This window comes from Clostridium sp. 2218st1_F5_2218SCRN_220325 (assembly GCF_039062665.1).
In the GTDB taxonomy this organism is placed as follows: domain Bacteria; phylum Bacillota; class Clostridia; order Peptostreptococcales; family Peptostreptococcaceae; genus Intestinibacter.
The window spans coordinates 173,014-230,684 of sequence record NZ_JBCLNH010000002.1; the positions used below are offsets into that span (position 1 = coordinate 173,014).

General features: G+C 29.0%; 52 protein-coding genes, 1 tRNA gene, 1 riboswitch and 1 other annotated feature (1 of these 55 running past the window's edge). Of the genes, 3 read left to right on the forward strand and 50 right to left on the reverse strand.

Annotated features, from left to right (window positions below; translation table 11 throughout):
• Nucleotides 1–136 precede the first annotated feature (136 nt).
• The 7 genes from sigF to ABCM86_RS02370 form a co-directional block, all read right to left on the reverse strand.
• Nucleotides 137–904, reverse strand: coding sequence for an RNA polymerase sporulation sigma factor SigF (gene sigF, locus ABCM86_RS02340; RefSeq protein ID WP_295763028.1), 768 nt, complete (start codon nt 902–904; stop codon nt 137–139).
• Between the two features lie 27 nt (nt 905–931).
• On the reverse strand, nt 932–1,360 hold the full coding sequence (gene spoIIAB, locus ABCM86_RS02345; RefSeq protein WP_195931489.1) for an anti-sigma F factor: 429 nt from the start codon (nt 1,358–1,360) through the stop codon (nt 932–934).
• Nucleotides 1,361–1,374: 14 nt separating this feature from the next.
• Nucleotides 1,375–1,707 (reverse strand): anti-sigma F factor antagonist, encoded by a 333-nt coding sequence (spoIIAA, locus tag ABCM86_RS02350; protein ID WP_195931487.1) that lies wholly within the window; start codon nt 1,705–1,707, stop codon nt 1,375–1,377.
• A 382-nt stretch (nt 1,708–2,089) separates the two neighbouring features.
• Nucleotides 2,090–2,608, reverse strand: a complete 519-nt coding sequence (locus tag ABCM86_RS02355) for a folate family ECF transporter S component (protein ID WP_295763025.1) — start codon at nt 2,606–2,608, stop codon at nt 2,090–2,092.
• A 608-nt stretch (nt 2,609–3,216) separates the two neighbouring features.
• Nucleotides 3,217–4,842, reverse strand: coding sequence for a DEAD/DEAH box helicase (locus ABCM86_RS02360; RefSeq protein WP_295574169.1), 1,626 nt, complete (start codon nt 4,840–4,842; stop codon nt 3,217–3,219).
• A 135-nt stretch (nt 4,843–4,977) separates the two neighbouring features.
• The gene (locus tag ABCM86_RS02365) at nt 4,978–5,337 is read right to left on the reverse strand and encodes a hypothetical protein (protein WP_195929855.1); all 360 of its coding nucleotides are present in this window, start codon (nt 5,335–5,337) and stop codon (nt 4,978–4,980) included.
• A gap of 111 nt (nt 5,338–5,448) precedes the next feature.
• The gene (locus tag ABCM86_RS02370; protein ID WP_295676030.1) at nt 5,449–6,402 is read right to left on the reverse strand and encodes a calcium/sodium antiporter; all 954 of its coding nucleotides are present in this window, start codon (nt 6,400–6,402) and stop codon (nt 5,449–5,451) included.
• Nucleotides 6,403–6,801: 399 nt separating this feature from the next.
• Between ABCM86_RS02370 and pflB the strand changes: the two genes are divergently transcribed.
• The gene (pflB, locus tag ABCM86_RS02375) at nt 6,802–9,036 is read left to right on the forward strand and encodes a formate C-acetyltransferase (RefSeq protein ID WP_343003404.1); all 2,235 of its coding nucleotides are present in this window, start codon (nt 6,802–6,804) and stop codon (nt 9,034–9,036) included.
• Between the two features lie 279 nt (nt 9,037–9,315).
• Nucleotides 9,316–10,062, forward strand: coding sequence for a pyruvate formate-lyase-activating protein (gene pflA / locus ABCM86_RS02380; RefSeq protein ID WP_195929858.1), 747 nt, complete (start codon nt 9,316–9,318; stop codon nt 10,060–10,062).
• A 285-nt stretch (nt 10,063–10,347) separates the two neighbouring features.
• Here pflA and ABCM86_RS02385 read toward each other — a convergent pair whose 3' ends face one another.
• The 7 genes from ABCM86_RS02385 to ABCM86_RS02415 form a co-directional block, all read right to left on the reverse strand.
• A complete protein-coding gene (locus tag ABCM86_RS02385) occupies nt 10,348–10,890 on the reverse strand; it encodes an ATP-binding cassette domain-containing protein (protein WP_295763022.1) in 543 nt (180 codons plus the stop codon).
• 81 nt (nt 10,891–10,971) lie between these two features.
• Nucleotides 10,972–11,466 (reverse strand): aminotransferase class I/II-fold pyridoxal phosphate-dependent enzyme, encoded by a 495-nt coding sequence (locus ABCM86_RS02390; protein ID WP_295571901.1) that lies wholly within the window; start codon nt 11,464–11,466, stop codon nt 10,972–10,974.
• A complete protein-coding gene (locus ABCM86_RS02395) occupies nt 11,381–11,728 on the reverse strand; it encodes an ABC transporter permease subunit (protein ID WP_295571899.1) in 348 nt (115 codons plus the stop codon). The genes ABCM86_RS02390 and ABCM86_RS02395 overlap by 86 nt, the downstream gene beginning before the upstream one ends.
• Before the next feature lie 21 nt (nt 11,729–11,749).
• Complete coding sequence (locus ABCM86_RS02400) at nt 11,750–12,232, reverse strand: transporter substrate-binding domain-containing protein (RefSeq protein ID WP_307993677.1); 483 nt, start codon at nt 12,230–12,232, stop codon at nt 11,750–11,752.
• Between the two features lie 263 nt (nt 12,233–12,495).
• Nucleotides 12,496–12,870, reverse strand: coding sequence for a fluoride efflux transporter CrcB (crcB, locus tag ABCM86_RS02405; protein ID WP_207743820.1), 375 nt, complete (start codon nt 12,868–12,870; stop codon nt 12,496–12,498).
• A gap of 18 nt (nt 12,871–12,888) precedes the next feature.
• Nucleotides 12,889–14,082: a tRNA uracil 4-sulfurtransferase ThiI gene (gene thiI, locus ABCM86_RS02410; RefSeq protein ID WP_195929861.1), complete on the reverse strand. Its 1,194-nt coding sequence runs from the start codon at nt 14,080–14,082 to the stop codon at nt 12,889–12,891.
• 95 nt (nt 14,083–14,177) lie between these two features.
• On the reverse strand, nt 14,178–15,332 hold the full coding sequence (locus ABCM86_RS02415) for a cysteine desulfurase family protein (protein ID WP_195929862.1): 1,155 nt from the start codon (nt 15,330–15,332) through the stop codon (nt 14,178–14,180).
• A 1,005-nt stretch (nt 15,333–16,337) separates the two neighbouring features.
• On the opposite strand from ABCM86_RS02415, the gene ABCM86_RS02420 reads away from it, so the two are divergent.
• Nucleotides 16,338–17,333 (forward strand): asparaginase, encoded by a 996-nt coding sequence (locus ABCM86_RS02420; protein ID WP_295571896.1) that lies wholly within the window; start codon nt 16,338–16,340, stop codon nt 17,331–17,333.
• Between the two features lie 195 nt (nt 17,334–17,528).
• Here ABCM86_RS02420 and ABCM86_RS02425 read toward each other — a convergent pair whose 3' ends face one another.
• From ABCM86_RS02425 to acsD, 36 genes are all read right to left on the reverse strand, one after another.
• A complete protein-coding gene (locus ABCM86_RS02425; RefSeq protein WP_195929864.1) occupies nt 17,529–18,251 on the reverse strand; it encodes an amino acid ABC transporter ATP-binding protein in 723 nt (240 codons plus the stop codon).
• 17 nt (nt 18,252–18,268) lie between these two features.
• A complete protein-coding gene (locus ABCM86_RS02430; RefSeq protein WP_295571893.1) occupies nt 18,269–18,940 on the reverse strand; it encodes an amino acid ABC transporter permease in 672 nt (223 codons plus the stop codon).
• 27 nt (nt 18,941–18,967) lie between these two features.
• Nucleotides 18,968–19,798: a transporter substrate-binding domain-containing protein gene (locus ABCM86_RS02435; RefSeq protein ID WP_295571891.1), complete on the reverse strand. Its 831-nt coding sequence runs from the start codon at nt 19,796–19,798 to the stop codon at nt 18,968–18,970.
• A gap of 61 nt (nt 19,799–19,859) precedes the next feature.
• Nucleotides 19,860–20,077: a binding site (T-box leader), on the reverse strand.
• Between the two features lie 97 nt (nt 20,078–20,174).
• Complete coding sequence (locus tag ABCM86_RS02440) at nt 20,175–22,217, reverse strand: ATP-dependent helicase (protein ID WP_295571889.1); 2,043 nt, start codon at nt 22,215–22,217, stop codon at nt 20,175–20,177.
• A gap of 194 nt (nt 22,218–22,411) precedes the next feature.
• Complete coding sequence (locus ABCM86_RS02445) at nt 22,412–23,977, reverse strand: ClC family H(+)/Cl(-) exchange transporter (protein WP_343003405.1); 1,566 nt, start codon at nt 23,975–23,977, stop codon at nt 22,412–22,414.
• A gap of 230 nt (nt 23,978–24,207) precedes the next feature.
• Nucleotides 24,208–24,936, reverse strand: coding sequence for a class I SAM-dependent methyltransferase (locus ABCM86_RS02450; protein ID WP_343003406.1), 729 nt, complete (start codon nt 24,934–24,936; stop codon nt 24,208–24,210).
• 49 nt (nt 24,937–24,985) lie between these two features.
• Entirely contained in the window at nt 24,986–25,753 is a 768-nt protein-coding gene (locus ABCM86_RS02455) for a class I SAM-dependent methyltransferase (protein WP_337814545.1), read from the reverse strand.
• 142 nt (nt 25,754–25,895) lie between these two features.
• Nucleotides 25,896–26,897, reverse strand: coding sequence for a UDP-glucose 4-epimerase GalE (gene galE, locus ABCM86_RS02460; RefSeq protein WP_343003407.1), 1,002 nt, complete (start codon nt 26,895–26,897; stop codon nt 25,896–25,898).
• Between the two features lie 109 nt (nt 26,898–27,006).
• Entirely contained in the window at nt 27,007–27,888 is an 882-nt protein-coding gene (gene galU, locus ABCM86_RS02465; RefSeq protein WP_343003408.1) for a UTP--glucose-1-phosphate uridylyltransferase GalU, read from the reverse strand.
• Between the two features lie 27 nt (nt 27,889–27,915).
• A complete protein-coding gene (locus tag ABCM86_RS02470; RefSeq protein WP_343003409.1) occupies nt 27,916–28,731 on the reverse strand; it encodes a type I phosphomannose isomerase catalytic subunit in 816 nt (271 codons plus the stop codon).
• Between the two features lie 182 nt (nt 28,732–28,913).
• A complete protein-coding gene (murJ, locus tag ABCM86_RS02475) occupies nt 28,914–30,452 on the reverse strand; it encodes a murein biosynthesis integral membrane protein MurJ (protein WP_343003410.1) in 1,539 nt (512 codons plus the stop codon).
• Nucleotides 30,452–31,588 carry a glycosyltransferase gene (locus tag ABCM86_RS02480; protein ID WP_343003411.1) on the reverse strand — a complete coding sequence of 379 codons (1,137 nt, stop codon included), beginning with the start codon at nt 31,586–31,588 and terminating at the stop codon, nt 30,452–30,454. Before ABCM86_RS02480 ends, murJ begins: the two co-directional genes overlap by 1 nt.
• A gap of 17 nt (nt 31,589–31,605) precedes the next feature.
• Nucleotides 31,606–32,853 carry an O-antigen ligase family protein gene (locus ABCM86_RS02485; protein WP_343003412.1) on the reverse strand — a complete coding sequence of 416 codons (1,248 nt, stop codon included), beginning with the start codon at nt 32,851–32,853 and terminating at the stop codon, nt 31,606–31,608.
• Between the two features lie 46 nt (nt 32,854–32,899).
• A complete protein-coding gene (locus tag ABCM86_RS02490) occupies nt 32,900–34,018 on the reverse strand; it encodes a glycosyltransferase family 4 protein (protein ID WP_343003413.1) in 1,119 nt (372 codons plus the stop codon).
• 2 nt (nt 34,019–34,020) lie between these two features.
• Nucleotides 34,021–35,214, reverse strand: a complete 1,194-nt coding sequence (locus ABCM86_RS02495) for a glycosyltransferase family 4 protein (RefSeq protein WP_343003414.1) — start codon at nt 35,212–35,214, stop codon at nt 34,021–34,023.
• Nucleotides 35,215–35,240: 26 nt separating this feature from the next.
• Complete coding sequence (locus ABCM86_RS02500) at nt 35,241–36,371, reverse strand: glycosyltransferase family 4 protein (protein ID WP_343003415.1); 1,131 nt, start codon at nt 36,369–36,371, stop codon at nt 35,241–35,243.
• Between the two features lie 16 nt (nt 36,372–36,387).
• Entirely contained in the window at nt 36,388–37,761 is a 1,374-nt protein-coding gene (locus ABCM86_RS02505; protein WP_343003416.1) for a UDP-glucose/GDP-mannose dehydrogenase family protein, read from the reverse strand.
• 12 nt (nt 37,762–37,773) lie between these two features.
• On the reverse strand, nt 37,774–39,663 hold the full coding sequence (locus ABCM86_RS02510) for an alginate lyase family protein (RefSeq protein WP_343003417.1): 1,890 nt from the start codon (nt 39,661–39,663) through the stop codon (nt 37,774–37,776).
• 8 nt (nt 39,664–39,671) lie between these two features.
• Nucleotides 39,672–40,985, reverse strand: coding sequence for a hypothetical protein (locus tag ABCM86_RS02515; RefSeq protein ID WP_343003418.1), 1,314 nt, complete (start codon nt 40,983–40,985; stop codon nt 39,672–39,674).
• A 49-nt stretch (nt 40,986–41,034) separates the two neighbouring features.
• Nucleotides 41,035–42,078, reverse strand: a complete 1,044-nt coding sequence (locus ABCM86_RS02520) for a glycosyltransferase family 4 protein (protein WP_343003419.1) — start codon at nt 42,076–42,078, stop codon at nt 41,035–41,037.
• 13 nt (nt 42,079–42,091) lie between these two features.
• Nucleotides 42,092–43,138, reverse strand: coding sequence for a mannose-1-phosphate guanylyltransferase (locus ABCM86_RS02525; protein WP_343003420.1), 1,047 nt, complete (start codon nt 43,136–43,138; stop codon nt 42,092–42,094).
• A gap of 55 nt (nt 43,139–43,193) precedes the next feature.
• Entirely contained in the window at nt 43,194–44,885 is a 1,692-nt protein-coding gene (locus ABCM86_RS02530) for a phospho-sugar mutase (protein WP_343003421.1), read from the reverse strand.
• A 13-nt stretch (nt 44,886–44,898) separates the two neighbouring features.
• Nucleotides 44,899–45,585 carry an exopolysaccharide biosynthesis polyprenyl glycosylphosphotransferase gene (locus ABCM86_RS02535; RefSeq protein WP_295735332.1) on the reverse strand — a complete coding sequence of 229 codons (687 nt, stop codon included), beginning with the start codon at nt 45,583–45,585 and terminating at the stop codon, nt 44,899–44,901.
• A 28-nt stretch (nt 45,586–45,613) separates the two neighbouring features.
• The gene (locus ABCM86_RS02540; protein ID WP_343003422.1) at nt 45,614–46,312 is read right to left on the reverse strand and encodes a CpsD/CapB family tyrosine-protein kinase; all 699 of its coding nucleotides are present in this window, start codon (nt 46,310–46,312) and stop codon (nt 45,614–45,616) included.
• A gap of 23 nt (nt 46,313–46,335) precedes the next feature.
• Entirely contained in the window at nt 46,336–47,010 is a 675-nt protein-coding gene (locus tag ABCM86_RS02545; RefSeq protein ID WP_337814523.1) for a Wzz/FepE/Etk N-terminal domain-containing protein, read from the reverse strand.
• A gap of 237 nt (nt 47,011–47,247) precedes the next feature.
• A tRNA-Ser gene (locus ABCM86_RS02550) sits at nt 47,248–47,339 on the reverse strand.
• Nucleotides 47,340–47,521: 182 nt separating this feature from the next.
• Nucleotides 47,522–48,337, reverse strand: a complete 816-nt coding sequence (hisJ, locus tag ABCM86_RS02555; RefSeq protein WP_343003423.1) for a histidinol-phosphatase HisJ — start codon at nt 48,335–48,337, stop codon at nt 47,522–47,524.
• Nucleotides 48,338–48,408: 71 nt separating this feature from the next.
• Nucleotides 48,409–48,894 (reverse strand): zinc transporter, encoded by a 486-nt coding sequence (locus ABCM86_RS02560; RefSeq protein WP_295571990.1) that lies wholly within the window; start codon nt 48,892–48,894, stop codon nt 48,409–48,411.
• Between the two features lie 15 nt (nt 48,895–48,909).
• The gene (locus ABCM86_RS02565) at nt 48,910–49,326 is read right to left on the reverse strand and encodes a DUF3842 family protein (RefSeq protein WP_343003424.1); all 417 of its coding nucleotides are present in this window, start codon (nt 49,324–49,326) and stop codon (nt 48,910–48,912) included.
• A 48-nt stretch (nt 49,327–49,374) separates the two neighbouring features.
• The gene (locus ABCM86_RS02570; protein ID WP_195929133.1) at nt 49,375–49,566 is read right to left on the reverse strand and encodes a CooT family nickel-binding protein; all 192 of its coding nucleotides are present in this window, start codon (nt 49,564–49,566) and stop codon (nt 49,375–49,377) included.
• A gap of 206 nt (nt 49,567–49,772) precedes the next feature.
• On the reverse strand, nt 49,773–51,704 hold the full coding sequence (acsV, locus tag ABCM86_RS02575) for a corrinoid activation/regeneration protein AcsV (RefSeq protein ID WP_343003425.1): 1,932 nt from the start codon (nt 51,702–51,704) through the stop codon (nt 49,773–49,775).
• 323 nt (nt 51,705–52,027) lie between these two features.
• Nucleotides 52,028–52,203: riboswitch (cobalamin riboswitch) on the reverse strand.
• A gap of 106 nt (nt 52,204–52,309) precedes the next feature.
• The gene (gene gcvH / locus ABCM86_RS02580; protein WP_195929129.1) at nt 52,310–52,690 is read right to left on the reverse strand and encodes a glycine cleavage system protein GcvH; all 381 of its coding nucleotides are present in this window, start codon (nt 52,688–52,690) and stop codon (nt 52,310–52,312) included.
• A 42-nt stretch (nt 52,691–52,732) separates the two neighbouring features.
• Entirely contained in the window at nt 52,733–54,868 is a 2,136-nt protein-coding gene (acsB, locus tag ABCM86_RS02585) for an acetyl-CoA decarbonylase/synthase complex subunit alpha/beta (protein ID WP_337814520.1), read from the reverse strand.
• A 77-nt stretch (nt 54,869–54,945) separates the two neighbouring features.
• Nucleotides 54,946–55,758, reverse strand: coding sequence for a carbon monoxide dehydrogenase/acetyl-CoA synthase methytransferase subunit (acsE, locus tag ABCM86_RS02590; protein ID WP_195929125.1), 813 nt, complete (start codon nt 55,756–55,758; stop codon nt 54,946–54,948).
• 143 nt (nt 55,759–55,901) lie between these two features.
• Nucleotides 55,902–57,257, reverse strand: coding sequence for an acetyl-CoA decarbonylase/synthase complex subunit gamma (gene acsC, locus ABCM86_RS02595; RefSeq protein ID WP_337814519.1), 1,356 nt, complete (start codon nt 57,255–57,257; stop codon nt 55,902–55,904).
• A gap of 33 nt (nt 57,258–57,290) precedes the next feature.
• Nucleotides 57,291–57,671 carry the final stretch of an acetyl-CoA decarbonylase/synthase complex subunit delta gene (gene acsD / locus ABCM86_RS02600; protein WP_195929122.1) on the reverse strand. The gene runs 564 nt beyond the window's last position, so the window shows 381 of its 945 coding nt (coding positions 565–945); its start codon lies off the right edge, out of view; it ends in the stop codon at nt 57,291–57,293.

The window sequence follows — 57,671 nt, forward strand, 5'->3', positions numbered from 1 at the left end:
AAAAAAATAAAAAAAATGCATATAACTGAAATTATATTTTCTAAAATGATGTATTAATGTATAAAGATAATAAGTTTGAAATTATAAATTTTCCACAAAGCAAATAATCTATAATTTCCTTAGAATAAAAAAAATCCTACATAGTAATGTAGGATTTTAATTTGTGTAAAACCTTTTTTTCTATTCTAGATACTTGTACTTGGGAGATATCTAGTATTTGTCCTATTTCACTTTGAGTTTTATCCTCAAAGTATCTAAGCATGATAATTTGTCTTTCTCTTTTTTCTAATTTTCCTAGTACTTCCTTCAAAAGAATATTATCTACCACCTTATCTTCTTCATTATCTCCTTTTCGAGATATTTTATCGATAAGGCATATAGGAGAACCTTCTTCTTCATGTATAACTCCTTGTAGATATTCAACAGAAAAATTAGATTCTATTGCCATTACTACATCTTCTTTTTCTACCCCTAATTCTTCTGTTATTTCTTCTATTGTTGGGTCGCGTCCAAGTTTTTTGCTTAGAGCTTCACCCTGCATCTTAACTTTGATGGCGAGTTGTTTAAGAGATCTTGATACTTTTACCATACCATCATCTCTTAAATATCTTTTTATTTCTCCTAATATCATAGGAACAGCATATGTAGAAAATTTTACATTATAGCTAGGGTCAAATTTATATATAGCCTTAATCAAGCCTATAGACCCTAATTGAAACAAGTCATCTCTTTCATAACCAATGTTTGAAAATTTACCGATGACACTTCTGACTAACCCGAGGTTGCTAGATATCAACACTTCCTTAGCTTCTTCATCCCCTTCTTGAACTCTTTGTATAAGCTCTAAAGTTTCTTCATGACTAAGCAAATGCTTTTTTTCTTCTTTTTTGGCAGTTATCCCCATAATCAAACCTCTATTCTATGTTAGAATTTATTTAGGTATTTCTATTGTTTTAGTCATTATAACTTTTGTCCCTTCTCCTACAATTGATGCCACTTGCATATCATCCATAAAACTTTCCATAAATGAAAATCCCATTCCAGAACGCTCTAATTCCGGCTTTGATGTAAACATTGGTTGTCTAGCTTCTTCTATATCTGCTATGCCTTTTCCATAATCCTCGATAACGATTTTTATAGTGTTTTCAATTAATTCACATCTCATATGTACAAATTTGGTTTCGTCTTCTTCATATCCATGAATAATTGCATTTGTTACTGCTTCCGATACAGCTGTTTTTATGTCGGATAGTTCATCTATAGTTGGATCTAATTTAGCTGCAAAAGATGCAACTATTACTCTTGCAAGGCTTTCATTTTCTGATTTTGCGGAAAATTTTACTTCCATAATGTTCATAATATAGTTCCCCCTTATTAAGAATTTATCGCATCTTCATATGATTTGTATACATTGATTATTTTGCCCATTCCCGATAAATTAAAAACTTTTTCCACTCTTGGATTCATATTTATTACAGATACATTTCCATGCGCATTTGCTATTTTTTTATATCTGCCTATGATAACACCTATTCCTGAAGAATCCATAAATTTTATATTTTGAAAGTCGAATATAATGTTTTTTATATTCTTTCTCATTATAATATCATCTACATTTTCTTTTATATAAGTTGCTACATGATGATCTAGTTCTGTTGTTGTAAACTGAACTAGTAATGTTTTATCTTCTAAATAACATTTAATCATCTCGCATCCCTCCCATTGAAGTTTACTGATAATCAATTCTATTTTGTATAAAACGATTCCTTCAAAGAAATAACACTAGTTTTGTTTATTTATGTCTATGATAGTTATATTATAAAACTAAAGAAATACTCAGTATCAGTATGTCCTTATTTGGTATTTATATACATAAAATACAAAAAGTGCCTGTATAAATTTACAGGCACTGTATCTTGTCACTTAGTTACTTAATCACTATAATGAATTATTTGCTTCCATATCTAGCTATTGGTATTGGTATGAATTATTTTATAGTCAATTTACCCTATCTAAATTCGCAGTGACTACTTCTGCTACTATATTTATATTAAAATTAAAATCCCACACTAAATCTCTATTTTTAGCATTAAGCCATTATTTCAGAAGGTTTAGCTATTTTTACAATTATATTCTTCCAAACTAATTGGATAAGTATAGTTTGTATTGGTATCATTATTGCTGCTTTAAAAATACGAGTTGGCAACAATGCAAAGAATCCTTTACCCATTAATATGTGAAGCCATACTGTATCTAAACATAAATTCATTCCTAAACAAACTAAACAAGTTGCTAGTATTATTCTACCCCAAGTTTTTGGATGTTTATATAATACTACACCATAAATTACACCTGTTAAAAATGCTGTAAGTGTAAAACCTGGGAAATAAGATCCACTTGGGAATATCATCATTCCTAAAATATCACCTATTGCATATGCTATACCAGCACTTATAGGACCATACATCATCGCTATTATAGCAACTGGTAAAAATCCAAAACCTATTCTCAAGATTCCTGTATATATTGAGCAGAATCTTGTTAAAATAACCTCTAACGCTATTAATAAACTAATTTCAACTAACTTTTTTACATTACTATTTTTCATAAATTTCCTCCTATTTTAGCTAGGATATATAAATAATTGATTTATATATCTTAAAGGAGCAAAAAATATAAAAATTATATATATTTCTATAATATATTTTTTAATTTATATATTTATTTAATCCATTATGTCTAAATAACCTATTTCTGTCGTGTAAAATTGCATAAAAAACAACCTTACAATAAGATAAATATATTTTTGCAACATATCACCAAACTCATGCTGTAATAGAATTGCATTTTTAAATATAAGTGCCTTTGTAAGGATTTGATTTTTTTGATTCACTTTGTATGTTAAATCTGAAGTGCCATTTTAGTCACATCGATTGTTTTAATATAATTATGATAATATGTTAAATAACTAGCTTCTTAACTTGAAACTAAATCTTTATCTCAATTTAAGTATAGCAGAAAATTAACAATATTTTACAGTTAAAACCTCATTTTCAAGTTATAAAGTTTAAATTCATAATTTTTTAAATGAAAATCCAGTATCACCTTTTTTTATCAAATAGATGTATACAAAATATAAAAACCACTTAATTTCTAATTGATTACAAAATAACAATCTTTATATTAAGTGGTCTTATATTTAATTTTATTTAAAATCTATTTATTTTTTTTATTAGCTTTTTCTATATTAATTTTGTTACCTTTGATTTTAACATTTTTTAATTTTTCTAAAACTTTTTTAGCATTTGCTTTTGGAACTTCAACAAATGTATATTTGTCATATATATCTATTGTTCCAACTAATTTTCCAGGTATTCCAGCTTCTCCAGCTATAGCTCCAACTATATCTTTAGCTTGAACTCTTTGTTTTCTACCTACGTTTATGAATAATCTAACCATTCCGTGCTCAGCACCAGTTGAACCTTTTTTAGATTTTTTAGATTTTCTAGCTTCTTTTCTAGATGGTTCTTCGATTATTTCTTCTTTTAATTCTTCTCCCATAGATAACTTAACTAATGCAGCAGCTACTTCTAAAGTTGATAATTCTTCTTCTGCACATAAAGATTCTACCCAGCTTATTTGTTTTGCTAAGCTACTATCTTTAACAGTTTCTTTAACTTGTTTGAAGAATGCAGCAACTTTCTTTTCTTCAACATCTGCTATAGTAGGTATACCATGTTTAACTAATTTACATTTAGTATATCTTTCTATATCTCTCATTTTTCTCATTTCTTTTCCATATACGAAACTGAAAGATACACCTTCTCTACCAGCACGACCAGTTCTACCTATTCTGTGAACATAGTATTCTTCGTCTTGTGGTAAATCGTAGTTAAATACCATATCTACGTCATCTACATCTATACCTCTAGCAGCAACATCTGTAGCAACTAGTATGTCTATAGTACCTTGTCTAAACTTGTCCATTACGATATCTCTTTGAGTTTGTTTAAGATCTCCATGTAGTGCATCTGCAAAGTATCCTCTAGCTTGAAGTTCACTAACTAATTCGTCAGAACCTCTCTTAGTATTACAGAATACAACTGATAATTTTGGATTATATACATCTATTAATCTACATAATACTTCTAATTTGTTCGCTCTTCTTGTTTCAATGTAGAATTGTTTTATGTTTGGAACTGTAAGTTCTTTTCTAACTACTTTTATCATTTCCGGTTCATGTTGATATAATTTAGTTAACTCTAAAATTTCTTTTGGCATAGTAGCTGAGAAGAAAGTAGTTTGTCTTTCTATTGGAGTTTGGTTTAATATTAACTCTATATCTTCTCTGAATCCCATGTCTAACATTTCATCAGCTTCATCAAGCACTACCATTTTTACATCATCTAATTTTAAAGTTTTTCTGTTTATATGATCTATTACACGTCCTGGAGTTCCTATTACAACTTGTACTCCACTCTTTAATGCTTTTATTTGTCTATCTATTGGTTGACCACCGTAAACTGGTAATGTTTTAATTCCGCTCTTAAACTTACCAAGCTTTCTTATTTCCTTAGAAACTTGTATCGCTAATTCTCTTGTAGGACATAATACGATTGCTTGTAAATGTTTGTTATTTGGGTCTACTTTTTCAAGTATAGGTATACTGAATGCTGCAGTTTTTCCTGTACCTGTTTGAGCTTGCCCTATAACGTCTTTTCCTGATAAAATAACAGGTATTGACTGAGCTTGTATTGGTGATGGCTCTTCAAATCCTATTTCCGCAATTGATCTTTTTATCTCATCACTAATTGGTAAATCTTCAAATTTTGTTATATTCATATTAATTGTTTATTTCCTTTCCGTTTTCATAATTCCTAACCTATCCCATTATATATTTAAATCATTTATTATGCAAACTTATTTTTTCCGAAAGCAAAACAATTTATACTGATGTGAAATCAACGCTTGTATAGATTAATAACTTCTCAAAGACTTTATCAATCTTTTAACAAATTTGAATAGATAAAAAATCAAAATAATTAAAAGTAAACCCCTTAAAATAATCGCTATCGTCTTAAAAACTAACATCCCAATTATGCCTATAATGACCATCAAGCTACCGTATCTACTATTCATTTTTGCAAATTCTTGTGAATAAAATAACTCATATAAAAAGCTATTTTTTATTTTTATAAAAAAATTATTTTTTTTAGTTTTGTTTAGAGCAAGTTCATTGCCATTATACCTACTCCTATCCCAAATCATTTTATATTGAATTTTGCTAAATAAAATCATACTTGCACCAATTATCGCTATGTAAAAAAATAAATCCATAATAATCCCCCTTATTCTAAATTTTTTATTACTATTTATATAAGTATTGTTATGTTTTTATAAAAATAAAAATATAACTAGTTAAAATCTAGTTATATTTTAAAATAAGTATTAAATCATATATGTATAATAAAGAACAGCTAAATAAGTTATGTACGTTGCCAACATTAATAATCCCTGAAGTCTATATAATTTATGCTTTATAATAGTAGGAATTATTAAAATTAAAACTAAAATTATCATAAAAGGATAATCCACTCTGATATTTTGTGAAAGTATAGGTATTGAATTTGGTATAGATGAAATAGCAATTACGGACACAATATTTAAAATATTAGCCCCTAGGATATTCCCAACACATATCTCATGATGTTTCTTTCTAACCGCTGTAATAGATGAGACTAATTCTGGTAATGAAGTCCCTAAGGCAATAACAGTTAAGCTTATTATTCCTTGAGGTATTCCGATAAAACTCGCTATCTCTACTCCATTATCAACTAATAATCTGGAACCAACTATCATCATAATTAGCCCAGAAAAAAATGATAATGCAATCTTTCCACCAGACATATCACTTTGCTGTGTCATACAATAATAAAGATAATTTTTACTTGTATCATTTAATATTCCCTTATAATTTGTATACATATACAATGCTAAAAGCATTAATAATATACAACCATCGCCTTTAGTAATAGATCCATCTAATCCTAAAACAATTAAAGTTATAATAGATAATAATAATATAGTAGATTTGGATGCAAACATCTTTCTATCTGCTTTAAATGGACTTACAAACACAACCATACCTAAAATTAGCCCAGTATTGCATATTATAGAACCGACTGCATTTCCTAAACTCATTGTTGTATGGTTGTCTATAGATGCAAACAAAGATACTGTAAGTTCTGGCAATGTAGTCGCAAAACTTACTATGGTAGCTCCCAAAATTAATTCTGATATATTAGTCTTCCTACCAATTTCTACAGTAGCATTTATAAAAAAGTCAGCACCCTTAGATATCAACACAAAACCTATTAAAAATAAAATAACTACTATTACCATTGTCATCCCTCCTATATATAATAAATATTCACTTTTGTGAAAAAAATGTATAAGTAATCATGTATTATAACTTTTTATCAAAATTTAAAAGCTAGTATTTGCAAGGCCAAAGGGGTATATTTTTAAATTTTCTAAATTTATTTTCAGATTTTTGTTTAAACTCTATTTAGGCGGGTAAATATAAAAATATAACAAAGGACAACAGATTTTTAATAATTTTATTTTAAAAATCTTGTATACAATATACTTGATATATGATATTATAAACGTATAAAAACGAAATATATCTAGCTAGATTTTTTAATATTTTTTATAGGAATATAAATTCCTACAAGTTACAAAATAAATAATAATTAAAATAGTATCCAAACTATATAAGACATTTAGGAGGAAGCTTACATGAATAACGCATGGCAAGGATTCAAACAAGGTAGATGGACAAAAGAAATAGATGTTAGAGGATTTATCCAAGCTAACTACACTCCATATGAAGGAGATAGTTCTTTCTTAGCTGGAGCAACTGAAAATACTACAAAACTTTGGGATGAAGTTTTAGAATTATTCAAAAAAGAAAGAGAAAATGGTGGAACATTAGACGTTGATACAAAAACTGTATCTGCTATAGACGCTTATGCTCCTGGTTATATAGATAAAGATTTAGAAACAATAGTAGGTTTACAAACTGATGCACCTTTAAAAAGAGCTATAATGCCTGAAGGTGGTATAAGAATGGTTGAAACTTCTTGTAAAGCTTACGGATTCGAATGTGATCCACAAGTAAGTGAAATATTCACTAAATACAGAAAAACTCACAACCAAGGTGTTTTCGATGCTTATACAACAGAAATGAGAGCTGCTAGAAAATCTGGTATAATAACTGGTTTACCAGATGCTTACGGTAGAGGTAGAATAATAGGTGACTACAGAAGAGTTGCTTTATACGGTGTTGATAGATTAATAGAAGATAAAATGCAACAAAAGCTTTCTTTAGAAGTTTCTTGCATGGACGAAGATGTAATAAGATTAAGAGAAGAATTATCTGATCAAATAAAAGCTTTAGAAGCTTTAAAAAGAATGGGTGAAAGCTACGGATTTGATATATCAAAACCAGCTACTAACTCAAGAGAAGCTGTACAATGGTTATACTTCGCTTACTTAGCAGCTATAAAAGATCAAAATGGTGCTGCAATGAGTATCGGTAGAACTTCTACTTTCTTAGATATATACTTCGAAAGAGATTTAAAAGCTGGATTAATAACTGAAGAAGAAGTTCAAGAATTAATGGACCACTTCGTTATGAAATTAAGAATGGTTAAATTCTTAAGAACTCCAGATTACAATGATTTATTCTCAGGTGACCCAACTTGGGTAACAGAATCAATAGGTGGACAAGGTATAGATGGTAGAACATTAGTAACTAAAAACTCATTCAGGGTTTTAAATACTCTTTACACTCTTGGACCATCACCAGAACCAAACTTAACAGTACTTTGGTCTAACCACTTCCCACAAGGATTCAAAGATTTCTGTTCTCAAGTATCAATAGATACAAGTTCAGTTCAATATGAAAACGACGACTTAATGAGACCATACTGGGGAGATGACTACGGAATAGCTTGTTGTGTATCTGCAATGAAAATAGGTAAACAAATGCAATTCTTCGGAGCTAGAGTTAACTTAGCTAAAACATTATTATACGCTATAAACGGTGGGGTTGATGAAAAATCAGGTGCTCAAGTAGGACCAAGATTCGAACCAATAACTTCTGAATACTTAGATTACGATGAAGTAATGGCTAGATTCGAACCATTCACTGATTGGTTAGCTAACTTATATGTAAATACATTAAACATAATCCACTACATGCATGATAAATATTCATATGAAGCTTTAGAAATGGCTTTACATGATAGAGATGTATTTAGAACTATGGCTTGTGGTATAGCTGGTCTTTCAGTTTGTGCTGACTCTTTATCAGCTATAAAATACGCTAAAGTTAAAGCTATAAGAAATGAAGAAGGCGTAGCAGTTGACTTCGAAATAGAAGGAGACTATCCAAAATACGGAAACAACGATGATAGAGCTGATGAAATAGCTTGCTACTTAGTTGAGTCTATGATGAACAAAATAAGAAAAAATAAAACTTATAGAAATTCTTATCATACTCAATCAGTTCTTACTATAACTTCAAACGTTGTTTACGGTAAGAAAACTGGTAACACTCCAGACGGAAGAAGAGCTGGACAACCATTTGCTCCAGGTGCTAACCCAATGCACGGAAGAGATAACAGTGGTGCATTAGCTTCATTATCATCAGTAGCTAAATTACCATACAAACATTCACAAGATGGTATATCAAATACTTTCTCTATAGTACCAGGTGCTCTTGGAAAAACTAAAGAAGAAAGAATTACAAACTTATCATCAATGATGGACGGATACTTCGGACAAAACGCTCATCACTTAAACGTAAACGTGTTCGATAGATCAACTTTAGAAGATGCAATGGAACATCCAGAAAAATATCCTCAATTAACTATAAGAGTTTCAGGATATGCAGTTAACTTCATAAAATTAACTAAAGAACAACAATTAGATGTTATAAACAGAACTTTCCATGGTAAAATGGCTTAATATTTAATTAAAATATAATTAAAATTAAATTACAATAACAACAAAGCCCCAAAGAACTGTAAAGTTCTCTGGGGCTTTGTCTTATATAAATTATTTTTTTAGTAGACATTTCTAAATTATTGATTTATAATAATCTCATAATACTACTTAATGTATACAATATTCCAATAGATTTTAGAAATTCTACTTAATTATTATTTCTTACACAGAATAATAAATATCACTTTAGAAAATTATATTTACAGATATAATAATCTAATTCTATATGGAGGCTTGAATATGTTAAAAGGAAGGGTTCACTCAATTGAAACATTTGGAACAGTTGATGGTCCAGGTATAAGATATATAATATTTTTCCAAGGTTGTCCACTAAGATGTAAATACTGTCATAACAGAGACACTTGGAAACCAAATTGCGGAAAGGAATACACTTCTGATGAACTAGTACAAGATATAGTAAAATATCAATCATACATGCAGTTCTCTGGTGGTGGTGTAACAGCATCAGGTGGAGAAGCTACTCTACAAGCTGATTTCGTTGCAGAACTATTCGCAAAATGTAAAGAATTAGGCATACATACATGTCTTGATACAGCAGGATTTGTCGATATCGAAAAAGTTGATAAATTATTAGACTACACTGACCTTGTTTTATTAGATATAAAACATATAGACAATGAAAAATGCAAAAAACTAACAGGTGTTGGTAATGAAAAAGCACTTAAATTAGCAAAACATTTAGATGAAAGAAATATCCCTGTTTGGATTAGACAAGTTCTTATCCCAGGTATAACAGATGATCAAGCCGATTTAGAAAAATTAGGACAATTCATCTCTACTCTAAATAATGTTGACCGTGTTGAATTTTTACCATATCACGGTATGGGAATTCACAAATGGGAGAACATGGGATTTGAATACGAACTTAAAGACGTACAAGAACCTACTGCTGAAGAAGTTAAACGTGCTAGTGATATTGTTGAATCATTCGGTGTAGAAGTTCATAATAATAAAGTTGCTAAATAGTATCCATCTTGGATATTATTATAGATAAGTCAATGCATTATTTTATTAATGTATACTTTAAAAGCATATAAAGATTCTATGATTTATCAAATTAATATAATTTTTATATGTAATTAAAATGCCCTTATATATTTTTAAAGTTATTAAACTTTATAATTTTTTTATACTTTGGAAGTCTGAATAAGACTTCTTTTTATTTTACAAAAAATAAGACATTAAAAAGTGCATCTTTAGATACTATCTGTATCTCAGATGCACTTTTTTATTATTAATACCCTATTTAAATTATATAATGTAGTTTTCTGAAGTCTCTAAAAGCATAAATCGTGATAAAAATTGTTTTGTTCTATCTTCTTTTGGTCTTGTAAATATTTCTTTTGGAGTCCCCTGCTCTACTATAACTCCCTTATCCATAAATACAACTCTATCTGCTACATCTCTAGCAAATGCCATTTCATGCGTTACTACTATCATTTTATGGACGATAACAAGACCTTCCATCATATTTTCTATAAGGGTTTTATGGCTGAATAAGTTATAATTTTGAAATACCATTGCTGTCTTTCTTCTTAAATCTATTATCTTCTTTTTTTGATTTTTTCCGATATCTTGGCAATCTACTATATGACCACCGATATCAATAATCCCTTTGTCTGCAGTCTCTAAAAAGTTTAAACATCTTAAAAATGTTGTTTTGCCAGAACCACTAGGCCCTAAAATTGCAACAACTTCACCCTTTTTTATCTCCATATCGATTCCCTTTAATACCTCAACATCTTCAAACGATTTGTGTAAATTTTTTATACTTACTACAGTAGTTTTATCCATATTAATTAACAAATATAAAATTAAACCTTGATTATAATAAATAAAATTCAATAAGTAAAATTTAATTTTATATCCCCTTTCTTATTTATTATTTATTTCATTTACTGCCCTCTCCACTCTATCTAACGCTTCTGTCAAAGTTCTTCTTGTGCAGGCAAAATTGGCTCTTAAATATCCATCTTTACCGAAGTCTTTTCCATTTGAAAAATTAACACCTGCTCTCTCTCTGAAAAATTCCCATGGATTTTCTAAATTAAGCTCAGTCGGGTCTATCCACGCAAGATAAGTCCCTTGGTTATGATTAATAGATAAACCATCTATATTAGATATTCTATATTCTAAATAATCTCTATTGTCTTTTAGATAGTCTAGTAGTTCCTCTCTCCAATCATCACATTCAGTATATGCCGCTTTTATCGCCTTTATTGTCAGTGCATTTGGTGTTGCGAACAATCCATTTGCTAATTTTCTGTATTTCTCTCTTATTTCATCATTTGGAATTATTGAAAATGCAAAAGGTATTGCTGCTATATTGTATGTCTTTCCTGCACTTGTAAAAGTAATACTTCTCTTCATTTATAACTGATAAAAATATCGGTAATCCATAATAAGATAAAAATAATTGCACTAAAAGTGGTGTCCCTCTCATAAATGAAACATATAATGCACAGATTTGTCTTAATACAGGAACTTTTTTTATCTTTATAATAGCTAATACAAATCCTAATAAAAGACCTCCAACCATTGCCACAGCTGTCATCAATAATGTAACTGGCAAGGCCTCAACTAATTTAGGAATAAATTCTAATATATATTTTGGATCAAATACACTCTTCATAACTTCATCCCTCTTTTATTTTTATATTCCTTGAGTATAATCTTTTTTTGTATATTTTAAGCAAAGTTTTGATAATGTTCCATCGTCTCTCATTTCTTTTAATACAGTATCAAATCTTTCTTTTAATTTTGTATCATCTTTTCTAAATAAAAAATATGCTCTTGAATCTTGGATTTCATCTGAATTTTCTATAGGTACTACATCCGCATCTATACCTAATTGTTTTTCGACTTGTTCTACATATGACTCATTACAGATATAAGCTGGATATCTCCCTGCTGTTACATTGTGTATAAATGTTGCAGTATCTGCTTCTGCATATGCTAATTTTATTGGATTGTCGCTGTGTTTTTCGTTATAATCTTCTAAATACATAGCAACTGCTGTTCCTGATATGGCTTGGATTTCCTTCCCTTGTAAATCTTCAAGCGATTTTATACTTTTATCGCCTTTTGGTACTACTATTACAGTTGGACTTTTAAAATAACTTATATCAGAGAATATTTATCCCCCCATATTTAATTAATTATTTTTATTCTCCCCTATTTCCTACTATATTAGTATGATTAATATGTTTTAAATAGTAGTATACTTTACCAATATATGTCAATATTTTTATTATACTTTTTAAAATACTTTATTTAATAAAGACAAATTCACCTCATTCATAGAGCCAATGACTTCGTCCGCTTCTTAAGATAATACGCTTGAAATTAAAAAAAGCAATATATAAAGATCTGTATATCTTTATATATTGCTATCTTTTATTATATTAAATTTATAAGAATACTTTTACCTATAACTACTCCAATTAAACTAAGTATAACATTTAAAATTATATTTACCATTGCACTTATATAACTTCCATCAGAGAAAAGACCTACTGTCTCATAACTAAATGTAGAAAAAGTAGTAAGCCCTCCCATAAGTCCTGTAGTTAAGAATAATTTCATTTGTGGCGAAATCACATTAGTTTTTGAATTTAATTCTAAAATAAATCCTATAAGTAATCCGCCTAAAATATTTACAAATAATGTTCCTATAGGTATTCGTCCAGTAAAAAACTTAGATGCCTGCATTGATATAAGATATCTTGATATAGCACCTATAAATCCACCCAAACCAACACACAAAATCTCCATAATTGCTAAATACTCTCCCTAGAATTCTATAATTTCAACTTCCATTTTTTCTATAGCATCAGCTATTAAACCTTCTACATCTAAAGATGCTTCGTCAGCTTCTATTCTGTCTAATTTAGGTTTTGTAACTGGTCTTTTTGGAGCAAATACTGAACAACAATCTTCTTCTGGTATTATTGATGTTTCAAATGTTCCTATAGTTTTAGCTACATCGATTATTTCAGTTTTATCCATTGCGATTAATGGTCTGAAAACTGGCATACTTACAGATGCATTTGTACAAGTAAGACCTTGTATTGTTTGTGATGCAACTTGTCCTATACTTTCACCAGTAACTAATGCGTCACATCTTCTTAATTTACCTACTTCTTCAGCTATTCTCATCATAAAACGTCTAGATATTATAGTCATAGCTTCTTCTTTACAGTTTGCACCAACAGCTTTTTGTATTTCTAGTAAGTTAACTTTATGAAGTCTAACTTTTCCACAGTATTTAGCTAATATTCTTGCTAAATCTCTTACTTTTTCCATTGATTTTTCACTTGTGAAAGGATATGTGTGGAAGTGTATACATTCAACTTCTACCCCTCTTTTTGCAACCATCCATGATGCAACAGGAGAGTCTATACCACCAGATAATAAAGACATAGCTTTACCATTAGTTCCTATTGGAAGACCACCATAACCAGGCACAGTATCACTATAAGCTACTACATTGTGCTCTCTAAGTTCACATTTTATTTTTGTTTCTGGATTTCTTAATTCAACTGGTATTTTTCCTTCAGTTTTGCTTAATAAGTATCCACCTATATCTATACTCATTTCTTGAGATGTCATTCTGAATGACTTATCTCCTCTTCTACTTTCAACTTTGAAGTTTTTGCATCCTTGTTCTATTTTTTCTTCTAAAACTTTTAATGCAGTCTCTTGTAATAATTGATAAGCTTCTTCGATATCGTCTGATTTTCTGTCTAATTTTATAACTGGACATACTCCAACTATACCGAATACTTTTTTAACTTCTTCCATTACTTCTTCATAGTCGTAGTCACCAAGTTCAACATAAACTCTTCCGTATTCTTTGTATACATCGAATTTACCTAATGGTTTTAACATATTTTTTATGTTTTTTATTAATTTATTTTCGAATATATATCTGTTTTTTCCTTTGATTCCTATTTCTCCGTATTTTACAATTAACGCGTTATACACTTTCTCACGTTGCCAAAATTATTATCCTGGCATACTCCTTTCTTTTAATTATCTTCCTCTTTATTTTTACTCTATTTCTAGATTTTATTTATATACTATCTTCTTCTTCCTATTATCATTCTTAAATCTGATACAGATTCTTTTAAAACTTTAATAGTTTCTAGTATTTCTTCTTTTGTATTTAAATCGCTTAAACTAAATCTTATAGCTCCTTCAATTTCTTCTGGAGTTAAACCTATAGCATTTAGTACATGACTTCCCTTTTTCTTAGAAGAACATGCAGACCCTGTAGATACATAGATTTCTTTTTGTTCTAAATAATGAAGAAGAACTTCTCCTCTAACTCCTCTAAATGAAACATTTAAAACATGACAGACACCATCTTCAGGTGTATTTATTTTAACATCATCTATATTAGCTAATATTTCTTCTTTTAAAAGATCTCTAAGTTCTCTTATTTTGTCTATAGTCCCTTCTAAATCTTTGTTTATAACTTTAACAGCTTCACCAATTCCGTATATTCCTGGTACATTTTCAGTTCCTGATCTTATTCCGATTTCTTGTCCTCCACCAGTAAGAAGTGGTTTTATTCTGTTGTTTTCTTTTACATACATAAATCCAATTCCCTTAGGACCATGTAATTTATGACCACTGACACTCATAAAATCTATATTATATCTTGATGGTCTAAACTTAATTTTTGCATAAGATTGTACCGCATCTACATGTAAATATATTTTTTCGTCTAAAGATTTTAAGTATTTTCCGATTTCTTCTATAGGTTGTATAGTTCCGATTTCATTATTAACATGCATTATAGATACTAATATAGTTTCTTTTTTAATTGCATTTTTTAAATCTTCTATAGATATTTTTCCATCTTTATCAACTGGTAAATATGTTACTTCAAATCCTTCTGATTCTAAATCTTTAAGAGTATCTAAAACTGAAGGATGCTCTATTACTGTTGATATTATGTGGTTTTTAGTCTTTTTATTTAATCTTGCCACACTTCTTATGATGGTATTGTTACATTCAGTACCACCTGATGTGAAATATATTTCATTTTCTTTAGCACCTAAACTTCTCGCTATGTTTCTTCTTATTTCTTTTATTTCTCTTTCAACTTCTATACCTTTTTTGTGTATAGATGAAGGATTTCCATATTGAGTAGTAAGAGCTAGAACCATTTTATCGACAACTTCTTGATATGGTTTTGTTGTTGCACTATTATCTAAATAAATTTCCATATTACTACACCGTCCTTTTTATCAAATATTTATATAAATTTATACAATAATTCGTTTATATTCGAGCTTTTAGATAAAAAATCTAATCTATCTGAATGACTTATATATTATACCATTAAAGCCTTTAATTTTTAAGGTTTTAGGATTAAAAATATTATCTTTTGACTGTAAATAAATTCACTTAAATTTATTCCCTAGCATTTCTGTATAGTTTTTTCCAATCAATTAATTTCTGTGTTATGATTTTATTTTTTTCTTAATATTTTATATTTTAATAATAAATAATTATCAAAGTATTGGTAATACTATATAAAATTACGATTTTTCTAATTGCCAAAAAATACCATTTGATTTTTATGTCGAATTTTGCTATTATAAATTTAAGGTTATCCCCCAGATAGCCATACTAATATTTCTATTCGAATACCCCTTTTGAGAATAGACTTTATATTATTTATTATTGTTAAATTGAAACGGAATCAGTTTGACCCCTTAAAAAAAGAGCTTCCCCTGGCTCTTTTTTTGCTATTAAAAATAGAGAAGTGTTTATCACTTCTCTATTTTTTTATGTAATATTATGATTAGAAATATAGTCTATACATTCATTCAAATCTATTCCAACTAAATTTATTTTTATTTTTTTATTATTTAAGGTATTTATTATTATCGTGTCTTTGTAGTCTTTATTTATTTCGTCTTGATTGTATAAAGGATAAATAACTTTAATTGTTATGTTGTTATTTAATAATGCTTTAATTTTAAAGCCTTTGCAATCATTTTCCTACGTGTAAACTTTATTTTTTACGGAATTTTCGCCTATTTGTTTAATTTTTTAATTAATAAGTGTCATATTTTCTAATTTTATTATGTAAAAACAAAAAAATAATTAAATTATCATCTATCGGTATAAAATCAAGCATTAATCCCAAATATAAAAGATGTACATAATTGAAAACATATTATAAAATATTAAATGTAATTATATTTGACATTCGGAGGTGCATTATGCCAATTAAGAAAAAAGTAGCTGTTGTTTTCACTGGTGGAACAATATCTATGACAATAGATCCAGAACTTGGAGCGGCTATACCTAGTTTATCTGGAGAAGAAATATTATCTTTAGCAACTAACATAAACAAAGTTGCTACAATAGAAGGTCACAATTTTGATGAAATACCAAGCCCTCACATGAGCTTTGAAAAATTAATGGAATTAAAACATTATATAAATAATCTATTAGAAAGAGAAGATATATGCGGTGTTGTTGTTACTCACGGTACGGATAGTTTAGAGGAAACTGCATATTTCTTAGATTTAGTTATAAATACTGAAAAACCTATAGTCGTTACTGGAGCTATGAGAAGTAGTTCTGAACTTGGATACGACGGATCTAGCAACTTATCTGCAGCAGTTTGTACGGCAATATCAGACTCTGCTGTTGGTAAAGGTGTTCTTGTTGCTATGAACAACGAGATCCTTCTTGCATCTGAAGTTACAAAAACAGATACACTTTCATTAAATACTTTCCAATCACCAGCTCACGGTCCTTTAGGTATAATAGACTGTAACCAACTTTTATTATTAAAAGATGCATCTAAAAAGACGTTTATAGATACTGATAAATTTGAATCAAAAGTTGCTTTATTCAAGTCAGGTCTTGATATGGGCGATGATTTAATAAAATTCGCTGCTGATAGCGGATATAAAGGTATCGTAATCGAAGGTATGGGTAGAGGAAATATACCACCAGAAATGTTTAGAGGTATTGAATACGCTAGAGAAAAAGGTGTAGAAGTAGTACTTGTTTCAAGATGTTTAACTGGTAGAGTTTATGACTCTTACGGTTACTTAGGTTCTGGACGTGACTTAAAAAATATAGGCTGTATATTCGGCGGAGATTTACCAGGTCAAAAAGCCAGAATAAAACTTATGTTAGCTTTAGGTAAAACTAATAATTCACAAGAAATAAAAGATTACTTCGAAAAAGGAGTATATTGTTAATATATAACTGACTTAGATTTTTAATAAAATCTATAACCAAAAAGAAAAGGAGGTTATTAAAATATTAATCGATTAGTATTTTAATAACCTCCTTCTGTTTATCTAAAGCAACGGAATCTTTGATTCGTTGGCGCTATGAGCGCAGCGAATTTTAAGCAACGGACGAAGTCGTTGGCGCTATGAGCGCAGCGAATTTTATAGTATTTTTGAGAAGAATTCTCTTGCTCTTTCGTGTGTTGGATGCTCGAAAACAACTTCTGGTTTGTCGTCTTCAATTATCTTTCCTCCATCTACGAATAACAGTCTATCTGATACTTCTTTTGCAAATCCCATCTCATGTGTTACTATTGCCATCGTCATACCATCTTCTGCTAATTCCTTTATAACATCTAAAACTTCTTTTACCATTTCTGGGTCAAGAGCTGATGTAGGCTCATCAAATAACATCATATCAGGTTCCATTGCTAATGCTCTAGCTATTGCTATCCTTTGTTTTTGACCACCTGATAATTGTGATGGATAAGAGTCTTTTTTATCTAATAATCCTACTCTTTCAAGTAATATCTCTGCCTTTTTGTTGGCATCTTCTCTGCTTAATTTTTTTAATCTCATTGGTGCCAAAGTAATATTGTCTAAAACAGTCATGTTAGGAAATAGATTAAAGTTTTGGAATACCATACCTATTCTTTGTCTAATTTCATCAATATTCACTTTTTTATCTGTAATATCTGTTCCTTCAAATATTATTTGCCCCTTTGTTGGAACTTCTAATAAGTTCATACATCTAAGTACTGTACTTTTTCCAGAGCCACTTGGTCCAACTATAGTTACTATTTCACCTTTTTTGATTTCTAAATCAATACCTTTTATTACTTCTAAATCTCCAAATGATTTATGCAAATTCTTTATATTTATCATTTTATCACTTTCCCTTATTAATTTGATTTAGCTAGTTTCTTTTCTAATATACCAACTAATTTTGATAATATTGTTGTTAATACAAGATATATAACTGCTGCAGCTACATATGGTTCCATTGGACTATAAACTGCTGTAACGACTATACCAGCTTTAAACATGATTTCTTGAGTTCCTATAACTGAAAGAACTGATGATTCTTTTACTAATGTTATAAATTCATTTGCTAATGCTGGTAATACGTTTTTAACAGCTTGTGGTACTATTACAAATCTCATAGTATCTGTATATCCTAAACCTAATGATCTACTAGCTTCCATTTGACCTTTATCAACTGATTGTATTCCTGATCTAAATATCTCTGCTATATACGCACTTGAATTTATAGATAATGCAAATGCACCAGCGATAAATTTAGATGATATAGGCCCTACATCTGGGAAATCTATACCTACTTGTGGTAAACCAAAATAAATAATAAAAACTTGAACAAATAAAGGTGTACCTCTTAATATTTGTACATAAGCACTAGATAAAAGCTTTAGAACTTTAAAATTTGACATTTTCATTAGACAAATCAATAAGCCAAGTACAAATCCTACTACTAAAGATACTAATGATACTAAAATTGTATATTTAGTACCCTCCATAAGTACCCCATAGTATCCATTTAATATACTAAAATCCATAATCACATCTCCTAATTTAATTGCCTATTATTCTGCTAATTTTAAAGCTTCTTCCATGTATTTATCCATATCTCCACTATCTTCTAATCTTTTTATAGTGTCATTTATAGATTTTAAGAATGAAGTATTATCAGCATTTTTACTAGATTTTTTGACTGCTGCAGCAGCAGTTTCTGCAACATCATCACCTACTGTTGTTTTACATATTGCTATATGGTCGTATTTTTTAACGTTTATTTGAGCAACTGCTTTACCAGTAACTATAACATCTATTTTACCGTTTTGAAGTTCTAACATTAAATCTGGTATTCTTTTTAATTGAGTTGCATCAGTTATTCCTAATGTATTAGTAACATAATCTGCTTGAGTTGATCCTTTTTGTACCCCTACTTTTAATTTTTTCAAATCATCTGAACTTTTTATAGAATCTTCTTTACCTTTTGCAACTATACAAACATTGCTATTTGTGTAGTATATTTCAGAGAAGTCCACACTTTTCTTTCTTTTTTCATCTGGTGTCATACCAGCTAAAACTATATCAACTTTATCAGCTTGTAATGCTCCTAATAAACCGTCAAAGCCCATATCTTCGTATTCAACTTTTACTCCCATATCTTTTGCAATCTCTTGAACTACGAAATCATCAAATCCAACGATTTTGTCTTCTCCATCTACAACTTTGTGGAATTCATATGGAGAATATTCAGCACTTGTACCTACTTTCAATACTCCTGCATCTTTTATTTGTTGTAATTTGTCTGTTTGGGCACTTGAACTTCCTGATGAACTACTGCATCCAACTAATCCCATAACCATCATTGCTGCTAATCCTGTTGCTAATAATTTTTTTAATTTCATTATTAATTCCCCCTTGTTCCTATATAAAAATTTGTATAAAAAAAGTCCCTTAGTTAAAAAACTAAGAGACGAATTACCGCGTTACCACTCTTTTTGATAATCAAAAATAAAATTTTAATTATCCACTCAAGCCTTTAAGGCAGGCATACCTCCTATCCTACTGTTATCTCAGATAGTCTTCTCCAAAGCTCTCTTCACAATAAACTCCATTGCTGACTCACACCATACTCAGCTCGCTTTAATTTATATTTATGCTACTTTCTTTTTCACAGAATTATTTGTATTAAATTAATACTAATTATAAGATATATTTTACATTTTTGTCAATTATTTTAAATAATTTTAATTTATTTATTTTATATTATTCTTAATATTCTTATATTATTCTTATAATTTTCTTTCTTAAGCATATTTTATAGTCTAAAGTCTTTGTAGAATTTTTAAATTTTACAGTTATCATATTGTTTTTCTTTTCTATTACTTTTCCTTCTTTAAATGTCTTGTGATATACTTTATCACCAACACTTACTTGCTTTAATTCTGAATTTAATGGTTCTTCTATTTCATTTATGAATCTAGAAATAGAGACTTTCTTGCCGTATTTATTTTGTGGGCAACTTATGCATAATCTATCTTTAGCCCTTGTGATTGCAACATACATAAGTCTTCTTTCTTCTTCTATTTGTTCATCTCGTTTTTCATCATCTTCTATATCGTATGACTTTTCATGAGGTATAGTCCCGTCATTTACTCCGATTATATACACATTGTCAAACTCTAAACCTTTTGCACTGTGCATAGTTGTAAATATTACTCCATTTACTTCTTTGTGCTTTTGATTTTCTTGTAATTCTTCTTTTACCTTTTCTATATGGTTTAGATATTCTTCTATAGTTTGGAAGTTTGATGAAGAACTTTCAACCTCGTTAAGTATTTCGATTAAGCCATTTGGTTTTATTTTTCTATTCATACAATAATCTAATATATACTTATCATAGTCTAGCGTACTTCTTATATAAGAAATTGCATTCTTTGGTGATAATGCTTTTAAATAACTTAAATCTATTTCTAAATCAGTTATTGTTTTTACTTGTTTTTGGTGTAAGTTACACTTCGTTATTAAAGCATTTAAGAAAAATTTTTCATCTTTTACTGAGTTTATGCTTTCTCTAGATATATATCTAAATGGTTTGTTGATTATTCTTATCCAGTCTTGGTTTGAATCTGGGTCAATTGATAATCTTAAGTATGATAATATATCTTTTGCTGCCCAATGGTCGTATATCGTAACGACAGAATCTCTAATTACAAACGGAATCCTCATATCCATAAATACATCTACTAATGCTCTCGACTGGATATTTGTTCTGTATATTACAGCAAAATCGTCATACTCAACATAATCTTCTTTTACCTTTTCTAGTATATCCTTGGCTATTTGTATAGCTTCATCTTCCGAATCTTTTGGAGTTAAATATTCCACATTTCCCTTTTCATCTTGGGCACATTTGATGACTTTATTGTATCTGTTTTGATTTTTGTCAATTAATCTATTTGCAGTGCTTATTATTTCTGATTTTGACCTATAATTTATATCTAGTCTTACTTCTTTTGCATCTTTAAAGTAGTCTTTAAATTTAAGTAAGAAATCTGGTCTTGAACCTCTAAATCCGTATATACTTTGGTCCTCATCTCCCACTACAAATATATTTTTATCTTCACCCGCAATTAATTTTAAAACTTCAAACTGAACTTTGTTAACATCTTGGAACTCATCTACTAAAATATATTTGTATACATTTCTCACAATTTCAAGCACTTGCGGATTGTTTTGTAATAAGTAGTATGTTCTGATTAACATATCGTCAAAGTCTATTTTTTTGATTTCATCTTTATAATTTTCATACATATTGTATGTATTTATAAATTCGTCTTTTGTAAGTACTTCAGAGTGAAAATCAGCTTTATCCATAAGCTCATTTTTTACATATGAGATTTCATTTATAACTTGGCCTATAAGCTCATCATCTTCTCCATTTTCTACATTTAGACTTTTTAAAATCCCTTTAAGTGCGAAACGTTTTGTCTTTTCGTCCAAAATACTATCTAAATTCATCTTTTCAAATTTTCTAAGAATCCTGAAAAATACCGCATGAAACGTACCGAAAGTTACCTTATTCATTCTAAAATCATTGCATATACTTAAGGCTCTGTTTTTCATCTCGATTGAAGATGCCTTTGTAAAACTTATCGCAAGGATTCTAGTTGGTGGTATACCTTCGTTCATGACCATATTCACAATTCTATAAGTTATTACCCTTGTCTTTCCTGACCCTGGCCCAGCCAATACCATACATGGTCCATCGACATGATTTACTGCTATTTGCTGATTTTTATTTAAATTATCTATATCTATCATATTTTCCACCTTAATGTATTAAAAATTATCACGACAACATAATCTATATTGCCGTGATTTTATTAAATTATCTACATTATTTTATTATATCAAATATATATGTAAAAATATCTTTATTTAATTGTTATCTTATTTTTATATAAAAATACATAAAATAGTACTTTATTCAATAAATTTTATTAAATAATGCTATTTTAAGAACAACTTGCCTTTGCCCCGATTTCTTCCAACACATTTGGGGCTGTCCTTTCATTTGTCATAACGGTTACTAAATCCCCCGCCAAAAGAAGTGTCTTTCCATGAGGTATTATCTCTTTTTCACCTCTTAATATCGATACAACCAAAGACCCCTCTGGCCATTGTATATCTTTTATACAATGATTATCCATTGTACTACCTAATTCTACAGAAACTTCTACTAATGTTTTTTTATTATAACTTCCTTCTAATTTCGAATTATTACTTTGTAATATCCTGTCTAATAAAGCCTCATAAATCGGTCTTGTTTTTAATAAATCAGAAACTAAAATCGCCACTAACGATACAACTGCCAAAGAAAGCAAGTGATTTAGTGAACCTGTCATCTCTGAAATTAATATAATCGCTGTAATCGGTGATTTAACTATCGCTGCAAAATGACCCGCCATCGCAATTACTATAAAGTTTAGTAAATACTCCTGTGGAATATTAAAATAAGTAACCATAATTATTCCCACAAAATCACCTACCAAAGAACCAAGTGTTAATAATGGGAAGAATATCCCCCCAGGTGCACCTGAACCAAAGCATACAAAAGTAAATATAAATTTAATAATTATATAAGCAATTAATAATTCCATATGTATATTTAAATTTTGTAAACTCATTATTAAATCATGGCCACCACCTAATAACGCCGGCACTGTAAGTCCAACTATTCCAGTTACTATAAAAGGAATTATACATTTCATTTCTATTGATAAGTTTGTTTTTTTGTATAGTATTTGAGATACTAATAATCCTTTATTAAAAATCGTTCCACTAATGCCTATTACAATTCCCAAAATTAATAATGCCCAATAATATTTTAACGGCATTGCTGATAATTGTTGGAAGTTCAGTGATGGTTTTAATCCAAAGAAGTTTTTAGATGCAAAATCAGCCGCAAGTGATGCCGATATAGCCGAAAGAAGAACAATTGGTGAAAAGTTTTTATGCGCCTCTTCTAGCGAAAACATAACACCTGCCATAGGTGCATTAAACGCCGCCGCAAGCCCTGCACTCGCCCCACATGTTATAAAATATTTCTTTTCATTGTCCATTTTTTTCGTCGTTTCGGCAAATCCCTCTCCAACACATGCCCCAATTTGAACAGATGGACCTTCTCTCCCTAGTGATAAACCTGTCCCCAAACAGACAAGACCGCTTACAAATTTTAAAACTAAAACACTATACCACTTTTGCTTTAGCTTTCTGAGCAAAATCCCCTCAACTTGAGGTATTCCACTACCTGTTATCATAGGGTCTATCTTTACTGATTTCCCTACAATATATCCTAAAAATATTAATACCGCAAAAATAGCCGGTATATATACGAAATTTTCTCTTCCTAAACTATAGAAGTTTTTGAATAAAGAAAATACGCTCGATAAAATAACCCTATGCAAGACTATTACTAGTCCTACGATTAATCCTACTATTAGAGATTCAGCTAATATTTGATATTTTTTCAATTCGCCATAGCTGAGCATTCTCCTTGTTGCTGCATGATCATGTTTCATAAATATATTTAATCTCCCTTCTATTCAATCTTATTTTATTAGAAAAAGAGATTTTATACAACTTAAAAAAATCTTTATCCTAAAGACCTTTAAAAATGTAGATTTTTTTGAAATGCATCAACGGAAATTATATTTATCCACAATTTAAAGCTGATTATAATTTCCTATGCATTATAAAAAAGGATATAAAAAGTATTATTCAAACTTCTTATATCCTATCTTTCTATTTATTATCTACTTTTTATCGCACAGACTTTGAACATAGGTGTTGGATTATAAAAATCATCTTTTATTTTATAAACCCTCCCGCTTATTTCACAATCTATTTTACATGACTCAAACCCTATTTCTTGTAGAAACTTCTCATCCCACATTGGTCTACGTCTTTTGCTTATTTCTAACTCTTGTTTAATATCATCACACTCTTTTACCAAACTTGAATCCATCATATTATGTGAATGTTCTTCTCCTAATGATTTCATCTCTTCTTTTAATGAAACATGTCCATAATCGGCATCAAAGTTTAAAAGCACTCCATCTTTTTTCAAAACTCTGTACCATTCCTTATAAGCCTTTTCTATATCAGGTAATGTCCATGTCAAATTTCTAGAAATAACTACATCAAATTCCTCATCATCAAAACTCAACTCTTGTGCATTCATAACCTGAAAATCTATATCATAATTTAGCATATCAGCTATTTCCCCAGCTTTTTCTATCATTGATTCTGTCAAATCAATCCCAACAACATCATGCCCCAAAGATGCTAATATAACAGAGAAAAATCCTGGTCCACACCCAACATCTAATACTTTTAAATGTTCTTTATCTGGTAAGTTTGATATTATTTCATCTTGCCATAATTGTCTCTTATCGCTGTTTAACTCTTCTATTCTTAAGTCAGAAAAATCATCACTTCTCTTTGACCAATAACTCTCTATTCTATCTACTAAATTCATTTAAATCGCCTCCATATATCCCTTTTAAGTTGATGTATTTTTTATTTGTTTATTTCTCCCCAATTATCATAAACATAGGTGTAGAACCATAATTTAATTTTTCTTCTTTATTCCAAGTTTTTGTCCAAATATTTTGGTCTATTTGTATATTTTTAAAACCTATTTTATCTAAAACAATCTTGTCCCAAACAGGTCTTTGAATCTTGCTAAGTGGAAGTTGTCTAGCTATATCTTCCATAGAATCTATATCTGTGCATGTGTAGTGGTCTTCCATTCCAGAAAGCTCCACATTCTTTCTATCAGATTCATATTCTCTTCTTTTTTCCTCATCAAATAAATGTAAATACCAATTGGCGTCAAAATTTATCATCTTTCCGCCATTTCTCAATACCTTATACCAACTTTTATAAGCTTTTTCAGGATCTTTAAGGTTCCAAGTAAGATTTCTAGTTACAATTAAATCAAACTCTCCCTCTCCAAACTCCAGATTATGTGCGTCCATTCTTCTAAACTTAATCTTGTCCTTCAAATCACCTGCATTTTCTCTCGCTTTGTTTAACATCTCTTCAGTATAATCAACAGCAGTCACATCGTACCCAGCAGATGCTAATATTATTGAGAAAAATCCTGGTCCACATCCTATATCCAATACCTTTAATCTTCTATCCCCAGCAAAAACTGGTGCATTAGATTTTATAATATCTATCCATTCTAATTTTTTATCGCTTTTTAACTCCCCTATATTAACTTGGCAATATCCCTCTGCCCTGTCAGCCCAATATCTCTCATTTTCCTTTAAAAATTCTTTCATACTCATAATTCCCACCCCTTATTTCTTTTATAAAACAAAAAATGCCATAAAAATACACGCACTTGTAGAGTGCAAGTATCTTCATGACACCGTTAATTAATTATTCATTGTTAATTAAATTTTAGCACATTGTTTTTTTAGAGTCAAATTATAAATTAGGCATTAGTTCTTTATATCCATTTACATTATTCTTATGCCATCTCCAAGCATCTTCTATAATTCTTTCAAGTGAATCATACTCTGGTTTCCACCCAAGAACTTCTTTAGCCTTATCACTAGATGCAATAAGAACAGCAGGATCTCCACTTCTTCTTTCTTCTAACTTAGCTGGTATGTCGTGATTAGTAACTTTTCTAGCTACATCTATAACTTCTTTAACTGAGTATCCATTTCCATTACCTAAGTTAAATATGTTACTTTGGTTTCCTTTTCTTAAATATTCTAATGCTTTATAATGAGCAGATGCTAAGTCCATAACGTGGATATAATCCCTTATACATGTTCCATCTTTAGTATCGTAGTCATTACCAAATATACTTATATGCTCCCTTTTTCCAAGAGGAACTTGAAGTATTAATGGTATAAGATGAGTCTCAGTAGTATGAGCTTCACCAATACTTCCATCAAAATATGCACCAGCAGCATTAAAATATCTCAATGAAACATATTTAGTCCCATATGCATTGTCAAACCATTTCATCATCTTTTCCATAGCTAGCTTTGTTTCACCATATGTATTAGTTGGATTTGTTTCATCAGATTCTAATATAGGTATATTTTTAGGTTCGCCATATGTAGCCGCAGTAGATGAAAATACTATTTTATCTACATTATTTTCTTTCATTACATCTAATAAACACATCATACCATATACGTTGTTATGATAATATTCATATGGTTTTACCATACTTTCTCCAACTAGTGAATTTGCTGCAAAATGAATAACAGCTTCTATATTATTTTCTTTAAATACTTTATCTAAATTTTCCTTATCTCTTATATCACATTCATAAAACTTATCACTTAAAATAGCTTCTTTATGTCCTGTTAATAAATTATCTACAATTATTACATCCTCATTTTGTTCAATAAAATATTTCACTGTATGAGAGCCAATATACCCTGCTCCCCCTATAATTAATATACTCATAATAAAATTCTCCCTCTAAATAAAAGCCTCTGGTCGTTATAATAAAAACTTTCCAGAGGCTAATTAATTTAATAAATTTATGCCTTATTAATAAGCATAATCTCAATATCTATCTTTCTATACAAGCAGCCTTTTCTTTTATAAATGCTTCAAATTCATCTCTAAGCTCAGGTCTTTTTAAAGCAAAATCTACAGTTGCTTCTAAGAAACCTAACTTATCACCAACATCATATCTTCTTCCCTCAAAATTGTATGCATATATAGCTTCCTTAGTTGCTAAAGTTTGAAGAGCATCAGTTAATTGAATCTCTCCACCTTTGCCTGCCTCTTGATTTTCTAATATATTGAATATCTCAGGAGTTATTATATATCTTCCAAGTATCGCTATATTAGAAGGTGCATCTTCAACAGATGGCTTTTCAACCATATCTTTTACTTTATACACTCTATCTTCAATATATTTAACATCTAATATTCCGTACTTGTCCACATTTTCTTTTGCAACTTCTTGTACACCTAATATTGAGGTCTTATATTCATCATAAGCATCTATCATTTGTTTTAAACATGGAGTTTCCGCGTCTACTATATCATCCCCAAGTAAAACTGCAAAAGGCTCATTTCCTATAAAACTCTTAGCACAATGCACAGCATGTCCTAATCCTTTTGGTTCCTTTTGTCTTATGTAGTGAATGTTTACCATGTTTGATATATCTTGAACCATTTCTAGCATTTCAGTTTTACCTTTTTGCTCAAGTTCAAGTTCTAACTCAACAGAACGGTCGAAGTGATCTTCTATAGATTTTTTACTTCTTCCTGTTACTATTAGTATTTCTTCAATCCCCGATTCAATCGCTTCTTCTATTATGTATTGAAGTGTTGGTTTGTCTACTATTGGTAACATTTCCTTCGCTTGCGCTTTAGTCGCTGGTAAAAATCTTGTACCAAGACCAGCAGCTGGTATTATTGCTTTTCTTACTCTTTTACTCATTTCATTCCCCCACGATTAATTTTGTATTTAAACGTATGATTTAAGAAGTTCTAACTCTCCATCAATTTTATACTCCACACCCTTTGGTATGTAAATTGTATCTTCTTTATTCAAATCTATAACATCGTTATTACTTTTTATTTGTCCACTTCCACTTATAACAGTATAAGAATGGAAGTCCTGTTCATGCACAGCATCGCTGTAAACATTTTCAACATCTATCTTTTCAACTGTAAAATAAGGTGTCTCTAACTTTGTAAAATTCTCTATTTTACCACCCTTATTTTTTCCTTCATAATCTATGACCTGAAGTGATTTTTCAATATGCATTTCCCTATCCCTTCCCCAGTCATACATTCTATATGTAACATCGCTACTTTGTTGGACTTCAATAAGTTTTAGTCCGCCAGTAATAGCATGTACCGTACCACTCGGAATATAAATCATATCTCCTGGCTCAACACTTATCTTTTCTAAGTGTTGTTCTATTTCACCATCTTCAATAACTTTTGCAAAAGACTCCTTTGTGTGATTATCTTTAATCCCACAAATTAAATGTGCATCCTCATCAGCTTCTAGTATGTACCAACATTCCGTCTTTCCATTATCATTTTCATGCAATCTTGAAAACTCATCATCTGGATGAACTTGTACTGATAAAGTATCCTCTGCTTTTATTATTTTATTAAGAATTGGTAATTCTTCTTTGATATGATTAATTAAAGTAGTGTCACTATTTTTTATCTTAGAATGACCATTTCTATGAGTGGATAAAGTCCACTGCTCATATCCCCATACCTTTTCACTGTAAAATGGCTCTAGCTTTAGCACTATGTCTTTCATAATTTTCTCCCCAGTCTCTTCTAATAATTCATTTATAAATTTCCTTATATATCTTATATTTCAAATTAATTTATAAGAAAATTCTTTAGTATGTTCATTTTTTATATTAAAAATAAAAAAATCCTTTTTCCCTGTCTTTTTTATAAGGATATTTAATATATTCAGTATTAGTTAATTACGTGCTATCTCTTTATTTTTTTATTTATACTGATTATAAATTCATTAATTTCTTCTACTTTAAATAATATAATTACTATTGCATATACTATTACCCCTATTACAACTGTAATCAATAGCAATATCATTTCAATAATTAATCCACTTCCCATAAGTTTACTTAGTACATTATATACAAAGTTTATAATTATCCCCATAATAAGTGACGATATTATAGATTTAACTGTCGTCTTTAAAATCATATCTTGTCCGAAATATCCAATTTTCTTTTTTAAACTTTTAAACAACATTAATATACATATTATTGCAGATATACTTGTTGCTAACGCTAGTCCAGCTAAATGTAAATATTCAACTAAAATTATATTTAATATTATATTCATACAAACTGCAATAACCCCATTTATCATTGGTGTTTTTGTATCTTTCAAAGAATAAAAAACTTTACCTAATATATCCCTTAGCCCAAAGGCTACCATACCTATAGAATACATTGTTAAAGCTATAGCAGTCATACTTGTTGCTCTTTCATCAAACTCACCTCTTTGGAATAATAGCTTTACTATAGGTGTAGATAATATTATTGCCCCAATGGATATTGGTATTACTAAAAGTATTATTGTATTAATGCATTTAACTACAGATTTAATAAATTTTTCTTTATTTTCTTCTGCTGATAATTGTGATAATATAGGGTATATAACTGCTCCAATTGAAGTTATAAATAATGCCATTACAAATCCATTCAATCTATTGGCATAATTAAGGGCAGATATTGATCCTTCCACTAACGTTGATGCTAGAGTACGGTCTATTAGTGAATTTACTTGGTTTACTGCTACACCTATAAGTATAGGACCTATCAAACAACATGTTCTTTTTATATACTTATCCTTTAAATTAATATATAATTTATATCTGTATCCTTCCTTTATAGCAAATGGAAGTTGAAATAAAAATTCTGCACAAATCCCTAAGAGGGTTCCCCAAATCATAATATATACTCCATATTTTACGCTAATAATTATTGATGTAATTATTATTATATTTCGTGGAATACTTATTAGACCTGGAATAGTAAATCTATTTTTTATTTGTAAATATGATGTCATTATATAACTCAATCCACTAAATAATAAACTTCCCATAATAACTCTAGTAAAGTTAATTGATAGTTCTAAAATTTCTCCCTCAAATCCTATCGCAAAAACTTTGACTATTTTTTCTGTAAATATAACACCTAAAAACGTTAATAACACACATATAATTAATACTATATTTAACATATTATTTATATATTTTAATGATTCTTTTTCATTTAAATCTTTCTTAATTTCAAAATATAGAGGTATTATAGCTGTCGCTAATGTACCACCTATTACTGTAAATATAACATTTGGTATATTTATAGCTGTTAAATATGCATCACTATACATAGAAGCACCATATGAAGATGCTAACACTAATTCTCTAAAAAAACCTAATATTTTTGCTATGGTAGTGGCTAATATTAGACTAATTGTTGCTTTAGCTACTTTACTCATTACTTCTCCTTTTTATTGAATAATATATTCTCTAGCATTTTTTTTGCTGATTCTTGTGAGTAATTTTCTATATAATTTTCCCTAATATCTTTATTAAACTTTTCTATTTTTATCTTTCCATCGTATATATCGTTAATAGTTTTTGAAAATTCATCTGCTGTATTACATTCAAAAACCATTAATTTTCTATTATTAATTTCATTTTTGTATCCTTCTAATGCCTCTTCTGTTCCAAGAATAACCTTTCCGAACATCATTGCCTCTGCTGTCTTAACCTTCATTCCAGCTCCTTGAAAAATTGGTTCTATAACAAAATCTGATTCTTTATAATATGCAGATAAATCATCCACACTTCCTATAATATTTACTTTATTACTATTGACTTCATCTTTTATTTTCTCCATATTTTTTCCTACAACTTGCAATTCTATATCTTCTTTTATATTAGGAATTACATTATCTATAAACCAAATCAATCCATTATTATTAGGTGCATAATATGCTCCTACAAATAAAATTTTTTTACTCAATGATTTAACATGTTTACCTTCTTGGTAAAAATCATTTATTACAATAGGTAATTCATAATCAGTGGATATACCATAATATTTATTTAACATATTACTTTCTCTTGTATTTAATGTTATATTATAATCAGTGTATTTTGCGTTTACTCCTTCATTATAGATATAACCAATATAAAATGGGAGATAGCTCATACCTTTTTCTTTTAATAATTGTAAACATAAATTTCTTTTAATATCATGATAAAATGTTATTACTTTTGCATTAGTATTTTTCTTAATTTTATAAACAAGTTTTCCAAAATATGAATTGTCTATAAAAATATAGTCATATCTGATATTATTAATTTTTTCTATAATATAATTAATAATACTATTATTTATAAAAGGTGTATTTAATTGTATTAAGTTGTTTAATAATCCAAGTTTAGATTTATATGAATTTATATTTTCAACATCTTGAATTATTATATTATTTTTCCCATTAAGTGATATAACATCTACCTCTATATTATTTATTTTCTTAAGTGAATTTAAATGAGTATAAGATAATGCACTTGCTCCTATATTTTTCTGACATAACATATCTGATATAAATAATATTTTTTTCATAAAATTCTTCTCCTAGTTTAATTTTTTTTTACTACTGATAATTTTTCACTATTTAAGTAAATCGCAAATAATATTAACAAAAATGTTTGAAAATCACTTGATATGAATACTCTTTCAGTAATTGCATATAATAAAAAATATATATAATAGCTGTGCATTAATAAACTCATTTCATCCATTTTGTATTTGTATTTTTTTATTTTGAATAAGGGTATAAGTAATAGTACTATGCAAATCAAAGTCAAACCTATAAATCCAACTTGTAATAGAATTTCTATTACTCCACTATGGCTACCAATAAATTTAAATCCCACCCTATTTTGAATATAGTTTACAAAACTGATATTATCCCATAAATTCTCAAATCCATAACCAAAATATAGTCTATTTTTTATAACTTCAAATAAGGTTTGCCAAATATCTATTCTTCCTGATAGTGATGGATCTCTATTTATAGCTTTTAAAAAACTAGCTACTATGCTTAAATTACTTAACAGTAAAAAAAACATTATATTGATAAAAATCCCTATTTTTATAGTATTTATATTTTTTCTTCTTTTATGTGACACTATTATAATGAATATTGTTATCAAAAAACATAGTAATGAAGTCATACTATTTGTAATAAATAAAGTAATTATAGCTATTATCATTAACATTAACCAATATGGCTTTTTTCTTTTCTTAGTGTTTATAAATTTTATAAAAATTTGAATACAAAACAATGCCAAAAATGTACCCAAAATATTTTTCTGTGGAAATGAGCCCATATAACTAAATTCGTATCTAATATCTCTTGTTGAAAGTGCTATTTCTGGAAATAAAAAAGTAAATATAATATTTATCAAAAATACTATAATAAATGCACTTAAAATTAAATTAAATATTTCCCTATCGTTTAAAAATTTTATAAGTGATATGCACATTACTATATCACATATCAAAAACAGTATTCCTTTCAAACTTACAGATATATTAGTACTTCCTAAAAAATTAATTATTATAAATACTATTAAAAAAATAAAAATAGAACTATTATTACTCATTATTGTTTTATTTTTATTAAAGGAAATACAGCCTAATAAAATTAAAGAAATCATATATGTTAATATTAATACTATAAGCTTTAGTATATTGAATAAACCATATCCATAAAGTGATATAATACCACTCAAAACATGAGAACCTATTATTATATTTAAAATTACACATAACCTAATAAAATTTTTAATAACTTTATTTTGATTTTTTATATATATATCCATCTACTTCTGAATTCTCCTTTATTCATATAAAAAATTACCTTCATACTTATAGTAAATTAATAAATTGTATATATTTTTCTATCATAATTTCCCTTGTAAATAAGCTATTTACTATATGAGTAGAGTTATTTTTTATTTGTTCTATTCCACTATAGTCATTTATACATTTAGCAAATATATTTTCTAACTCTTCTATATTATCCTTTTCAAATAAGTATCCGTTATATCCATCTAAAACCATTTCATTAGCTCCACCTATATTAGACATTATCATTGGTATCCCTAATGATAATTGCTCTAAAGCAGCAATTGAAAAAGTTTCTACACTATTAGATACTATAATTCCGTAATCACATATAGAATATATTTTTTCTATTTTTTCTTGTTTTCCTACCATAAATATAAATTTTTCTAAATTATACTCATTTATTTTAGCTTTTATTCTATTATATTCCGGACCATCTCCAACTAAGATAAATTGAAAATTCGTATATCCACTATTAATCAATCTTTTTATAACTTCTATCAAAAATAAATGATTCTTTTCCCTTCTTAACATTGCACTATAACAAAAATTCACCTTATCTTTAGATAATTTATATTCATTTAAAATCTCATTTCTATTATAATATTTTACTTTATTATAATTAAAATAATTTGTATCTATACCATTATGAATTACATATGAATTGCTTGTAGATATTCCATACGTTTTTTCTAAATATAACATTTGATTTTTTGATACAAAAATTCTATAATCCATTGAATTAATCATATTTTTATAGTAAATCATTTTAAATTTCTCTTTTAAATTAGGTAATTCTGTTGTATGTATTATACTTATTTTTTTTATATCATTGCTTAATCTACTGCAATACATAGTTGAGTAAAATCCTATAGAAAAACAATATTCAATTTTTTTATTTATAATATACTTTTTAATTTCCTTTAATTTACTATGATCATAATATTTTCTTATATTACAATCATATACATCAATTTTTTTATTTATTGTTCCTCTTAAATAATCACTATCTCCACTTTCCTTTAATACTATTAAATGTATTTTATAGCCCTTTTCAGATAAACCATTTATTAAATCTATTGTTTGCCTTTCTGCACCTCCGAACCTAATACAATTCAGTAAAAATACTATATTTTTCATGTTTATTTATTTTTCTCCTTAAATAAATTATCATATCCATCTAGTAGTGCTCTACTTGTATGATTCCAACTCAACTCATTAATAACCCTATTTCTTCCATATTGAGACATGTATAATCTTTTTTCTTTATCCTCTAATAATTCTATAATTTTTTTTGCCATATCTATCGAATTATTAGGTTCTGCATATAATGATGCCTCTTTAGCTGAATATTTCCCTTCTGTTAGGTTAAACTGTACTATTGGTTTACCCAATGCCATATATTCAAGTATCTTATTCATTGTTGATTTATCATTCATTTCATTATACTCATCAGAATTAACACAAACATCCGCTGTATTTAAATAGTCTAACAACACTTGATCTGATACCCTTCCTGTAAATTCAACGATATCATCTAAGTTCATCTCTGTACATTTTTGTTTTAACTCTTTTAAATGCGGACCTCCTCCAACAATTCCGAAGAATATATCATTTCTTTTCTTCTCTTCTTTTATATATTTAGCCGCTTCTAGTAAATATTCTATACCTTCTTGTTGACCTATTACTCCTAAATATCCAACCATATATTTTTTTCCTCTTTTTATTTCTGGCTTAGGTGGCTGTATTTTTAATCTTTCTAATTTAGGACCACTTCTAAGTACAAATACCTTATCTGGATCCATTTTTCCACGCTCTATAGCTATCTTTCTATAAGATTCATTTGTAACAAATGCCATGTCACAATGTTTATACGTATTTTTTTCTAGCCATACTTGACTTTGATATAACAATCCCTTTTTACCAAACTTAGCTTCAAATAACTCAGGACATATATCGTGATGATCGAATACATATTTAACTCCATATTTTTTAAATCTATTAGCTACTAAATAAATATTATCTGGTGGATTACATCCTTGTATTACATCAAATCCTATTTCTTTATAAATTTTCTTTGATAACCTATATTGATGGTATAGAGCAGTGCCATACTCTTTTACATAACCTATAAATCCATTTCCTTCTGTCGGTAAATCATGCCTAAAAATATGAACTCCTTCTAGTAATTCATACTCTTTATCGTACCCTTTACCCTTTGGACATATTACAGAAACAGTATATCCATTCGATACAAGAGTAGTGGCTTCTTGCCACACTCTTGTATCAAATGGTACTGCTAAATTTTCCACTATTATTAGTATTTTTTTATTCATTTAAAAACCTCTTCTTTATATCTAGACTACAAAATATTGTATACACTTTTAATCCATAAATTTCTATTGAATTTATTTTCAATCTTTTCCCCAGCATTTTTACCAATATATTGCATTTTTTCTTCATCATTTAGTATATCTATTATTTTTTTAGCAAATTCATCTATATTATGCTCTTCTATTAAATAACCATCTTTACCATTATCTATTATTTCAGTTGGACCTCCATTATTAAATGAAATAAATGGTATAGAATAACTCATAGCTTCTACCACTGCATATCCAAATGGTTCATCTAAAGATGTTAACATAGCTAAATCTGATATCTTATAATATTCTTCTACATTATTTACATGTCCCATAATTTTGATATTCTTATTATTTTCTATGCTTAATACGTCTTCTTCGAATGATTTTTTTAGTTCTCCATCTCCTAATAAGATAAATTGAACATTATTCATTTCATTAACCACTTTTTTTATTATTTTAGCTGCTAAATCATGTCTCTTTTCTTTTCTAAATGCTGCTACCATGACCACATTTTTTTTATTTTCTTCTACGCCCAAAATTTTACATATATTATTTCTTTCTTTTAATGATAAGTCTTTCTTATCTTTTATATTAATTCCATTATATATTAGATACTTATTATTACTTTCAATTGAATCATGAATACATTTTGAAATGCAGATAAATTCATCTACGAAGTATTTATAAAAAATTTTTTTTATTCCAGAAAATTTAGTACTTAATGAAAACCAATGTTCATTCCATAAAACCCTAATTCCCAATAATGTTCCGATAAATGCTGCATGAAAACGTTCAAAACCAAAATGAGTATATATAGTACTTATATTATTATCCTTAACTATTTTTCTTAACTCTACGAAATTCTTTACTATATTATATTTTGATATATTATACTCTATCATTTTTATATTTTTTTCTCTTAGCTTACTAACATATATTGGTTCATTTAATGAGTCATATAATTCTTTATTTTTATATCTATTGTATTTATTTTCTATATTTGGAACAAGCCAAATTATTTCTTTTTCTTTCTTTTTATTTGTATATAGTGTTAGTTCAACTAAAGATTTTTCTATCTCAGAATATGTATCCGTAACAAACCCAGATATTAATAATATTTTATTCATAATATCTCCTTCATTCTTAAAAATCAGTAACAGCTATATCTTTATTAATTTCATTTAATTGACTATAATTTTTATTAATATTCCCCCACGCAATACCTTCATAGTATCCATTATAATCTACATTTTCCCATACTCTTACTAAATCTAATATCACTTTATTCTCAAACTTCTCAAGTATATTTATAAATTCTTTTTCTTTGTTAGTTACAACAACTACATCACTATTTTCTATAACATAATCTAAATCATCTGTTATAAATTCTTGTAAATGAGGTATTTTTGATTCTATAAAATCTTTATTTGTTCCTGTTAACTCTGATACCTTTACGTTTTTATCATATATTTTTATTTCATATCCTTTACCCAGTAATGTCTCAATAACATCCACAATAGGGCTACATCTTAAATCATCTGTTCCTGCTTTGAAACTAAGTCCTAATATACCTATTTTTCTTTTATATTTAGACATTATCATATCTACTGCTATTTCTTTTTGTAGTTCGTTACTTCTTTCTATGCTATTTAAAACAGGTACATCTACATATAAATCTTTTGCAAGTGTTTTTAATGCTTTAGAATCTTTAGGTAAACAAGATCCTCCATATGCAAATCCTGGCTTAAAATAATAAGGTGATATATTTAATTGTTTATCTTTACAGAATATTTCCATAACCTTATGACTATCTATATCTAAAGCTTTACATATGTTTCCTACTTCATTTCCAAATACTATTTTTAATGCATGGAAAGTATTATTAACATATTTCATCATTTCCGCTACCTTTATATCAGTAGCTATAAATTCTGCTGGTAAATCAATATATAACTCTTTCATTTTTTCTATAGCATATTCACTGTCTGAACCTATCAGTGTTAATGGTGGATTAAAGTAATCTTTTACTGCAGTTCCTTCTCTTAAGAACTCTGGGTTAGATACTACTGTAAAGTCTTTACCTCTTACTTTACCAGATGCATTTTCTATTATATTTCCTACCTCTTCATTTGTCCCTGGAAGTACTGTACTTCTTATTGCCACTATATGGAAACCATTTTTTTCTTTTAATGCTTCTCCTATTTGTTTTGCAACTATATATATATAATTTAAATTTAAATGACCTTGTTTACTACTTGGAGTACCTACAGCTATAAATGATATTTCAGAATTCAGAACTGCATAATTAACGTCTCTAGTAGCTTCTAGCATATTATTTTCATATGCTTCTTTTACTAGCTCTTCTATTTCTGCTTCAATTATTGTTGGTCTTCCTGAATTAATTAAATTAACTTTATTTTCATTTACATCCACACCTATAACTTTATGACCTAACTTTGCACAACATGCTGCTCCAACACAACCTACATAACCTAATCCAAATATACTTATATTCATTCTTTATACCACCTAATCTATTCTAATTTTTATATTTAAATCTAAAGATTCTTTTGCAAATCCTTTTATTTTAATTGCTTTAGATTTAATCTTATTACTATAAATTTCTGAAACCCATATTTCTTCAATTTCTATATCAAACTTATCATTAACTTCAAAATTAATTTTATTTTCATTAACTTTTAGTTTCATTTTATTTTTATTTACTTCTACTATAGTAACTCTTGGATCTAGTACTAATGTACTTGTCCAGTTAAACTCTTTACCTATAACTTTATCGTTTATCTCTATTATATTTTCTCTATTATATTCAAATCTTCTTGTGTGCATAATTGGCTTATATCCATCATGGCTAGCCTCTAACACTTCTTTAAACTTATCTTGTTCATATTTATTTAGAACTGTATTTGCTCTTTTACCCCATAAAAAAGCTCCTAACATTTCTGATTGATCAGTATTATTAATACATATTGTATTATGATTTATTGTTTTTCTAAAATAATCCCTTGATTCTAAATCTATATGATATATGTATGTTCCTGGATCTATAAACACTCTATTTCCATTTACATTCATAGTAAAGCTTAAAGCATCTGCATGACCATGTGCTGCAATACTTCCAAATCCTAATTCTGCATGATCTATTACTATTGATACTTTATCTTTATACGAAGGTATACTTTTCATTATTGTATACCCACCTTCTTTATAGCATTTAGAATGTGTGTTATCATAAACTAATTTCTTAGATCTAATCTCCTCTTGTGTAAATAACCAACTTATATTTTCATGTACATCATTTAACTCTATATATTGTTTACCTAATAATAAACTAGTTAATTCTAAAACATATTTATAATGATTCATATGTTTTCCGCATAAATCTAGTATTTTCCCTTCATCTGAATCACCTAAATGTGAAACATTATAACCTTCATCCATATTATCAGATATAAATTCGCTCATTTTTCCTAATAATTCATTCCATGATTCTGGATATTTTATAGAATTACGTTTTAAAACTAACATAAATAATGATATTGCCTCCATTACAAAAGTCTGATAATGTAAAGCATGTTCTTTATTAACACCATCACTATAGTTTTGTATAAATAATTCTTTATCAAGTACATCTATCGCTTTCATATACCATTCTTTATCATTAAATAATACACCTGCGATTCCTAATACTATCATCTCAACAATTAAATGATTATTAGCAGATGAATATCTAGAATGATGTTTATTGGTATAATCAACCATATTTATTATACCTACTTTTAAATCCCTCAATATCTTTTCATCTTCAATAAATGATTCTTGTAGAAAAACTAATGTCATCATCCATGAATATGCTCTAATAGATATCTCCATTATACTTGTCCAAGATATTCCTATTAAAAATGGATTTTCTTTATTCCAATCATAAAATAAATATTTTAATTCATCTAAATATTTTTCTTCCTTTGTTATAAAATAAATTTTAGATAGAATAGTAAATTGAAAATGTCTATTTAACTCCCAGTTAGTTCTAGCATCTCCAATAAAATCATTTTGTTTATACGATAAATCATATGCAAATTTTGAATTCCATTGGTTAGTTGTATTAAACCCACTATTCCATTTATTTTTTAAATTCTTATAGTCGTATTTATCAAACAACCATAAGTTATTTTCACATATACAATTTGTATTTTTATAGTTAATAAACATTTTTTCTTTATCAAATGAACTTACTAAGTTACATTTTTTTTCATTGTAAACCTTACTAATAACGCTACTCTTTTTTTTTCTATAAGTTCTTTTTTCCTTTAATGCTAAATTTTTTTGGGATATTCTCCATATAATTTCATTTATTCCCATAGCCTTTAATCTATTTATGTACCAATTAATATTACTCAATCTACCACCTACTTAATTTGTTGTATAAGTATATCAAATTTTCCTCTGCTCGTTACTTTTACTTTATCTACAATGTTTATTTTATATTCAATTATTCCATTAAGTTTTTTATTAAGCTCTTTTTGAATATTTTCTATATCACAATCATCTAATATGTTCTCTGGTACTATATTAAATAGTAACTTTCCTTTTTCATATTGTTCAAATTGATAGGATTTTACTCTCTCAAATACATTACTATGAAACTCCATTGTTGCCATAGATATCTCTTCATCATTTCTTCCTATTAAAACATTTTTATTTCGATGTCCTAATATTTTATATGATCCATCAATTTCTTCTACTGCATCATCTGTTAAATATCTTATTAATGGCATCTTTTTATTTAAGAACCCTGTACAAACTATTCTATTTACATTATCTATATCTATAATTTCAGTATATCCATACAAATCATTAAATTTATAGTATCTATTTTTCTCTTCTGCAAATACTAACCTTTCTGAATGTCCATAAAAAGACAATGTTTTACACTTTAAAATTTTTTCTATAAAATCACGTTGTTCATTATATACATTCTCAGATATAAAAAATACTCCCTGTATGCTTATATCTAATTTAATATTATTTTTACTTATTATTTTACAGAAATTATATATTGCTGAAGGATAACCATGTATATATTGACATTTAAAATTATTAATTTCTCTTACATACATATCTATATTTTTTTCATTAAGCTTCATTGGGTTTAATATAATTTCATTATACAATGGATTATATTTTTTAATTCTACCTTTAAAATCTACACCTCTAAAAGTTGCTATTTTAGATTCCTTATAATCATAACCTAATTTACTCCAATGATTATATATAAATGCCTTTTCTTTATATATAGAATCTTTTTCTAAGTAAATTCTTAGTGGTTTACCTGTACTTCCTCCTGTACTTGATATATAATAGTTAATATTCTCTTTTGATATAAAATCTTCATAGTTTGATATAATATCTTTTTTGGTCAAAAGAGGTATTTTGTTTAGTTCCTCTTCATTTTTAAAAAGATATGGATTAAAACCTATTTCATCAAATAATTTCTTATAATATGAAGTATTTTCATATGCATAGCATAAGTGATCTTTTAACTTTTTAAGTTGTATATTTCTTCTTTCGTTCACACTTAATTCTTTATATGTATCTAATTCTAAATATTGTTTTGTGAATAGTTTATTATTAATTAACTTATTTCTAATTACTCTATTAAAAATATACTTTATTGAATCTGGTGTATTTTCATTAAGCCTTTTTAGTATATTTGCACCCATTTTTCCTCCCAAAGAACACTAAATTTTTATTATATATACTTTTTAATAACTAAATTATATTATTATATATCTTGATTATTTGATTAATATTATCATTAATGTCAAAATTATCTTTTATAGTTTTCAATGCATTCATACCTAAAGTTTTTCTTTTTTCTTCACTTGATAATAGTTCATCTAAACAATTATATAGCTTATCGATATCTCCCGCTGAAAAGAGTACTCCATTGCTATTATTTTTTATAACCTTAGGTATACCTCCAACATAAGTTGATATTACTGGTTTTCCATATGACATAGCTTCTAATAAAGACATTGGCATTCCTTCATTATATGATGGAAGTATATAGATCCCACAATTATTTAAAAGTTGCTGCTTTTTATCAAAATCTACCCAGCCCAAAATTTTAACATTGTTTTTAATATTGCTTTCTTCACATATCTTATTTACCTGTTCAATATCTCCATCTCCACCTAAATAAAACTTGACATTAGGATACTTGCTTACTATTTTAGGAATAACTTTTAATAAATCATATGTTCCTTTTCTTCTCCCTAGTCTTCCTAAGAATAATATTGATTTTTCATTATAATCTTTATTTATTTTTTTTGGCACTACAACTGCATTATAAACAACCTCAATACAATCTTCTGAACAAATATTAGCCAAGAATACTTTCCATTCTTCTGATAATGCAATAATTTTATCAGCATAACTAAATATTTTCTTAACATATCTTTTTTGTTTGTCATTACATTCTTGGCTATAAAACTCTTTAAATTCAGCCCCATGCAAGTGTATTATCACCTTTTTTTTATGTCTTTTAGCAAATTTTATAAAAATAGATTTCCTATAAAAACTTGCCCTCGATGCCATATGCACATGAATAATATCATACATATTTATATTTTTAATGAAATATAAATATGATTTTATAGCTTTATTTAATTTTTTAATTTTATTTCCATCTATCATAGTCCCGATATACTTTAAATCTACCTTACTATTCATACCTGAGCTGTAATAATTATTGATTACACTAGAAATTCCACCTTGAACATTTCTTTCAGGACCTATCATTAAAATTTTCATAAACAAATTCCTTCTAAATAATACTTTTTAGTTCTTTTACATTAGATACATTTGACTTTTGACCAACTAGAATTTTACCATCATTCTCAATAACATATATATCCTTTAGTCCTTCAACTACTATATCGTGGCTAGATGATATAACTAGATTTCCATGACTATCTACAACCTTAGCATTTCCAACTAGTACATTTCCCTTATCATCTTTTTCTCTATATCTATCAAGTGCTTCCCAGCTTCCAACATCATCCCAACCAAATCTACTTGGAACAACGTATATAGAATCTGATTTTTCCATAACAGCATAGTCAATTGAAATAGCTTCTGTTTTATGATAATTATTATTTATAAGTTCTTGTATTTCTTCATTATCTACTGTTTCAATGTCTTTTAATGCTTCATATGTACCATTTGAGTATTTCTCTATTTGGTTTAGTATATTGTCAGCACTCCATAAGAACATTCCACCATTCCATAGGTAGTTTCCTTCTTCTATATATGATTCGGCTTTTTCTCTATCTGGCTTTTCTACAAAAGCATCAACTTTTATAACTTTATGATTGTTGATTTTTTTCTCATCATTACCATATCTAATATATCCGTATCCAGTTTCGGCTCTAGTCGGTTCCATTCCTAAAGTAACTATCGCTTCTTTATTTTCGTTTACAAATCTATCTGCACTTTTTATAATATCTCTAAATCCATCTTCATCACTGATTAGGTGATCTGATGGTAATACTATCATATTTGCATCTTTGTAATATTTTTTAATTACTAATGCTGAAAGAGCTATACAAGGTGCTGTATTTCTTCCTTGTGGTTCTACTATTATGTTTCTTTCTGGCAGATTTGGAAGTTGTTCTTTTACTAAATCAACATACATCTCACCAGTACAAACAAATACCCTTTCAATCGGTATAATAGGCGTTATTCTATTTACTGTCATTTGTATCATAGTTTCTTCACCTATTAGATTTAAGAATTGCTTTGGCTTTTCTTCAGTAGAAAGTGGCCAGAATCTAGTTCCTTTTCCACCAGCCATTATTAATGCACATAGCATATTTATTCCCCCTATCAATATACATAATTTTGACTACTATGCCATGATATTTTAATTAATTATTAACTTTATTTGTTATATCTTCTATTATCCTATCCAATTTCTCATCAACAATCTCTTGATTATCTCCATTACATCCAAAATAGAACTTAATCTTTGGCTCTGTTCCCGATGGTCTAACAGCTATCCAACTTCCATCTTCTAAAACAAACTTAAGAACATCTGATTTTGGAAGGTCGTTTATTCCTTCTTTATAATCTCTAATCTCACTAACTTTTATATCGGCTATTGAAGCTACATCTGAAGTTCTGAAACTATTCATAATATTTTGAATTTGTTTCATGCCATCAATTCCTTTTAAAGTTATAGATTTTAATTCTTCTTTATAATATCCGTACTTTTTATATACTTCTTGAAGCCCTTCGTATAAAGTCATTCCTTTATCGTAATAATAAGCTGCCATCTCGCATATTAAAAGTGATGATACTACTCCATCTTTATCTCTTGCATGAGTTCCTACTAAGTATCCGTAACTTTCTTCATAACCCATTACAAATGTTCTATCTTTATTTTGTTCAAATTCGTTTATCTTTTCTCCGATAAATTTGAACCCTGTTAATGTATCTATACAATCAACACCATTTTCTTTTGCTATTTTAGCTCCTAGTTCTGATGTAACTATTGTTTTTACTATTGTTGGATTTACTACATTTGATATTTTTTCTTTATTATTACTGATTACATAGTCTACTAATAATGAACCAACTTGGTTACCGTTAAGTACTACATATTCTCCTTCGTTGTTTTTTACTACAACTCCAACCCTGTCGCAATCTGGATCTGTTCCTAGTATTATATCGGCACCAGATTCTTTTGCCATATTTATAGCTATTTCGAATACTGCTTTTTCTTCTGGGTTTGGATATTCAACTGTTGAGAAATTACTATCTGGTAATTCTTGTTCTTTTACAACTTCTACATTTTTAAATCCAGCTTGTTTTAAAACTTGTCTTACTGGAATATTGCCTGTTCCATGTATCGGTGTATAGATTATTTTTATTTTGTCTCCAACTCTATCTATTACATCTTGATTTATAATTTGTTTTTTTACTTCATTTATAAATGCTTTGTCTATATCTTTATTTAATACTTGGATTAAGTTATCGCCAAGTTTAGTAGTTGGTATTTTACTGTAATCTTCTATTTTGTTTACTTCTTGTATTATTTCGTTTGCGATATCGGGACAAACTTGTCCTCCATCTGACCAATAAACTTTGTATCCATTATACTCTGGTGGATTGTGACTCGCAGTTATTACTATACCTGCTACACAACTTAAGTATCTTACGGAAAATGATAATTGCGGTGTGCTTCTCAAGCTGTCATATATATAAGCTTTTATTCCACAAGCTGCTAATGTCTTTGCCGCTTCTATGCAAAATTCTTTTGATTTGTGTCTGCTGTCATAGGCTATTACTACGCCTCTTTTCTGACCGTCTTCTTTACACTTTTTTAAGATATAATTACAAAGTCCAAAAGTAGCTTTTCTCACTGTGTACTTGTTGATTCTATTAGTTCCATAACCAATAACTCCCCTAAGTCCTCCAGTTCCAAATTCTAATTCTTTGTAAAATCTATCTTCTATTTCTTTTTTGTCGTTTTGAATTGCTTTTAGTTCTTGTTTTGTTTCATCATCAAAATATGGATTATTCATCCATTCATTGTACTTTTTTATATATTCCCTCATTTACTTACACTCCCTAAGATGCATTACTGTCTCCAAACAGTACTTTAACTGTTTTTAAAATCAATTTTATATCTAATAATAAATTTCTATTTTTTATATATTCTAAGTCCATCTCTACCCATTCATCAAAACCGATATTATTTCTTCCGCTTACTTGCCATATACAAGTAAGACCTGGCTTTACAAGAAGTCTTTGTTTTTGGTATGAATTATATTGCTCAACCTCTCTAGGAATTGGTGGTCTCGGTCCGACTAAGCTCATATCTCCTTTTAAAACATTAAATAATTGCGGTAATTCATCTAAGCTAGTCTTTCTTATAAATTTTCCTACCTTTGTTATCCTAGGGTCATCAGTCATCTTAAATGCTGGACCTGTTTGTTCATTTTGTTCTTGTAAATGTTTTAATAATTCTTCGGCATTGTGAACCATACTTCTAAACTTATACATTTTAAAAGTTTTAGGATGTTGGCCATTTCTCTCTTGACAGAAAATTATTCTTCCCTTTGGATCTTCTATTTTTATAAGAATAGCTACTATTAAAAATATTGGTGATAATACTATTATCCCAGCTAAAGAGCATATGATATCTATGCTTCTTTTTATAAAAAGATATAAATTTGATTCCCTCTCTAAAATCTCATTTAAGTTAATACCCTCATTTAAATCTGTATTTTTGTTTTTAGAGATTGTTTTTTCCATTAATACTCCCCCTCTCTATAAACAAAAATTATTTTCTTTTTCTCTTCTTTTTCTTTTCTTCTTGGCTATGATAGTAATAATTATAATATTCGCTATTTGTCTCTGTTTTATATTTGTTAAGAATAACGCCTAGTATATTTGAATTTACACTATCTAGTCTTTCTTTTGCCACTTTGGCTAAGTTTGAATCTACTTCTTCAGAGCCTACTACAAATATAACTCCATCTGAATATGAAGATATTATAGATGCATCACTCACTATCCCAACTGGTGGAGCGTCTATAAATATATAATCATAATCATCTTTTATAGACTCTATAAACTGGCTCATTTTTTTTGAAGATAAAACTTCTGCAGGATTTGGAGGTATTGTTCCTCCTGTTAAAATGTATAGGTTTTCCTGTGTAGTTTTCTTTATACATTCTTCAATATTTTTTCGTCCTAATAATATATCCATTAGGCCTTGTGCATTTTTTGTATCAAATAATTTGTTAACTGTTGGATTTCTCAAATCTCCATCTATTAAAAGAACTTTTTTGTCTATTTTTGCAAAGTTTACTCCTAAATTACATAAAACAGTTGTTTTTCCCTCGTCTTTTTTAGAGCTTGTTACACAAATTACTTTTAAATTTTTATCTAAATTAGAGAATTCTATCCCCGTTCTTATAGTTCGATATGCTTCTGATATGTTTGATTGTGGTTTTTCTAAACTCGTTATTTTTCCCATATTATCTCCCTATGTATTTATTTTTATAATTCTTCTGGTATTACACCTAGTAAAGGAAGTCCCAATTCCTTTTCTATATCTTGCGGTGTTTTTATTTTTGTATTTAGGAATTCTATTATAAATATAATAAATAATCCTATCATTACACCTAGCACACCTGCTATTAAGATATTCATCTTTTTATTTGGTGAAACTGGATTTACTGGTGTTTGAGCTTTGTCTATAACTTCTACACCGTTTGCATCAGCTATTCTTATAGCTTCCTTAGCAAATACTTTTGGTATTTCATTTGCTATTTTTGCTGCATTAGACTTATTTGTATCTTGAACTGATACTTTTATTATCTGTGTGTCTGAAACTGTTGAAACAGATATTTTCCCAGATAATTGACCATATGATTCATCTAAATCTAAGTTTTTTATAACATCGTCTAAAACTTTTCTTGATTTTATTATTTCCCCATATGTTACAGCTAATTGTTGAGTCGTTTTAATTTGATCACTTGTTACTGTATTTGTCCCCTCTGTTTTCTCAGTCTTTACAATTAATGTTGTCTCTGCTTGGTATACTGGTTTTGCTATAAAGAAACTGTATACTGTGCTTGCTGCTACACATACAACGCATAATATCGCCATTATAAACCATTTTTTCTTAATAATAGAAAGATACTCCCTTAAGTCTATTACTTCTTCCTCCAATTTTTTCCCTCCCCGATTTTATATTTACACATTATTTATAAATAATGCATATTATTCTAATTTTTTCCGACAAAGAATATTATAATATTTTTTATCAGAATTGTATAGAATAAATTTCATTATCTTTTATTTTTTTTATTTGTTTTTTTAATATTAAGATTTAGTGGATAAATTCTGAATTTTAATATTTTATAAATAAAACACAAAAAAAGCTCTGATGAAATCATCAGAGCTTACTGGCGGAGAAGGAGGGATTCGAACCCTCGCACCGGTTAACCCAGCCTAATCCCTTAGCAGGGGATCCTCTTGAGCCACTTGAGTACTTCTCCATTTCTATATACACAGTATATACTATTTTTTTACAGTAGTCAATAATTTATTTTTATTTTATTTATTATTTTAATTCTTTCAAAAAATAAATCTTGCCTCTCTGAACGGCCCTCTCCCCTAAGCAGCATCCAGAGAAGCATTTGAATCAAAACTAATTCATATTTAAGATATGCAAAATCTATTAGATATGTTCATTAAGTTTTTCATATTTATCTATATACTTTGCACTATGTGAGTCTGAACCTAAAACTAATTTTATATTATATTGTTTAATCAATTCTGCGAGATATCCACTTATATAAGTTTCGCCACAATCTTCTTTAAATAATCCTGCTATGTTATAATCGAGTTCATATCCTCTATCTGATATTAGTTTTACTAATTCTTTTAATTTTTTATTATTTGAATAATCATATGGAAACTTCTTATTGTATTTTCTTACTAAGTTTAGATGTCCTATTCTTTTAGGTTTATATTTTCCTAAGTCCGAATTAATAGCTTTTATAAGTGTTTCATAGTAAAGATTATATACTGATTCTACTGAACCGAGCAAGTTTACTATTTTTTCAAATTCTTCACAACTAAAGTCCATACAATAATACTTGTCCTCTATTTTTATCATATGAACTGATAAAATGCCGTCTTCCAAATACTCACCGTATTTATTTAAGTTGTTTTTTATTTCTTCTTCAAAACCTTCTATATAATCCACTTCTGCGCCGATGTTGATTTTTATTTGGTCTTTATATTTTTCTTTTATTTTTTTTACATCATTTATATAGCTTTCCATTTTATCTGCTTCTATAGAGCTATCTTTGGCCGGGGCTGGGTCTTCAAATCCTTCTGGCAATGGAAAATGCTCTGTAAATGATATTTCATCAAGCCCAACTTGTATAGCTTTTTGCACGTATTCTTCAAATGAATCATCTGTCCCATGAGGACAGTATGGTGTATGTATATGCCCATCTTTCAGATATTTATGTGGTGATTTGTTCATTTTCTCCCCCCTATATTTTGAAATATAAAAAAGAAGTAATACAAATACATTGTATTACTTCCTATGCTCAATTACATACTTTTCTTAGCTTCCATTAACATTTCGTTAGCTTTATTCATATATTCTATAGCTTTTTCTATGCAAGTAGCTGTTTCTGTTTTACCCATAGCTTTAGCTTTTTCTACCCATTCTTGGAATGATTCTTCGTGAGATTGGTTGTGGTTTACCCAATGAACTAATAGTATATTTAAAGTTTTTTCGTCTTTATTTTCTACTACTGTTGCGTGGTCATGTCCTCCGCACCCGCAGTCATCTCCATGGCTATGTCCATGATCATGTCCGTGATCATCATGGTCATGTCCGCATCCACAATCGTCTCCGTGTGCATGTGCATGTTCTTCTTCGTGGCTATGTCCGTGGTCATGCCCGCATCCGCAGTCATCCCCATGACTGTGAGTGTGAGCTGCTTCGTGTCCGTGTGAATGTCCATGGTCATGTCCTCCACATCCACAGTTATCTCCATGATGTTGTCTTATTATGTCTCTGTTAAATATCATTTCTTTGTCCTCCAATTACTTTATATTAAATTCTTTCTTTATGACTTTTATTGTATCTTTTATTAATAAAGATAGTGGTTTATTTTCTACCCCTACTACAGAAAAATTCTCTGGCATTATAGGTAGTAATATTTTTAGAGCTTCACTATCACATATAGCTTCACTAATTTTGCTAGTAACTTCACCCATCATAGTATTAGGCATTGTTACTGCGATTGGTGCAACTATTACGCTTGCCTTTTTGGATGATACTACTATAGCATTTTCCCCTGTTGCTCCTTTATTGGCATGGGATTTCATCATTGCACTAGTTGCAATTGAATTTGTGCCTAAAGCATATATATCAATATATGTTGGTAATTCTTCTCTTAAAGATAATATTATTTGGGCTCCTATTCCCCCACCCATTCCATCTATTACTGCTATTACCATGTGCTATACCTCATCTAATCTTTTTTAAGCTAAGATAATATTATATTATTAATCTTGAGCTAATATGATTTTATGATCCATTAATTTTATTTCTTTTATATATCCATCTAATATTTTTTCTTCTCCCAATAAATCAGTTAGATATACCTTTCCATTAACAGGATTTACGTTAACTACGTTTTCCATAACTCTTGTTAATTCATTATTTTTCCCTAATACAAATGCTGAAGATTCACACATTTTAAATCACCCTCCTATAAATACTTTAAAGCGATTTCTAAAAAAAATCAAAAAAGATTTCTATAGTACTGCTATACTTATAGAAACCTTCATGATTTCGTTACACAATATTCATATACCTTAAGTATAGCACTGTTATTTATCCAAAGTCAAACACAATATCCAAATATTGTATTTTATTTCAATTCTATTTTGTTATCACTAAATTACCCTTCTAATATAGCTTTTACACTTGGGAACGCATCTATATTTGTATGAGGTAAGAAACAACAAGATATAAATTCATCCATATATGTTGGGTATACGCTTAGTTCAACATATGTCATTACATCTGATATTTCTTCTAATTTAGCTTTAGCTTCATCACTTAATAATGTTAGATAAGATCCTATAAGTGAACTGTTTCCTATGTATTGGAACTTATCTCTATCGATATCTGGAAGTAATCCTATAAATACTGAGTTTTCAATATTTAAGTGGTTTCCTATACCACCTGCTATATAAACTTTATCTACACAGTCAAAATCCATACCTAAACTTTCTACTAATGTTGCTGCTCCAGAATATATAGCACCTTTAGTTCTTATAAAGTTATCTATATCTACTTCTGTTATAAATAAATCGTCTTGTAGATGGTCGTTATCTTTAGCAAATGCTAGTACGTATTCACCAATATCATTTTCATCAAATCTTATTCTTTCATTATTTAAATCTCTGTGTATTTTTCCTCTTCTGTCGATTACTTTTTTCTTAAGCATTTCACAAATTAAATCGATTATACCAGAACCGCATATACCAATAGCTGGTTCATTATCTATAGTATTTAATTTTGGAACTAGAGTTTCTGGGTCTATATCTACACCATCTACTGCTCCTGCAGATGCTCTCATACCACAGCTAATTCCTCCACCTTCAAATGCAGGTCCTGCTGAGCATGCACAGCTCATTAAAAAGTCTTGGTTACCAAATACTATTTCACCATTAGTCCCTAAGTCTATAAATAGAACATTTTCTTCATTTGCCCAAATACCAGAAGCAAGTACACCTGATGTGATATCTCCACCAACATAACTAGCTACATTTGGTGATAAATAAACACTTGCACTTGGGTTTATATCTAACCCAACTTCTTTTGCATTTAATTTTGGTGATTTAAAAAATGGTGGGATGAATGGTTCTAATCTTAAATAATCAGGGAATATTCCTAAGAATAAAGTAGACATTGTTGTATTTCCTGATGCAACAACGCTTACTATATTATTTCTTTTAACACCTGATGATTTTACTAATTCGTTTATCAACATATTTAAAGTATCATCAACTACAGCTGCTTTAGCTTTTTCTATGTTGTTTTTCTTTATTGCATAAACTATTCTGTTTATAACGTCTGCACCAAATTGAAGTTGTCCATTTCCTGATGCACCTTTTTCTACTACTTCATTTGTGATTAAGTTTACTAAACATACAACAACAGAAGTAGTACCTATATCTATTGCTAAACCATATAATTCACCTTCTGTATTTCCTGGTTCAACATCTATTATTTCTAATCTATCGTCAAAATCTCTATATGTAATAGTTATTTCAAAGTTATTTTTTCTAAATGATTTTGGCATTTTCTTTAGAACTTCTATGTCGTATGTCATCTGTTTTCCACCGAAGTTCATACTTATATGTCTTTCTAATCTATCAACATCACTTATATTATCGTCTAATGTTGGTTCATCAAGATTTATACAAGTTTTCTTTATATTATTTTCTAAAGTTATGTTGTGTTTTTCTGCTATCTCTACAGCTTTATCAAATAATACTTTGTCCTTAGCTTTATCTCCGCCTTCAACTTTCATTCCTCTCATAGCCATGTCTAAAGAAGAATTTGTAAGAACTTCTATATCTGATATTATTGTTGTGCAGCATGCTAAGATAAATCCATTTTCTCTATCTTCATCACTTAAGTGAGATGATACTTCTTGATTAACTTCCCCTGTTAATAATTTTACCTTACATTTTCCACAACTTTTACTACCATTACATGGAGCTTCTATATAAACATCTGCTCTTCTTGCAACTTCTAATAAGTTATCCCCTATCTCACATTCTATTGTTTTGCTTGATGGTCTAAAAACAACTTTCGCCATAATTTATCCTCCCCCAAAATTATAAATAAACTCTTACTATTATTTTATCATATTCGACATATAATAAGTTAAAAACATCGTTATTATTTTACCAAATTTAGTCATTCCCAGAATTAAAAATTCGCTTCGCTCATGGCGCCAACGACTTCGTCCGTTGCTTAAGTTAAAATGTTGGAAATTAAAAAAAGCCTTCTCCATGAAGACTTTTTAATTCAAACATATTTATATTAAGTTCTAAAAATACTTAAATTTATCTTATTTATAGTATTTTTTAATTTGAACCTAGCCTAAATAATGTTGTGAAGTTATCCTATCTCCCGAGGTAAATCACGTTTAATTTAGGCAGGTCTCCTGACTTAATTTCATCCTACTTCCGGCCTTCCCGTAAAATACAGTGGCCTTTTGGTTTCGTCTATATTACAGTAGCGGGAACTGTAAAGGATTCTCACCTTTTTCCCTATTAATTTCGATTAAGAAAACCTAAATTTATATTAAATTTTATCAGATATAATTATCCCCTATCTTTTTTAAAAAAGTATAGTAAAAGTGAATTTACTCACCTTCACTATACTTTTATTTTAATCTGAAATAAGCGGGTTCAAATACTATTCAGCTAAAGTAGCTTCGTATTGTTCAGCTGTTAATAATGCTTCATATTCAGCCATATCAGCTACTTTTATTTTACAAATCCAAGCATCATATGGAGCTTCATTAACGAATTCTGGTTCGTCTTCTAATTTTTCATCATTTACTTCTACAACTTCACCAGATATAGGTGCTATTAATTCAGAAGCAACTTTTGAAGATTCTATTACTCCAAAATCAGAGTCTTTAGTTAATTCATCTTCAACTTCTGGTACGTCTACGTATAGAACTTCACCAAGTTGATCTTGAGCAAAGTCAGTTACTCCTATATAAGCATATTCTCCATCTAATTTTGCCCAAGTATGTTTTGGACTGTATTTTCTATCGTTTAGTATTTCCATTTTTATTTTCCCCCTAATCGTATTTTCTTAATTTCTGGAAAATTATTCTCCCATTATGAAATCCATTTCTAATGCTGGGTGTCCTTTTTCTGCTAAGAAAGCACAAACTTCTTCAGAATCAACTGCTATTGTTTCGTCACAGATATAGTCAGTAAAGTTATCTATACCAGCCATTTCTTTAACTGTTTTATTTAATTTTTCTCCAACAGCATCTTTTAATTCTTTAGGCATCCATACTATTCTTTCTGGTCCACCTTCAGTATATGCGAATTTTTTAGAAGATATGAAATGTCTACCATGACCCATGAATCCTGGAGTTTGAACTCCACCACCTGTCATAGATGCTAATTCACCAAATGTCATACCAACTGGAGTAGTACCAGCATATTCTCTGTTTACTATAACTAATCCATTAGCTTCAGGCATTATACCGCATATACATTCGAAACATCCACAAGAAGTCATAGGGTCTTCCATTATAGAGTATAATGTTACATTTTCTACTGCACCTTGAGATATTTCACAAACTGCATCAGACATTGATTGCCAGATACCTTTCTTTTCATCTAGACATGGACCTTTTTCTATTGGTTGACATGGTCCTGTTGGGTTAAGTTCTTTAGTAGCTTTAGCATCTAACCAAGAAACTGCACCACATAATCCAAGTCTTTCTGGAGTTACTATACAAACGTGTGCTGGAGCGAATGCTTGGCACATGTTGCAAGAATAGAAATCATCAACTGCTTCGTCAGTTAATTGTTCTAATCTGTCATCTCTAGCATTATATCTTTCTATAGCTTCATGTTTTCTTTCTTCAACTACTTTTTCATCAGTTATTATTGTTATAGCACATTTATCTACAACTGCATCGAATTCGTCTTTCATCATAGCGTACATAACTTCACCTATGTGTTTTAATTGGAATCCTTTTGCAACGTCGTCTTTAGATATTCTTACCCAAGCTTGGTCTCTTTGTCCAACGTGCATTAAACCTTCAGTATAGTTCATAAAGTAGTGGAATCTTCTTTCTAGAACTGGTTCGAAGTCATCTTGCATTGCTCTACCAGCAACTTGAACGATTATTGCAAGTGGTAATCTTACAACACCATCTTTAGCAGCTTCTGGATCTATTTCAGGTCCTATTACTTCTATTTTATGGTCTTCTACTTCACCTAAATCATATGATTTAACTAATTCCCAAGCAGTAGTTTTGTTTCCACCAAATTCGTAAGCCATTTCAGCTTTTCTGATTCTTTCACCTTCGAATGAAGCTGCGAATCCAACTGGAATTGGTATTTCAGTTATTTTTATTTTTATATGTCTAGCTTCTAATGAAGTGTCAACAAATTTATCATAATCTCTTTGAGTTAATAAGTTACATGGAACTTCTGTAACAACTTGGTCAGTTATTACTGGGAATCCAAGAGCTATTGCACCAGCACCGCAAGCAACTATTAATTCACTAAGTGGTCCGAATGCATTAACAAATGCAGGAACTCTTTCTGCTGTATATGCTAATAATGCATTTAAGTCACCTGGTTTAACAGCACCGAATATTAAAGCAGCTCTTATAGCAACAGAAACAACGTGGATAACTGAAGTTACATCATATCCTAAAGCGATAACACGTAGGTCTACACCCATTTTAACGTCTGCTTCTATAGCTTGGTCTATAACTTTACCAACTAAGAAAGTCATGATACCAGCAGCTTGATATTTTTTAACTATTTTTCCTAATGTTTCAGAATCTGGGCATTCACCAAGAACAACTGCAACACCAGGTATATCTCCTGTAACAAGTGGAACACCTAGAGATCTTATTATAGGGTCAACTATATGTCCTGCACAAGGAGCTTCGTATGGAGCATCACTATTTACGTATTTTATAGCTTCTATTATTTCTGCACAAACTGCAGTAGCTAAACCTGCATTTAAAGCAGTTTCTAATAATGGTTTTTCTACTATTAATGATTTAGCAACACCTAAAGCTGTTTCTAAATCTGCTAAAGTTGTAGCTTTTAATCCAGTTGCAGCATATATACATGGGATTGCATATGCAGTATCTGGGAATGCTACTGGATGGTCTTTACCTTTTTCTGATACTACAGCTGTTAAAGCTTGGCTTGCAGCATCATATGCTTGATTAGCACCTGTATAAATTATGTTATATAAATTCACTCTACTTCCCCCTTTAAATATATTCACAAGTCAAGCTTTTAAAAAGCTTGACCGAGAGTTTTATTTATTTATAATTTTTATTTGTATTCAAATCCTAATTCTTTAACTTCTAAGTATGAATCAGCGTATAAAGAAGCATTTCTTATAATATCGCAAGATTTCATAGTTTGCATTAATAACTCATCTAATGGGTTAACTATTGCTGAAGAAAATCCGTTAGCCATTGCCATTGCTAACCAGTTACTATCTAATATTGGTCTTATATGTTTTGGACAACCATTAGATACATTTGATAAACCACCAGTAGTTTTTAATCCCATTTCAGTCATTTGTCTGATAGCATCTAAAACATCCATTTGTTTATCTTGCATACCTTTTATAACTAAGCAAAGTGGGTCAAAATAAACATCTGTTTCTGGGTCTATACCGGCCATAGCAGCAGCTTCAATTAATTCAGTACAATATCCCATACGTTGATCATTATCAGCTGGAATACCTTCTTTAGCACATAATGCTATTATAGCTGCATCATATTCACCTGCTAATTCCATTAAGTGTTTTCTTCCACCTGCATCTGCAGAGTTTATAATTGGTTTACCATGAGTTCTATCATAAACTTTAAGTCCAGCTTCTAATGCAGCGACATTTGCTGTATCTAATGCAAGAGGTACATTATTTAATTCAGATTGTAATAATTGAACACCCCAAGTCATTATTTCAGCTCCATCTCTTTCAGCTGGCCCTATGTTGAAGTCTATAACATGAGCTCCTGCATCTAATTGTTCTATTGCTCTTTTTAATATTGGTTCAGGATCTCTTTCTGCTATAGCTTTTCTTATTGGTGGTGCTATACAGTGTATTCTTTCCCCTATGATCATAAATTTTTCCATACTTAATATCCCCCTTAGAATTTTTATATTATCTTAGAGGCTTAAGGAAAACCTCAAGTCTCTATCTATAATTATTATAATTATTAATGTTTAAATTTAATAAGCTTTTTTATATTAATTAATCAACTCATTACTAATATATATTAGTGATTAGCAGCATATTCTTTTAAGAATTTTGGAAGTTCCATAGATTCTAATGGCCCTATGATTACATTCCATCCTGGCATATTATCAGCTACGTCAGGTTTTATAACTGCTAATTTACCTGGTATAACTATATCTCTGCAATCAGTATATTGTTCTATATTACATTCTTTAGCAAATGCACCTATAACAGATCCACCGAATTTACCTGCAGACCAAGCTGTAAGAACTGAATATCCACCAGCATCTGGTATCATTAACCAGCAAGGTACTTTAGATGCTTCTATGTCACCAGTAATTGTGAAGTATGTTAACGCGAAGTCAACTGAACATAATACTGGAGAATTTTTGTCTGGGTTATTTAATGGATAAACTTTAGCTTCTACTCTCATTGGTTTTTGAGGGTCAGTGAAGATATTTTGTCTTAATGCATATAGTGGTAATGCTTTAGCATAAGTCATATCTTCTACAGCTAATATAGTTCCGTATTTAATAGTAAATATTGAAGATAAAGCTATTTCTAAGTTAGCATCTCCGTTAGCTAATTTAGCTACGTTTACGAATGATGGATAACCAAAACTTCTATCTCCTTCTTTTAATGCTATTCTTCTAACTTGTACAGCATTTATATAAGTATCTTTTATAGTTTCTCCTGTTACATCTATTATTAATTCTTTGTAATCAGCAGCTTCTATAGCTTGTACTGTAGTATATAATTCTTCTAAGTTAGCTCCTTGTACACCTAAAGCTAAACTGTCAGCTTTAACTACATCTACCATAGCAGCAAAGTTATCTTTGTTTGCTCCTATTACTACTGGTTTTAATCCAGCTAATGCAGCAACAGCTTCTTTAGCGACATCAGCATCTGCAACTTCTAATACATATGCACATTCGATACCGCTATCTTTTATTTTGTTGATTATAGCTAAGAAGTTATCTTTATTGTCATTGTATTTAACATAAGCGAATTCAGGTTTCATTATTTCGCCTATTCTTTCATAATGAACAACTTTCATTCCTTCTATTTTAGCATCTACTGTAGCTTCATCCATGCAATCACAGAATTTAACAGCAAATCTATTTCTGTTTACTAAAGTTTTTTCATGTCTGAATAAAACTGTTTCTCCACCTAGTTCATATTCACTTTCTCCAGCACCAACTTTTAAAGTTTTCATTGGAGGTGCAGTAGCTGCAGCTAATTTAGCTAATGCTTCTGGAGCCATTCTTGGACAAGCAGAAACTTCTACAGCCCCACTTGCAACTTTCATAGAGAAAGCCATACAAGTTGGGAATCCACATTCCTTACAGTTTTTCTTTGGTGTTAATTTAAATATATCTAATGCTTTTAATGCCATTATTATTTCCCCCTAACCTTACAAATAATTCTATTACGCTAAAGCGCTTATTAAACCTTTTATAGTTTTCATTGATTCTGGATGACGAAGTATTACTGCATTTGATCCACCAACAAGTACACTTGCAGCTGTAGATACTTCCATACCTATTGTTCTAGCTTCATTATCTCCCCATTCTGGTACGTCAGCTTCAGTAGCTATTGCTTCTTTAACGTGACCAACTTCGAATGAAACTGGAGTTATTATTGGTATTTGTAATGCTTTATCATTTTGGTTAAAAGCTGCTAATCTAACTCTATCCATAGTAGATGCAACATATTCATAACCATAACCAACTGCTGAACAACCAACATTCATAACTATATTTTCTTGTTTAACGCCTAATTGAGTAAGTAATACATTCATTTGTTTAGC

Coding starts and splice junctions, on each gene's coding strand:
- sigF (WP_295763028.1), bottom strand. CDS start 904: ATGGGGATAACTGCCAAAAAAGAAGAAAAAAAGCATTTGCTTAGTCAT.
- spoIIAA (WP_195931487.1), bottom strand. CDS start 1,707: ATGATTAAATGTTATTTAGAAGATAAAACATTACTAGTTCAGTTTACA.
- ABCM86_RS02355 (WP_295763025.1), bottom strand. CDS start 2,608: ATGAAAAATAGTAATGTAAAAAAGTTAGTTGAAATTAGTTTATTAATA.
- ABCM86_RS02360 (WP_295574169.1), bottom strand. CDS start 4,842: ATGAATATAACAAAATTTGAAGATTTACCAATTAGTGATGAGATAAAA.
- ABCM86_RS02365 (WP_195929855.1), bottom strand. CDS start 5,337: ATGGATTTATTTTTTTACATAGCGATAATTGGTGCAAGTATGATTTTA.
- ABCM86_RS02370 (WP_295676030.1), bottom strand. CDS start 6,402: ATGGTAATAGTAGTTATTTTATTTTTAATAGGTTTTGTGTTGATATCT.
- pflB (WP_343003404.1), top strand. CDS start 6,802: ATGAATAACGCATGGCAAGGATTCAAACAAGGTAGATGGACAAAAGAA.
- pflA (WP_195929858.1), top strand. CDS start 9,316: ATGTTAAAAGGAAGGGTTCACTCAATTGAAACATTTGGAACAGTTGAT.
- ABCM86_RS02385 (WP_295763022.1), bottom strand. CDS start 10,890: ATGGATAAAACTACTGTAGTAAGTATAAAAAATTTACACAAATCGTTT.
- ABCM86_RS02390 (WP_295571901.1), bottom strand. CDS start 11,466: ATGAAGAGAAGTATTACTTTTACAAGTGCAGGAAAGACATACAATATA.
- ABCM86_RS02395 (WP_295571899.1), bottom strand. CDS start 11,728: ATGAAGAGTGTATTTGATCCAAAATATATATTAGAATTTATTCCTAAA.
- crcB (WP_207743820.1), bottom strand. CDS start 12,870: ATGGAGATTTTGTGTGTTGGTTTGGGTGGATTTATAGGTGCTATATCA.
- ABCM86_RS02415 (WP_195929862.1), bottom strand. CDS start 15,332: ATGGAAATTTATTTAGATAATAGTGCAACAACAAAACCATATCAAGAA.
- ABCM86_RS02420 (WP_295571896.1), top strand. CDS start 16,338: ATGCCAATTAAGAAAAAAGTAGCTGTTGTTTTCACTGGTGGAACAATA.
- ABCM86_RS02425 (WP_195929864.1), bottom strand. CDS start 18,251: ATGATAAATATAAAGAATTTGCATAAATCATTTGGAGATTTAGAAGTA.
- ABCM86_RS02430 (WP_295571893.1), bottom strand. CDS start 18,940: ATGGATTTTAGTATATTAAATGGATACTATGGGGTACTTATGGAGGGT.
- ABCM86_RS02435 (WP_295571891.1), bottom strand. CDS start 19,798: ATGAAATTAAAAAAATTATTAGCAACAGGATTAGCAGCAATGATGGTT.
- ABCM86_RS02440 (WP_295571889.1), bottom strand. CDS start 22,217: ATGATAGATATAGATAATTTAAATAAAAATCAGCAAATAGCAGTAAAT.
- ABCM86_RS02445 (WP_343003405.1), bottom strand. CDS start 23,977: ATGAAACATGATCATGCAGCAACAAGGAGAATGCTCAGCTATGGCGAA.
- ABCM86_RS02450 (WP_343003406.1), bottom strand. CDS start 24,936: ATGAATTTAGTAGATAGAATAGAGAGTTATTGGTCAAAGAGAAGTGAT.
- ABCM86_RS02455 (WP_337814545.1), bottom strand. CDS start 25,753: ATGAGTATGAAAGAATTTTTAAAGGAAAATGAGAGATATTGGGCTGAC.
- galE (WP_343003407.1), bottom strand. CDS start 26,897: ATGAGTATATTAATTATAGGGGGAGCAGGGTATATTGGCTCTCATACA.
- galU (WP_343003408.1), bottom strand. CDS start 27,888: ATGAGTAAAAGAGTAAGAAAAGCAATAATACCAGCTGCTGGTCTTGGT.
- ABCM86_RS02470 (WP_343003409.1), bottom strand. CDS start 28,731: ATGAAAGACATAGTGCTAAAGCTAGAGCCATTTTACAGTGAAAAGGTA.
- murJ (WP_343003410.1), bottom strand. CDS start 30,452: ATGAGTAAAGTAGCTAAAGCAACAATTAGTCTAATATTAGCCACTACC.
- ABCM86_RS02480 (WP_343003411.1), bottom strand. CDS start 31,588: ATGAAAAAAATATTATTTATATCAGATATGTTATGTCAGAAAAATATA.
- ABCM86_RS02485 (WP_343003412.1), bottom strand. CDS start 32,853: ATGGATATATATATAAAAAATCAAAATAAAGTTATTAAAAATTTTATT.
- ABCM86_RS02490 (WP_343003413.1), bottom strand. CDS start 34,018: ATGAAAAATATAGTATTTTTACTGAATTGTATTAGGTTCGGAGGTGCA.
- ABCM86_RS02495 (WP_343003414.1), bottom strand. CDS start 35,214: ATGAATAAAAAAATACTAATAATAGTGGAAAATTTAGCAGTACCATTT.
- ABCM86_RS02500 (WP_343003415.1), bottom strand. CDS start 36,371: ATGAATAAAATATTATTAATATCTGGGTTTGTTACGGATACATATTCT.
- ABCM86_RS02505 (WP_343003416.1), bottom strand. CDS start 37,761: ATGAATATAAGTATATTTGGATTAGGTTATGTAGGTTGTGTTGGAGCA.
- ABCM86_RS02515 (WP_343003418.1), bottom strand. CDS start 40,985: ATGGGTGCAAATATACTAAAAAGGCTTAATGAAAATACACCAGATTCA.
- ABCM86_RS02520 (WP_343003419.1), bottom strand. CDS start 42,078: ATGAAAATTTTAATGATAGGTCCTGAAAGAAATGTTCAAGGTGGAATT.
- ABCM86_RS02525 (WP_343003420.1), bottom strand. CDS start 43,138: ATGCTATGTGCATTAATAATGGCTGGTGGAAAAGGAACTAGATTCTGG.
- ABCM86_RS02530 (WP_343003421.1), bottom strand. CDS start 44,885: ATGAGGGAATATATAAAAAAGTACAATGAATGGATGAATAATCCATAT.
- ABCM86_RS02535 (WP_295735332.1), bottom strand. CDS start 45,585: ATGGAAAAAACAATCTCTAAAAACAAAAATACAGATTTAAATGAGGGT.
- ABCM86_RS02540 (WP_343003422.1), bottom strand. CDS start 46,312: ATGGGAAAAATAACGAGTTTAGAAAAACCACAATCAAACATATCAGAA.
- hisJ (WP_343003423.1), bottom strand. CDS start 48,337: ATGAACAAATCACCACATAAATATCTGAAAGATGGGCATATACATACA.
- ABCM86_RS02560 (WP_295571990.1), bottom strand. CDS start 48,894: ATGATATTTAACAGAGACATAATAAGACAACATCATGGAGATAACTGT.
- ABCM86_RS02565 (WP_343003424.1), bottom strand. CDS start 49,326: ATGGTAATAGCAGTAATAGATGGAATGGGTGGGGGAATAGGAGCCCAA.
- ABCM86_RS02570 (WP_195929133.1), bottom strand. CDS start 49,566: ATGTGTGAATCTTCAGCATTTGTATTAGGGAAAAATAATGAATTAACA.
- acsV (WP_343003425.1), bottom strand. CDS start 51,704: ATGGCGAAAGTTGTTTTTAGACCATCAAGCAAAACAATAGAATGTGAG.
- gcvH (WP_195929129.1), bottom strand. CDS start 52,690: ATGGAAATACTAAACGATAGAAAATACAGTCCAAAACATACTTGGGCA.
- acsE (WP_195929125.1), bottom strand. CDS start 55,758: ATGGAAAAATTTATGATCATAGGGGAAAGAATACACTGTATAGCACCA.
- acsC (WP_337814519.1), bottom strand. CDS start 57,257: ATGGCATTAAAAGCATTAGATATATTTAAATTAACACCAAAGAAAAAC.